General features: G+C 72.1%; 41 protein-coding genes (1 of these 41 running past the window's edge). 12 read left to right on the top strand and 29 right to left on the bottom strand.

Going from position 1 to position 57,671, the window contains the following annotated elements:
- On the bottom strand, positions 1-97 hold a 97-nt coding region (locus AC156L_RS32990; protein ID WP_484407589.1), incomplete at its 3' end, for a Clp protease N-terminal domain-containing protein.
- 255 nt (positions 98-352) lie between these two features.
- On the opposite strand from AC156L_RS32990, the gene AC156L_RS32995 reads away from it, so the two are divergent.
- Positions 353-1,003, top strand: coding sequence for a polyprenyl synthetase family protein (locus AC156L_RS32995; RefSeq protein WP_484407590.1), 651 nt, complete (start codon positions 353-355; stop codon positions 1,001-1,003).
- Positions 1,004-1,260: 257 nt separating this feature from the next.
- Here AC156L_RS32995 and AC156L_RS33000 read toward each other — a convergent pair whose 3' ends face one another.
- The 15 genes from AC156L_RS33000 to AC156L_RS33070 all read right to left on the bottom strand — a co-directional run bounded on the left by AC156L_RS33000 (position 1,261) and on the right by AC156L_RS33070 (position 31,318).
- A complete protein-coding gene (locus AC156L_RS33000; RefSeq protein ID WP_484407583.1) occupies positions 1,261-3,222 on the bottom strand; it encodes a SecDF P1 head subdomain-containing protein in 1,962 nt (653 codons plus the stop codon).
- Complete coding sequence (locus AC156L_RS33005; RefSeq protein ID WP_330878613.1) at positions 3,219-3,683, bottom strand: hypothetical protein; 465 nt, start codon at positions 3,681-3,683, stop codon at positions 3,219-3,221. Before AC156L_RS33005 ends, AC156L_RS33000 begins: the two co-directional genes overlap by 4 nt.
- Before the next feature lie 532 nt (positions 3,684-4,215).
- A complete protein-coding gene (locus AC156L_RS33010) occupies positions 4,216-4,683 on the bottom strand; it encodes a pyridoxamine 5'-phosphate oxidase family protein (protein WP_330878614.1) in 468 nt (155 codons plus the stop codon).
- A 90-nt stretch (positions 4,684-4,773) separates the two neighbouring features.
- Positions 4,774-4,983, bottom strand: coding sequence for an MbtH family protein (locus AC156L_RS33015; protein ID WP_330878615.1), 210 nt, complete (start codon positions 4,981-4,983; stop codon positions 4,774-4,776).
- A complete protein-coding gene (locus AC156L_RS33020) occupies positions 4,980-19,868 on the bottom strand; it encodes an amino acid adenylation domain-containing protein (RefSeq protein ID WP_330878616.1) in 14,889 nt (4,962 codons plus the stop codon). Before AC156L_RS33020 ends, AC156L_RS33015 begins: the two co-directional genes overlap by 4 nt.
- A 22-nt stretch (positions 19,869-19,890) precedes the next feature.
- Positions 19,891-20,919 carry an iron-siderophore ABC transporter substrate-binding protein gene (locus AC156L_RS33025; RefSeq protein ID WP_330878617.1) on the bottom strand — a complete coding sequence of 343 codons (1,029 nt, stop codon included), beginning with the start codon at positions 20,917-20,919 and terminating at the stop codon, positions 19,891-19,893.
- A 71-nt stretch (positions 20,920-20,990) separates the two neighbouring features.
- Positions 20,991-22,343 (bottom strand): lysine N(6)-hydroxylase/L-ornithine N(5)-oxygenase family protein, encoded by a 1,353-nt coding sequence (locus AC156L_RS33030; RefSeq protein WP_330878618.1) that lies wholly within the window; start codon positions 22,341-22,343, stop codon positions 20,991-20,993.
- Between the two features lie 171 nt (positions 22,344-22,514).
- The gene (locus tag AC156L_RS33035; protein WP_330878619.1) at positions 22,515-22,799 is read right to left on the bottom strand and encodes a hypothetical protein; all 285 of its coding nucleotides are present in this window, start codon (positions 22,797-22,799) and stop codon (positions 22,515-22,517) included.
- A 447-nt stretch (positions 22,800-23,246) separates the two neighbouring features.
- A complete protein-coding gene (locus AC156L_RS33040; RefSeq protein WP_330878620.1) occupies positions 23,247-24,614 on the bottom strand; it encodes a GH1 family beta-glucosidase in 1,368 nt (455 codons plus the stop codon).
- A complete protein-coding gene (locus AC156L_RS33045; protein WP_330878621.1) occupies positions 24,611-25,639 on the bottom strand; it encodes an ABC transporter ATP-binding protein in 1,029 nt (342 codons plus the stop codon). The genes AC156L_RS33040 and AC156L_RS33045 overlap by 4 nt, the downstream gene beginning before the upstream one ends.
- The gene (locus AC156L_RS33050) at positions 25,636-26,529 is read right to left on the bottom strand and encodes an ABC transporter permease (RefSeq protein ID WP_330878622.1); all 894 of its coding nucleotides are present in this window, start codon (positions 26,527-26,529) and stop codon (positions 25,636-25,638) included. The genes AC156L_RS33045 and AC156L_RS33050 overlap by 4 nt, the downstream gene beginning before the upstream one ends.
- A 2-nt stretch (positions 26,530-26,531) precedes the next feature.
- A complete protein-coding gene (locus AC156L_RS33055; protein WP_330878623.1) occupies positions 26,532-27,512 on the bottom strand; it encodes an ABC transporter permease in 981 nt (326 codons plus the stop codon).
- On the bottom strand, positions 27,509-28,555 hold the full coding sequence (locus AC156L_RS33060) for an ABC transporter ATP-binding protein (RefSeq protein WP_330878624.1): 1,047 nt from the start codon (positions 28,553-28,555) through the stop codon (positions 27,509-27,511). Before AC156L_RS33060 ends, AC156L_RS33055 begins: the two co-directional genes overlap by 4 nt.
- Positions 28,552-30,219: an ABC transporter substrate-binding protein gene (locus AC156L_RS33065; RefSeq protein WP_330878625.1), complete on the bottom strand. Its 1,668-nt coding sequence runs from the start codon at positions 30,217-30,219 to the stop codon at positions 28,552-28,554. Before AC156L_RS33065 ends, AC156L_RS33060 begins: the two co-directional genes overlap by 4 nt.
- A gap of 97 nt (positions 30,220-30,316) precedes the next feature.
- On the bottom strand, positions 30,317-31,318 hold the full coding sequence (locus tag AC156L_RS33070) for a LacI family DNA-binding transcriptional regulator (RefSeq protein WP_330878626.1): 1,002 nt from the start codon (positions 31,316-31,318) through the stop codon (positions 30,317-30,319).
- A 203-nt stretch (positions 31,319-31,521) separates the two neighbouring features.
- On the opposite strand from AC156L_RS33070, the gene AC156L_RS33075 reads away from it, so the two are divergent.
- Entirely contained in the window at positions 31,522-32,064 is a 543-nt protein-coding gene (locus AC156L_RS33075; RefSeq protein WP_330878627.1) for an MOSC domain-containing protein, read from the top strand.
- Between the two features lie 144 nt (positions 32,065-32,208).
- Here AC156L_RS33075 and AC156L_RS33080 read toward each other — a convergent pair whose 3' ends face one another.
- The 9 genes from AC156L_RS33080 to AC156L_RS33120 form a co-directional block, all read right to left on the bottom strand.
- Positions 32,209-32,979: an IclR family transcriptional regulator domain-containing protein gene (locus AC156L_RS33080; RefSeq protein WP_330878628.1), complete on the bottom strand. Its 771-nt coding sequence runs from the start codon at positions 32,977-32,979 to the stop codon at positions 32,209-32,211.
- Positions 32,976-33,344, bottom strand: coding sequence for a 4-carboxymuconolactone decarboxylase (gene pcaC / locus AC156L_RS33085; protein WP_330878629.1), 369 nt, complete (start codon positions 33,342-33,344; stop codon positions 32,976-32,978). The genes AC156L_RS33080 and pcaC overlap by 4 nt, the downstream gene beginning before the upstream one ends.
- Positions 33,344-34,114 carry a 3-oxoadipate enol-lactonase gene (gene pcaD, locus AC156L_RS33090; RefSeq protein WP_330878630.1) on the bottom strand — a complete coding sequence of 257 codons (771 nt, stop codon included), beginning with the start codon at positions 34,112-34,114 and terminating at the stop codon, positions 33,344-33,346. The genes pcaC and pcaD overlap by 1 nt, the downstream gene beginning before the upstream one ends.
- A complete protein-coding gene (pcaB, locus tag AC156L_RS33095) occupies positions 34,111-35,463 on the bottom strand; it encodes a 3-carboxy-cis,cis-muconate cycloisomerase (RefSeq protein ID WP_330878631.1) in 1,353 nt (450 codons plus the stop codon). The genes pcaD and pcaB overlap by 4 nt, the downstream gene beginning before the upstream one ends.
- Positions 35,438-35,998, bottom strand: a complete 561-nt coding sequence (gene pcaG, locus AC156L_RS33100; protein ID WP_330878632.1) for a protocatechuate 3,4-dioxygenase subunit alpha — start codon at positions 35,996-35,998, stop codon at positions 35,438-35,440. Before pcaG ends, pcaB begins: the two co-directional genes overlap by 26 nt.
- Positions 35,991-36,722 carry a protocatechuate 3,4-dioxygenase subunit beta gene (pcaH, locus tag AC156L_RS33105; RefSeq protein ID WP_330878633.1) on the bottom strand — a complete coding sequence of 244 codons (732 nt, stop codon included), beginning with the start codon at positions 36,720-36,722 and terminating at the stop codon, positions 35,991-35,993. Before pcaH ends, pcaG begins: the two co-directional genes overlap by 8 nt.
- 10 nt (positions 36,723-36,732) lie before the next feature.
- Entirely contained in the window at positions 36,733-37,455 is a 723-nt protein-coding gene (locus AC156L_RS33110; RefSeq protein WP_330878670.1) for a CoA-transferase subunit beta, read from the bottom strand.
- A 77-nt stretch (positions 37,456-37,532) separates the two neighbouring features.
- Positions 37,533-38,330, bottom strand: a complete 798-nt coding sequence (locus AC156L_RS33115) for a CoA transferase subunit A (RefSeq protein ID WP_330878634.1) — start codon at positions 38,328-38,330, stop codon at positions 37,533-37,535.
- A gap of 566 nt (positions 38,331-38,896) precedes the next feature.
- Complete coding sequence (locus tag AC156L_RS33120) at positions 38,897-40,366, bottom strand: SpoIIE family protein phosphatase (protein WP_330878635.1); 1,470 nt, start codon at positions 40,364-40,366, stop codon at positions 38,897-38,899.
- Positions 40,367-40,537: 171 nt separating this feature from the next.
- On the opposite strand from AC156L_RS33120, the gene AC156L_RS33125 reads away from it, so the two are divergent.
- A complete protein-coding gene (locus tag AC156L_RS33125; RefSeq protein ID WP_330878671.1) occupies positions 40,538-44,716 on the top strand; it encodes a HAMP domain-containing protein in 4,179 nt (1,392 codons plus the stop codon).
- 90 nt (positions 44,717-44,806) lie between these two features.
- Here AC156L_RS33125 and AC156L_RS33130 read toward each other — a convergent pair whose 3' ends face one another.
- Positions 44,807-45,277, bottom strand: coding sequence for a MarR family winged helix-turn-helix transcriptional regulator (locus AC156L_RS33130; RefSeq protein WP_330878636.1), 471 nt, complete (start codon positions 45,275-45,277; stop codon positions 44,807-44,809).
- A 23-nt stretch (positions 45,278-45,300) separates the two neighbouring features.
- Between AC156L_RS33130 and AC156L_RS33135 the strand changes: the two genes are divergently transcribed.
- Both AC156L_RS33135 and AC156L_RS33140 read left to right on the top strand, forming a co-directional pair.
- Complete coding sequence (locus AC156L_RS33135) at positions 45,301-46,251, top strand: alpha/beta fold hydrolase (RefSeq protein WP_330878637.1); 951 nt, start codon at positions 45,301-45,303, stop codon at positions 46,249-46,251.
- On the top strand, positions 46,248-47,135 hold the full coding sequence (locus tag AC156L_RS33140; RefSeq protein WP_330878638.1) for an NAD-dependent epimerase/dehydratase family protein: 888 nt from the start codon (positions 46,248-46,250) through the stop codon (positions 47,133-47,135). Before AC156L_RS33135 ends, AC156L_RS33140 begins: the two co-directional genes overlap by 4 nt.
- Here AC156L_RS33140 and AC156L_RS33145 read toward each other — a convergent pair.
- A complete protein-coding gene (locus AC156L_RS33145) occupies positions 47,132-47,473 on the bottom strand; it encodes an STAS domain-containing protein (RefSeq protein ID WP_330878639.1) in 342 nt (113 codons plus the stop codon). The two genes, AC156L_RS33140 and AC156L_RS33145, sit on opposite strands and share 4 nt — an antisense overlap.
- 154 nt (positions 47,474-47,627) lie before the next feature.
- Here AC156L_RS33145 and AC156L_RS33150 point away from each other — a divergent pair, with 154 nt between their 5' ends.
- The 6 genes from AC156L_RS33150 (at position 47,628) to AC156L_RS33175 (ending at position 52,689) form a co-directional block, all read left to right on the top strand.
- Positions 47,628-48,020 carry an ATP-binding protein gene (locus AC156L_RS33150; RefSeq protein WP_330878640.1) on the top strand — a complete coding sequence of 131 codons (393 nt, stop codon included), beginning with the start codon at positions 47,628-47,630 and terminating at the stop codon, positions 48,018-48,020.
- Between the two features lie 370 nt (positions 48,021-48,390).
- Positions 48,391-49,347, top strand: a complete 957-nt coding sequence (locus AC156L_RS33155) for a Ppx/GppA phosphatase family protein (RefSeq protein WP_330878641.1) — start codon at positions 48,391-48,393, stop codon at positions 49,345-49,347.
- A 1-nt stretch (position 49,348) separates the two neighbouring features.
- Complete coding sequence (locus tag AC156L_RS33160; protein WP_330878642.1) at positions 49,349-49,723, top strand: STAS domain-containing protein; 375 nt, start codon at positions 49,349-49,351, stop codon at positions 49,721-49,723.
- A 40-nt stretch (positions 49,724-49,763) separates the two neighbouring features.
- Positions 49,764-50,258 (top strand): GNAT family N-acetyltransferase, encoded by a 495-nt coding sequence (locus tag AC156L_RS33165; RefSeq protein WP_330878643.1) that lies wholly within the window; start codon positions 49,764-49,766, stop codon positions 50,256-50,258.
- A 79-nt stretch (positions 50,259-50,337) separates the two neighbouring features.
- A complete protein-coding gene (locus AC156L_RS33170; protein WP_330878644.1) occupies positions 50,338-51,249 on the top strand; it encodes a sensor histidine kinase in 912 nt (303 codons plus the stop codon).
- Positions 51,250-51,366: 117 nt separating this feature from the next.
- Entirely contained in the window at positions 51,367-52,689 is a 1,323-nt protein-coding gene (locus tag AC156L_RS33175; RefSeq protein ID WP_330878645.1) for a wax ester/triacylglycerol synthase family O-acyltransferase, read from the top strand.
- A 207-nt stretch (positions 52,690-52,896) separates the two neighbouring features.
- On the opposite strand, the gene AC156L_RS33180 is transcribed toward AC156L_RS33175, so the two are convergent.
- Together AC156L_RS33180 and AC156L_RS33185 are read right to left on the bottom strand one after the other, a co-directional pair.
- Entirely contained in the window at positions 52,897-54,006 is a 1,110-nt protein-coding gene (locus tag AC156L_RS33180) for a glycosyltransferase family 4 protein (RefSeq protein ID WP_330878646.1), read from the bottom strand.
- Complete coding sequence (locus tag AC156L_RS33185) at positions 53,924-55,150, bottom strand: lipopolysaccharide biosynthesis protein (protein WP_330878647.1); 1,227 nt, start codon at positions 55,148-55,150, stop codon at positions 53,924-53,926. Before AC156L_RS33185 ends, AC156L_RS33180 begins: the two co-directional genes overlap by 83 nt.
- Positions 55,151-55,420: 270 nt before the next feature.
- On the opposite strand from AC156L_RS33185, the gene AC156L_RS33190 reads away from it, so the two are divergent.
- On the top strand, positions 55,421-57,671 hold the 5' portion of the coding sequence (locus tag AC156L_RS33190) for an arabinosyltransferase domain-containing protein (protein WP_330878648.1). The gene runs 800 nt beyond the window's last position; the window shows 2,251 of its 3,051 coding nt (coding positions 1-2,251); the start codon lies at positions 55,421-55,423; the stop codon falls past the right edge of the window.

Genomic DNA, 57,671 nt, shown 5'->3' on the forward strand with positions numbered 1-57,671 from the left:
TGTGCTCGGTACCGATGTAGCTGTGGTTCAGCAGGCGTGCTTCCTCCTGCGCCAGCACCACGACCCGTCGAGCCCGATCAGTGAACCGTTCGAACAATGTGAGCCTCCCGCCCTGTTCGGGGGATCCGTGGGTCGAGTGTACCCATGGGCCGGCACAACCCATCTCGCGTCCAGAGGTTCGTCATCGGCAGGTCCGGTCCCTGGCGTGAGCGGTTTCCGGGGCGCGGGACCGCTGTCGTAGCGTGCAGCGATGCCCTCGTCGAACCCTCTCCTCCTGCTGCCGGGCATGGACGGCTTCCGGGATCGGGTCGAAGCCACCCTCCTCGGGGCGGTGGCGGCCGAGGACGAGCTCATGGCGCAGATGGGCGGCCACCTCATCACGGCCGGCGGGAAGCGGGCCCGGCCGCTGTTCGCGGTGTGCTCCGCAGCGGTGCTCGTCCCGGACGCGGACGGCGTGAGCGCCGCCGTGACCGACGACGTGATCCGCGGCGGCGTGGCCGTCGAGCTCGTCCAGGTGGGGTCGCTCTGCCACGACGACGTGATCGACGAGGCCGACACCCGGCGAGGGGCCGAGAGCGTGAACGCCCGCTGGGGCAACCTCAAGGCGATCCTGGCCGGCGACTTCCTGCTGGCGCGGGCGTCAGAGATCGCCGCCGGCCTGGCCACCGTCGTCGGCGAGGGCGGCCACCGCCTCACCGTCGCCCAGGCCCAGCAGCTCGCGCTGGCCCGCCTCGTGCTGGCCGACCCGCCGATCGCCGTGCTGGACGAGGCCACGGCGGACGCGGGCAGCGCGGGTGCGCGCGTCCTGGAGACCGCCGCCACGGCCGCCCTGGAGGGCCGCAGCGGCCTCCTCGTGGCCCACCGCCTGACGCAGGCGGCCGGCGCGGACCGGATCGTGGTCCTGGACCACGGCCGCGTGGTGGAGAGCGGAACGCACGCCGACCTCGTGGCGGCGGGGGGCCGGTACGCGGAGCTGTGGGCGGCCTGGTCGGACCAGCGCTAACCGGCCCTCGGGTCCGCGAGCTGCCGCGGCCACGCGTGGGACACGTGCGCGGCGAGCACCGGCACCTCCCGCCGTGCACGGCCCGAGCGGCTCGGGTCTCACCACCAGCGCCACGCCGTGCCCGCCCGCGACGGGCGCTCGCCGCCCCGAGGCGGACCTCGACCCGCTCGACCAGGGCGGTGACGTTCAGCCCGACCACCCTGGCCGGCAGGCGCAGCAGCAGCACGACGTCGGAGGGAACCTCCGGGTGTCGTCCACTAGCCGCCCGCGATCCTGGTCGCCAGCTCCGTGGCGGACGTTCGGTCCATCGTGCCCGAGGAGATCTCGAACGTGGTGCCGCGCAACGGCTCCCGCACCACCGGTGCGGACACGACGGCGCCGTCCACGAGGATCGCGACGCGCTGGTCGACCGCGGACCCGGTGAGCGCGGCCCAGCGGTTCGCGCCCTCCCCGGTCAGCACCACCTCGACGACGAAGGCCGAGCCCGTCCCGCCGAAACCCACCTCGGCGGTCTCGACGTCGACCCCGGTCAGGGCGGCCGGTCCGAGGACGAACCTCTCGCCCCCGCCGACGTCGCAGGCGGTGCGGTGCTCGGTCGGCCCGGCCGGGGCGGTGGTCGCGCAGTCGAAGTCCAGCGCGGGGTCCGCGGTGCTGTCCCGGACGACCGCGCGGATCTCCAGCGTCGACACGCCCGCGCCCGCCCAGTGCCACAGGCCGAAGAGCCCGACCGCCGCGACCACCACGGCCGCGGCGGCGGGCACGGCCGCTCTCGGCTCGACCACCCGAGGGCCCAGCGCGGTCACCGCGACCACCACGAGCACGAGGACCGGCGTGACGCCGAACGCGAAGTCCTCGCCGACCGACCGGGCGACCGCCGTCGGCGAGCACGGGTCGTCCGCGCAGGACGTCAGGCGCACCACCCACGCCCACAGCACGGCGAACAGCCAGCCGCCGACCAGGGCCGCGGCGGGCACGGCGTAGGCGAGGAAGCCGGGCACCCGCCGGGCGCGCGGGTCGACGCGGTACCGGGCCCGGCCCACCGCCGCGAGCCACAGGCAGAGCAGCACCGCCCCGAGGACGAGCGCGACGAGCGGTGACGGCCGCAACGGGACCGCGCCCGCGCCGAAGGTGAACACGGCCGGGAACAGGGCCAGGTAGCTGCCGAGCACCAGCCCGACGGCCAGCGCGGCGGCCGACAGGAAGGGGCGGGCTCCGCCGAGCCAGGTCGACCGCCAGATCCCGAACGCCGTGAACAGCGTCACCAGGAGACCCACGACGGCACCGGTGACGACGGGCGTCGAGTCGGCCGGTCCCAGGATGCCCCGCAGGGTGACCAGCGCCGACCCCGCGGCGGCGGCACCGAGCAGCAGCCGGGTCGGGGCCGCCACCAGCAGGCGTCCCGGATCGGCCAGCACCGCGGCGCGCGCGGCCCCGCCGGGGTGGCGGCGCAGCCACGGCCGCACGCCGGGGGCGTCCCCGACGGCGGTGAGCAGTCCTTCGACGCCGTACCGCGCGGCCAGCAGGTCGGCCTCGTGCTCGCGCGCCCGCAGGAACGCCCGCGCCACCAGCTCCACGACCAGCACCTGGCCCAGCACGACGAGCGCGGCCAACGCGGACGAGCCGGTGGAACGGTTGCCGTGCACCAGGTCCAGCACGACGGCGAACAGCACGAAGAACCCGATCGGCAGGTTGCTCGTCCGCAGGAGCCTGCCCAGCTGGGCCCAGCCGACGTCACCCGCGCGCAGGTGCGCGAGCTCGTGCCGGACCACCGCCGTGAACACGGTCCGGCCCTCGTCGCTCACGGTGCACAGGCCGAGCAGTTCGGGGCCCAGCAACAACAACGGCCTGCCGCGACCGCTCGCGACGAACGCGCGACTGCCGAGCCCAGGACCGAGCCGGACGTCCGGCGGATCGTCCAGCCGAGCCTCGCGCACCAACCGGTCGAGCAGGCGCGCGGCGTCGGTGAACGGTGTCCCGCCCACCGGCACCGACCGCCGCAGCCGCCACCAGATGCCGAGCGACCAGCCCGCGAGTCCGGGCACGAGCACGATCTCCAGCTTCCAGACGACGCCGAGGACCGTCACGCCGCCCGCGTCGAACCCGGCGAGCCAGAACGCGGTGAAGACCGCGTTCAACGACACCACCGCCGTCAGCAGGAGCAGCAGGAGCGTCGTGTCCGAGGGGAACGCCCGGACGTCGACGCGGCGCGGGGCACTCACCGCGGGTCGTCGCGTTCGAGCAGCAGCGCCACGACGATCGCGTCCGCCAAGGCCTCCGCCCGTCGCTCCTCGACACCCAGCGCCTTGGCCCGCACCAACGCCGTCGCCCGAACCCTGGCCAACTCGTCGGCGGACCACTCCTGCACGGGCGCCTCGACGGCGCGGCGCTTGACGAGCTTGCGGAACACCTTGCCCGCGCCGTTCTTCACCGCCTCACCGACGCCGTCGGACAGCGCGGTGATCACGCTGCCCGAGACGAGCGCGACCACGGGCGTGATCATCTCGACCGCGTCGCCCAACCCGAAGCCGAGGGGGTCGTCGTGCGAACGGCGGAACGCGCGCTCGGCCCTGGCGGGGTGGTCGAGGTACGGCGCGGCGACCAGGGCGAAGGAGGGGAGTTCGGCGGGGGCGACGGCTTCGACCACTCGTTTGGCCAGGTCGTGGACGGTCACGGTGGTCATCGGCGGCTCCCCTGTGCGGATCAGCGCTGTCGTAGGGGAGACGGTAGCGGGCCGACGGGTCCGGGCCGGGTGCTTCGCGAAGTTCGGGACGGGTCTGGTCCCACCGGCCGTCCGGTGTTGGGAAGCTCTCGCTCGCCGTCGTGCTGTGGCCGGTTTGGCACGGGGCCCGACAAATGTCAGGGGGCGAACCCCCCGAGTAGAATCGGCCACGTTCTCGAACCTCGCCCACGCGGGCAGAAGGTCGGGTGCGGAACTCGGTTCCCCGGGCGCCTGCTTTTGTCGACGCGATCGCCGAACGCACTCAGGTGTTCCCCCGGACCCAGCTCCACCCCGTCCGCCAGCAGAGTCCGCACGACGGGGAGCCTGAACGGACGACGACCGGTGTCGCCGAGCGCGTCCACCCGCACGTGGCGGTCTAAGTGACCGGGACCTCGCCGACGGCGCACCGGCAGACCTCCTCGGGACGCGGCGGGACCCGCCCGGTGCTACGTGCGACGCCCGAGCGGCGCCCCGACGTCCCGCTCACGCCGCCTCAGGCGGGGTGCTGCCGCGCGCCCGGCACGTCGACCAGTTCACGACCGGGCAGCCAGCCGTTCGGGATGTCCGTGGCCCGCCACGCCGACACCCTCAGCCGCACGGCCTCGATCGGCGCGTCGAGGAACGGCTCCGCCTGCGGCACCTTCGCGAGCAGCACCCGGCGCACCTCGTCGGCCTCCTCGCCCGTCACGACGCGCGCGGTCGCCTGCGCCTGGAGGAACGGCTGCGCGGGCGAGCCGGTCGAGATGATCACCGACACCAGCGGCTCCCGCCGGATCGCGGCGAGCGTCCGGCCGCGCTGCTCCAGCACCAGCGACAGGGTGAACAGGCCGGTCTCGGCGAAGTAGGCGCCGTTGACCCACGGGCCCCGGTCGCCGCTGGTCGCCAGGAAGAAGGACTGGTGCGCGGCCAGGGTGTCGCGGACCAGGTCCTCCACCTCGGACGTCGTCTCTAGGGTCGTCATGCCGCGAAAGGTATTCACCGGCTTTCGCGAGATCCCCCCGGTGAGCCGGTTCTTGCCCGTTCGAGGGACACGATCCCGCTCGAACGGGTGTCAGGCGTTCATCGCGTCCCGCAGGCTCTTGGGCCTCAGGTCGGTCCAGGTGGACTCGACGTAGGCCAGGCACGCCTCGCGGGTGTCCTCGCCGAACACCCGGCGCCAGCCCGCGGGCACGTCGACGAACGACGGCCACAGCGAGTGCTGCTCCTCGTCGTTGACCAGCACGAAGAAGCGGCCCTCGGTGTCCTCGAACGGGTTGCTCATGACTCGATCCTCCTGACGTGAACGGACGGGTCGGCGCAGGCGGCGGCCAGCACCTCGACGAGTTCGGCCGCCAGCCCCTCGACCGTCGCGCGGTCGAACAGGTCGGTGGCGTAGATCAGTTCGCAGGGCACGGGTCCGTCGCCCCGCGGCTCGTACAGGCTGAGCACCAGGTCGACGTCCGTGGTCGTGATCGGGACGGCGTCGAACGTGCCGATCCCGCCGTCGAGCACGTCGGCGCGGGCGCGCTCGTGGTGGATCAGCATCACGCTCGGCCGGGGTGCTCCGGCGGCCAGGACGTCCGCGAACGGCACGTCCTGGCGGTCGAACGCGCCGAGGTCGGTCTCGCGGACCCTGGCCAGCAGCTCCGTGAAGCTCGGGTCGCCCGCGGTGTCGGTGCGCAGCAGGACGGTGTTGAAGAAGCAGCCGACCAGGTCGGCCAGCGCCTCGTCGCCCCGCCCCGCGACCAGCGTGCCGATCGGCAGGTCCTCCCCGGCGCCGTGCCGGGTGAGCAGCACGGCCAGCGCGGCCTGCACGACCATGAACAGGCTCGTCCCGGTCTCGCGGGCCAGCCGGTCGATCCCGTCGTGCAGCACCGGGTCCAGCTCGAACTCGACGATGCCCGCGCCACCGGTCGGCGACGCCGGACGAGGCCGGTCGAACGGCAGCGCCAGCGTCTCCGGCGCGCCGCGCAGGACCGTGCGCCAGTGGTCGAGCTGCTGCGCCGCGGCGGTGTCGAGCCAGGCCCCCGCCCACGTCGTGTAGTCGGCGTAGGTGACGGGCAGCGGCGCCCATCCCGGCGCGCGCCCGGCGAGCCGGGCGGTGTAGGCCGTGGTCAGGTCGCGGAGCAGCGGCACGACCGACCACTCGTCCAGCACGAGGTAGTGCGCGGTGAGCAGGAACGCCTGCGCGCCCCCCTCGTCCGTGACCAGGGTGGCCCGGAGCGGGAACGCGCCGTCGCGCGCCAGTTCCGCGAGCCGGGTGTCCAGGTCGCCGGTCACCCGCTCCAGCGCGGGCACGGCGCCGGGGCGCTGCTCGGTGGCCGAGTAGGCGGTGCGCAGCGGCTCGTGCCGCTCCACGACGTCCGCCCACGCCCGCGCCAGCACCTCGGCGTCGAAGCCGTCGGGCGAGCGCAGCGAGAGCGCGTGGTCGTTGGCGCGCCCGCGTTCCCACTGCCAGCGCTGCGGCGGAGCCAGCGGCAGCACCTCGGGTCGGGCCGAGGGCACCAGCGGCGGGCGGGCGTCCGACGCGCCGTCGAGCCGCGCGGCCAGCCCCGCCACCGTCGGCGAGTCGAAGACGTCCCGGATGGACAGTTCGACGCCGAGCGCGGCGCGCACCTGGCCGACGAGCCGCATGGACGACATGGAATGCCCGCCCAGGGCGAAGAAGTCGTCGTGCACGCCGACCGACGGCAGTTCCAGGACGTCCGCGAACAGCTCCGCGACCACCCGCTCGTTCGGCGTCGCCGGGCGGTCGTCGCCGGTGAGCGCCGACCAGTCGGGCCTGGGCAGCGCCTTGCGGTTCAGCTTGCCGTTCGGGGTGAGCGGCAGCGGGCCGTCCAGGGTGAGCACGGTCGCCGGGACCATGTACTCGGGCAGCCGTTCCGCCACGAAGGCCCGCAGTTCCACCGGGTCCGCCTCGCCGACGACGTAGCCGACGAGCCGGGTGATGTCGCCCTCGCGGTCGGCCAGCACCGCGGCCTGGGTGATCGCCGGGTGCCGGGTGAGAGCGGCCTCGATCTCGCCCAGCTCGATCCGGAACCCGCGGATCTTGACCTGGTCGTCCACCCGGCCGAGGAAGTCCAGCGAACCGTCGGCGCGCCACCGCGCCCGGTCGCCCGTGCGGTACATGCGTTCGCCCGGCTCGCCGAACGGCGAGGCCACGAACCGCTCCGCCGTCAGGGCGGCGCGGTTCAGGTAGCCGCGGGCGAGGCCGCGACCGCTGACGTACAGCTCCCCCACCACACCGGGCGGAACGGGCCGCAGCGCGTCGTCCAGCACGTAGACCGTGGTGTTCGGGTCGGGGACGCCGATCGGCACCGCTCCGGACCAGCCGGACCTGGCGCGCCACAGCGTGGAGTTCACCGTCGCCTCGGTCAGGCCGTAGGCGGCGAGCAGGTTGAGCCTGCCCGCCCAGCGGCCGATCACGTCCGGCGGCACGGTCTCGGTGCCGACCAGGATCGTGGACCCGGCGGGCAGTTCGCAGTCCTCCGGCAGCGCGGCGACCAGCGACGGCGGCAGGATCATGTGGGTGATCCGCCGTTCCCGCAGGAAGTCCGTGAGCGCCGGGCCCGCGACCCTCACCTCGTCGGGCGCGAGCACGAGCCTGCCGCCGACGGTGAGCGCCATGGTCAGCTCGAACACCGCCACGTCGAACCCGACGGAGGCGAACTGGAGCACCCGGCTGTCGGTCCTGAGGTCCATCCGGTCGATCGCCGTCGCCGCGAGGCTCGCGATGCCCTCGTGCGGCACGACGACGCCCTTGGGCTTGCCGGTCGACCCGGACGTGTAGATCACGTACATCGCGGAGTCCAGCGCCACCGGCCCGGTGTCCACGGTGGACTCGTCCAGCCCCGCCAGTTCCGCCGCGGTCCCAGGGTCGTCCAGCAGCACCCTCGGCAGGCCGTCGACGGACGGCACCCGCGCGGCCTCGTCCGCCGTGCCGACCAGCAGCGCGGCGGCGGAGTCGGTGAGCATGAACGCGATCCGGTCGGCCGGGTGGGACAGGTCGAGCGGCAGGTAGGCCGCGCCGAGCTTGAGCACGCCGAGGATCGTGGCGACCATCTCGATCGACTTCGGCACCGCGATGCCGACCACGCTCTCCGCACCGACCCCGCGAGCCGCGAGCAGCCGGGCGATCCGGTTGGACAGCGCGTCGATCCGCGCGTAGCTGATCGACCGCGACCGGTCGACCACGGCGACGGAATCCGCGAACTCGGCCACCCGTCGGGCGAACAGGGCGGGGAACGTCTCCTCGGGCACGTCCCGGACGGTGGCGTTGAAGCCGTCCACGACCAGCGCGCGCTCGTCGGCCGACAGCACCTCGATCGCGCTGACCGGGGCGTCCGGCGCGGTGGTGACGGCCTCGACCACCGCGGTCAGCCGTTCGCCGAAGCGGGCGGCGGTCGCCGGGTCGAACAGGTCCGTCGCGTACTCCAGCGCCAGCACCACCGCGCCGGTGTCGACGTGCTCGGTGAAGCTGAACACCAGGTCGAACTTGGCCGAGCGGGTGGTGACCGGCTCCCAGTCGACGTCGAGGCCGGGCAGCTCCAGCCAGTCGCCGGACCGGTTGTGGTAGCCGACCATCACCTGGAACAGCGGGTTCCGGGCGGTCGACCTGGTGGGGTTGACCCGCTCCACGACGGCCTCGAACGGCACGTCCTGGTGCGAGAACGCGGCCAGGTCGGTCTCGCGCACCCGTGCCACCAGCTCGGTGAAGCTCGGGTCGCCGGACAGGTCCGTGCGCAGCACCAGGGTGTTGACGAAGAACCCGACCAGGTCGTCCAGCGCCTCGTCGGTGCGGCCCGCGATGGGCGCGCCGAGCGGGATGTCCACGCCCGCGCCGAGCCGGTGCAGCATCGTGGCCACGGCGGCGTGCAGGACCATGAACATCGACGCGCCGGTCCGCTGGGCGAGTCCGCGCAGGTCGTCGGCGAGCGGGCCGAGGTCGACCTCCAGCTCCGCGCCGCGGAACGACGGCCGCGCCGGGCGGGGTCGGTCGGTCGGCAGCTCCAGCTCCTCGGGCACGCCGTCCAGCGCGGTGGCCCAGTGGTCGAGCTGCTCGGTGGCCAGGTCGCCCTCGCCGAGCAGCTTCCGCTGCCACAGCGCGTAGTCGCCGTACTGCACGGCCAGCGGCGGCAGTTCCGGGTCGCGCCCCTGCGACCTGGCCGCGTAGGCGGCGGCGAGGTCGGCCAGGAACGGCCGGTCGGACCACTCGTCGGTGGTGATGTGGTGCAGCAGCAGGACGACGACGTTCTCCCGAGCCGACAGCCTGCCGACGGTGGTGCGCACCGGCAGTTCGGTCGACAGGTCGAACGGGCGGTCCACGGTGGACGCCACGAACTCCTCGACGTCGAGGACGTCCACCACCTCGACCACCGGCTCGGCGACCGGCACGACGCGCTGGAACGGCACGCCGTCCCGCTCGCCGAACACGGTCCGCAGCGCTTCGTGGCGGGCCATCACATCACCCAGCGCGGCTCGCAGCGCGGCGATGTCCAGCGCGCCCCTGAGCCGCAGCACCAGCGGGAAGTTGTACGCGGAGGATGAACCCTCCAGCTGCTGCACCAGCCACAGCCGCCGCTGCGCGAACGACAGCGGCAGCTCGTCCGGCCGGTCGAGCGGCACGACGGCGGGTCGGGCCGCGGCTCGTGACCCGCCCGCCCGCACCGCGAGTTCCGCGACGGTCGGGGCCTCGAACAGGTCGCGGATCGCGAGTTCGGTCTCCAGCGCCGTCCTGGCCCGGCTGATCAGCCGGGTCGCGAGCAGAGAATGCCCGCCCAGCTCGAAGAAGTTGTCGTCCACCCCGACCCCCGGCACGCCGAGGACGTCCGCGAACAGCGCGCACAGCACGCGTTCCTGGTGCGTCTCCGGGTCACGACCGCTCGCGGCGGAGGTGATCTCCGGCGCGGGCAGCGCCCGCACGTCCAGCTTGCCGTTGACGGTCAGCGGGAACGACTCCACGGCCACGATCGCGGTCGGCACCATGTACTCCGGCAGCCTCGCCTTGAGGGCGGCCCGCAGCGCGGCCGGGTCGGCGGTGCCGACGACGTACCCGATGAGCCGCTTCTTCCCGTCCACCACGACGGCCGCCTGCGCCACGTCCTCGTGCTCGCCCAGCGCCGACGAGATCTCGCCCAGCTCCACGCGGTAGCCGCGGATCTTGACCTGGTCGTCGGTGCGGCCGAGGAAGTCGATGATGCCGTCGGGACGCGACCGGACCAGGTCGCCCGTGCGGTACATCCGGGTGCCGGGCTCGCCGAACGGGTCGGCGACGAACCGCTCGGCGGTCAGGCCGAACCGCTCGTGGTAACCCCGCGCCAGCCCGATGCCCGCGATGTACAGCTCACCGGGGGTGCCCGGCGCGGCCGGTCGCAGGTTCGCGTCCAGCACGTAGGCGCGGGTGTTCCAGATGGCCCGGCCGACCGTGGGCGTCGCGCTGTCCTCCGTGGACGCTCCCAGGGTGTTGATCGTGTACTCGGTCGGCCCGTACAGGTTGTAGCCGTAGGTGCCGGGGGTGTCGCGCAGCCGGTTCCACACGGCGTCGGACACGGCCTCGCCGCCGAGCAGCACCAGCGCGGGCACGTGCCCGTCGAGCAGGCCCTCCTCGATCAGCAGGTGCGCGTAGGTCGGCGTCACGTTGACGACGTCGATCCGGTGCTCGTCGCAGTAGGCGACCAGCGCTTCGGCGTCCCGCCGCAGCTCCTCGTCGCACACGTGCACCTCGTGGCCCTCCACCAGCCACAGCAGTTCCTCCCACGACATGTCGAACGCGAACGACACGGTGTGCGCGATCCGCAGCCGCCGCCCGCCCGCCGCCTCGATGGCCGGGGCGAAGATCGCGCCCTGGTGGTTGAGGTGCATGTTCGTCAGGCCGCGGTACGGCGTGACGACGCCCTTCGGCTTGCCCGTCGAGCCGGACGTGTAGATCACGTACGCCGGGTGCTCCAGGCTGAACGAGACCCCCGGCCGCGTCGTCGGGTACTCCTCCGTCACGGCGGGGTCGTCCAGCCGCACGGTCGGCGCGGTCAGCGCCGCCCCCGTGGACAGCAGGACCACCGGGTCGGTGTCGTCGATCATCAGCTGGAGCCGGTCCAGCGGGTGGTCCAGGTCGAGCGGCAGGTAGGCGGCGCCGGTGCGCAGCACCGCGAACAGCGCCACGACCATCTCGGTCGACCGCGGCAGCGCCAGCGCCACCACGCGCTCCGGGCCCGCGCCGCGCGCGAGCAGCAGGTGGGCGAGCTGGTTGATCCGCCCGTCCAGCTCGGCGTAGGTCAGCCGCTGCTCGCCGAACACCAGCGCGACCGCGTCCGGGGTGCGGGCGACCTGGGCCGCCAGCAGGTCCGCGATCGTCTCGTCCGGCACCGGGTTCGCGCTCGCGCCCCACTCGGCGGCCAGCAGCGCGTTCTCGTCGTCGGTCAGCAGGTCCAGCGTGCCGACCGGGGCCGACACGTCGGCCAGCAGCCGTTCCAGGGCCGTGGTGAAGCGGGTCAGCGCGGTCGACGCGCGGTCGGCGTCGATCAGGTCGGGTCGGTGGTCGAGCGCGATCCGCACCCGGCGCCCCGGCGTGACGACCAGCGTCATCGGGTAGTGCGTCGAGTCGACGCTGCCCACGGCCGTGATGCCGTGGCGTGCCTTGAGCTGTCCGAACCCGTCCTCGTCGGCGAAGTTCTGGAGCACGTACAGCGTGTCGAACAGGGTGGTGTGCCCGCTCTCGCGCTGCACGTCGCCGAGCCCGAGGTACTCGTGGCTCATGAGCGCCGCGCGCTCGGACTGGATGCGCCGCAGCAGCTCCAGCACGGACTCGCGCGGGTCGAGCGCGACCCGCACCGGCACGGTGTTGAGGAACATGCCGATGGCGTTCTCGACGTTGCGGACCTCGGCGGGCCGTCCGGCGGCCGTGGTGCCGAACACGACGTCCTGCCTGCCGACCTCCGCCGACAGCGCCAGCGCCCACGCCGCGTTGAGCACGGTGTTCAGCGTGACGCCGTGCCTTCGTGCCTCGGCCCGCAGCCGATCGCCGACCTCGTCGGACAGCTCGACGTGGCACCGGTCGGGGATCGCGGGCCCGGCGCCGCGGTTCGCCGGGCCGACCAGCGTCGGCTCGGCCAGCCCGGACAGCGCCCGGCGCCACGCGGCCCTGGCCTCGGTGACGTCCTGCTCCCCCAGCCAGGACAGGTAGTCGCGGTAGGTGCCGGGCTCGGCCAGGCTCGTGGCGTCGCCGCCGGTCTCGTAGAGGCCGAGCAGCTCCTCCAGGAACAGGCCCTGCGACCAGCCGTCCCACAGCACGAGGTGGTGGCTGAGCATGAGCCGGTCGCGGTCCGGCCCGAGCCGGATGACCTTGAGCCTGCACAGCGGCGGGTGCGCGAGGTCGAACCGCCGCCTGCGGTCCTCGGCCTTGAGCTCCTCCATCCGCCTGTCCACATCGGACAGTCCGGTGAAGTCGAGCACCTCGATCGGCACCACGGGCGCGCGGCCGACGAACTGCACCGGGCCGGGCAGGCCGTCGCTGGTCAGACCGGCCCGCAGGCTCGGGTGCCTGGCCAGCAGCGCGGCGCACGCCGTCCGCAGCCGGTCGACGTCGAGCCGGTGGTCGAGGTCGAACGTGTCCTGCGCGGTGTAGACGTCCAGCTCGCTCGTGTCGTAGCTGGCGTGGAAGTAGATGCCCTCCTGCAACGGGGCCAGGGGCCAGACGTCCTCCACCGGCACCGGGCTGACCTCGGCGATCCGGTCGATCTCGGCCTGGGTCAACGTGATCGTGGTCAGGTCGGACGGCGTGAGCCCGGCGGACGTGCCCGCCAGCTCGCGCAGCGCGACCACCCACCGGTCCACCAGGCCGTCGTCCACAGCGGACGGACAGAGCCAGGTCGCGACCAGTTCGGGACCGCGCGGCGTCTCCTCGCACACGACGTCGAGCTGAACCTGGTACGGCAGGGCCAGGTCGTCGTCGTAGCGCGTGGACACGGTCTCGCCGGACGGCCGCCAGTCGGCGGCCTGACCGGCGCTGAACCGGCCGAAGTAGTTGAACAGCACCTGCGCCTGGGCCGAGGTCGCCAGCAGCGGGGCGACCTGGGCGTTGAGGTAGCGCAGCATGCCGTAGCCGAGACCGTTGTCAGGCGCGGCGCGCAGGCGTTCCTTGATGGTCCGCAGGTCGCCGTCCGCGGGCAGCCGGACGGGTTGGACGCTGGTGAACCAGCCGACCGTGCGGGTCAGGTCCACGTCGGGCGCGATCTCCTCGCGGCCGTGGCGCTCCACGTCGACCAGCAGGTCACCGCCCGCCGCGCGGGCCAGTGCCGCCAGCAGGGTCTCGGTGATCTCCGCGCCCAGCAGCGGGGTCGTGTCGGCGGTCGACAGCCTGACCTCGCGGCGGTGCGCGGAGCCGACCGTGCCGGTCCGCGGAGCACCGGGCACGAGGTCCGCGCCGGGCTTGAGCGTCTCGACCCAGTGGGTCAGCTCGCCGAGCCGCTCCGGGCTCTGCGCCTGCTCGGTGACGGCCTTGGCGTAGCGGCGCAACGACGTCCGCACGGGTTCCAGGGGCACGCCGTTCCACGCAGCTTCCAGGTCCTCGAACAGGATCCGCCACGAGACGCCGTCGACGGCGAGGTGGTGCGCGGCCAGGAACAGCCTGCCCGGCTCCAGGGGGCCGCCGTCGAACCACACGGCCTGGAGCACCACGCCCGCGTCCGGGTCCAGCCTGCCGACGGCCGCGTCGGACTCGGTCTCGTAGTCCTGGGTCTCCACCCGCCGCAGCAGGTCCGCGGCGCGCACCGAGCCCACGGGCTGGGTCTCCAGCGACCACAGCACCCCGGCGATGCGGGTCAGCTTGAGCCGCAGGGCGTCGTGGTGGTCGACCACGGTCTGCAACGCGGCGGTGAGGCGGTCCACGTCCGCGTCGACCGGCGTCCGCACGATCATGGACAGGTTGAAGCGGCCGATGGACCCGCCGTCGGTGCGCAACTGGTGCACGATCGGCAGCTGCGGCACGTCGCCGACACCGTCGGACACCACGGCGGGCGCGGCTTCGGCGGGCACGAGCGCCGCCAGCGCGGCGGGCGTGCGGTGCTCGAACACCTCGCGCGGGCTGATCCTCAGCCCGTCCTTGCGGGCCCGGCTCGACACCGAGATGGACAGGATGCTGTCGCCGCCCAGCGCGAAGAAGTCCTCGTCCGCGCCGACCTCCGACAGGCCCAGCACGGCCGCGAAGACGTCGGTGAGCTTCCGCTCGCGGTCGTCGCGCGGGCCGGTCAGCGCGGCGCGCTCGACCACGGGCTCCGGCAGCGCCGTCACGTCGACCTTGCCGCCCACCGTGAGCGGCAACGCGTCGAGCACGACGATCGCGCTCGGCACCACCGGCTCCGGCAGCGCCGCGATCAACGCGGTCCGGAGCTGTTCGCCCCCGACGGTTCCGACCACGTACGCGACGAGCCGCTTGCCGCCGCGCTCGTCCTCGCGGGCGACGACGAAGACGTCCACGACACCGCTCTGGCGACGAACGGCGGCCTCGACCTCGCCGAGTTCGACGCGGTTGCCGCGGATCTTCACCTGGTGGTCCGTGCGACCGAGGTAGGTCACCACACCCGGTTCGGCCCACCTCACCAGGTCGCCGGTGCGGTACATGCGCGAGCCGGGCTCACCGAAGGGGTCGGCGACGAACCGGTCCGCGGTCAGGTCGGGACGGCCGTGGTAGCCGCGGGCGAGCTGGGAACCCGCCAGGTACAGCTCACCGGGCACCCCGGCCGGAACGGGCCGCAGCGTCGGGTCCAGGACGTAGAGGCGGGTGTTCCACACCGGCCGCCCGATCGGCACGGCGGTGTCGGTCGACCCGTCGTACTCCCACGACGTCACCTGCACCACGGCCTCGGTGGGCCCGTAGACGTTGACGATCGGCACGCCGGTCGCCGCGAGCCAGCGGCCCGCGAGGTCACCGGTCAGCGCCTCGCCACCGCTGAACGCCCGGCGCAGGCTCGCCGCCCACCCGGACGGCGGTTCGGAGCGCAGCAGGGCCGCGTACATCGACGGCACGAGGTCGACCGTCGTCACGCGTTCGCGGCGGACCAGCTCGGCCAGGTAGCCGGGGTCGCGCTGACCGCCGGGCTTCGCGACCACCACGGTGCCACCGCTGAGCAGCGGCCCGAAGACCTCCTGCACCGACGGGTCGAAGCTCGCGGAGTACTGGTGCAACACGCGTTCGCCGACGTCGAGGGAGAACCGGTCGCGCAGCCAGGCCAGCTGCCCGACGACCGCGCGGTGCGTGATGAGCACGCCCTTCGGCCACCCGGTCGAGCCGGAGGTGTACATCAGGTACGCGGGGTGGTCCGGCCCCGCCGGACGAGGCTCGCGGTCCGCGGGCTCGGCGCCCAGGTGAACCCGCCGCGCGCCGCCGACCGCGGGCAGCACCGCGTCGGCCGTGGTGAGCACGGTCCGCGCGCCGGAGTCCTCCAGCAGGAACGAGATCCGGTCGGCCGGGTGGTCGAGGTCGATCGGCAGGTAGGCGGCACCGGCCTTCAGGACGCCGAGCAGCGCCACGACCAGGTCGGCCGACCGGGGGACGGCCACGGCCACGACGTCCTCGGGCCCGACGTCGAGCGTCCGGGCCACGGCGTCGGCCCGCCGGTCGACCTCCCGGTAGGTCAGGGAAACGCCGTCGTCCACGACGGCGACCGCGTCCGGTGTGCGGGCGGCCAGGGCCTCGAACGCGGCGGACAGCGTCGTCGCCGGGACGTCACGGGTCTCACCGGCCAACGACTCCAGCGCCCGTCGGGCCCGCGCGCCGCCGATGTCGCCGACGCGCTGCGCGGGATCGGTGGCCAGGGCTTCCAGGACGCCGACCAGGTGCTCCCCGAGCTGGTGCACCAGCTCCGTGCCGAGCCGGGTGGCGTCGTGCTCGAAGACCAGCCCGATCGTGCGGCCGGGCGTGATCGTCAGCTCGACCGGGTAGTGGCCGGTCTCCGACGTCCCGGTGCCCACCACGGACAGCGTGCCGCCGGGCGCGGTGGGCGTGCGGTCGAGCTGGTAGTTCTCCACCACGACCAGGGTGTCGAACAGGTCGCCGGCGCCCGCCGCGCGCTGCACGTCGGACAGCCCGAGGTGCTGGTGGTCCAGGAGTCCGGCCTGCTCGTCCTGGAGCCGGGCGAACACGGCGGCCACGGACTCGTCGGCCCGCCAGCGCACGCGCACCGGCAGCGTGTTGATGAACAGGCCGACCATGGACTCGATGCCCGCGACGGCGGCCTCGCGACCGGACACCGTGCTGCCGAACACCACGTCGTCGCGGCCGGTGAACCGGCCCAGCACCAGGCCCCACGCGCCCTGCACGATCGTGCCGAGCGTCAGCCCGTGCTCGCGTCCCCGTGCCACGACACCGCTCGTGACGTCGGCGGGCACCTCGACGCGGACGAACTCCTGCCGTGCGGCGGACACGGCCTCCGGCGCCAACCGGGTCGGCTCGTCGATCCCGCGCAGCACCGCGCCCCACGCCTCGCGGGCCGCGTCGCGGTCCCGTTCGGCCAGCCAGCCGAGGTAGTCGCGGTACGGCGCGACCTCGGGCAGCCGCGGCAGGTCCTCGCCCGGCGCGTACAGCGCGAGGAGTTCCTGGAACAGGATCGGCTGCGACCAGCCGTCGGCGACGATGTGGTGGACCGTGAGCAGCAGCCAGTGCCGCTCGGGGCCACCGCGCACCAGCGTGGCGCGCAGCATCGGCGGGCGCGCGAGGTCGAAGCGCTGGGCGCGTTCCCCCGCGACCAGCTCGGCCACGCGGGCGACCTGCTCGTCGGCGCCCAGCGTCGAGACGTCCAGCTCGCGCCACGGCAGCTCGACGTCGGCGACCACCTGCACGACCCGGCCGTCGGGGAACTGGCGGAACCCGGCCCGCAGCGGCGCGTGGCGGTCCAGCAGCCCCTGCGCGGCCCGGCGGAGGGCGGCGGGGTCGACCGGTCCCGCGAGTTCGAGGTGCTGGCCGACGACGTAACCGTCCACGGCGGACTCGTCGAACACCGAGTGGAAGAAGAACCCCTCCTGCAACGGCGACAGCGGCAGCACGTCGACCAGGCCGGGAGCGGACAGCTCGTCCACCTCGGCCTGGTTCAGCGACACCAGCGGGAAGTCCGACGGCGTGTGCCCGCCGACGCCCTCGTGCCGGGCCAGCGCGTCGAGCGCTTCCAGCCAGCACACGGCGAACCGGGACACCTCGTCCTCGGCCAGCACGCCGCCGGGCCAGGTGAAGGTGGCGCTGAGCCGGGGCCCGGCCTCGTCGTCGCGCACGACGGCGTCGATCTCCAGCGCGTGCCCGAACGGCATCCGCGGGTCGCGGTCCTCGCCCAGCGGCGGCGCCTCCGGCGCGGTGCCCCAGTCGGTGCCGCCGGTCGCGGTGAACCGGCCCAGGTAGTTGAACAGCAACTGCGGAACGGGCGCGTCGGCCAGCCCGGAGCCGGGGTCGAGGTAGCGCAGCAGGCCGAAGCCGATGCCGTTGTCCGGGATCTCGCGGAGCTGCTCCTTGACCCGCTTCAGGGCCTCGTCCAGGTCACCCGTGCCGGGGTCGAGCCGGACGGGGAAGATGCTGGTGAACCAGCCGAGGGTCCGGGCCAGGTCCACGCCGGGCACGATCTCCTCGCGGCCGTGGCCCTCCAGGTCCAGCACGAGTTCGCCGCCACCGCGCCACTTCGCGGCGGCCAGGGCCAGCGCGGTGAGCAGCACGTCGTTGACGGACCCGTGCACGGCGGCCGGGACGGTGGTCAGCAGCGGCGCGGTCTGCCCGGCGGGCAGCGTCACGGTCAGCCGCCGCGCGGTGGACACCAGGTCCACGGCGGGGTCGAGCGGACGGCGGGTGAACGGCGTGTCGACGCCGGACAGCATCCGCCGCCACACCGGGAGCTCCGCGCGCCGCGAGACCCCGGGCAGCGCGGCGGCCCAGCGCTGGAACGACGTGCCCACGGGCGCGAGGTCGCCGCCGGACCAGGCGCGGGCGAGGTCGGTGGACAGGACGCGCCACGAGACGCCGTCCACGATCACGTGGTGCAGCACCAGGAGCAGCCGCCGCTCGGGCGCGAACCACACGGCCCGCAGCATCCCGCCGTCGTGCGGCGCGAGCTGTCCGGCGGCGCGGGCGGTCCAGGCGTCCACGTCGAGCCCGGTGTCCACGCGCTCGACCACGTCGGCCGCGCGCACGCTGCCGGGCGCCGAGACGTCGAGCGTCCAGTCGGGGGTGATCCTCGACCGGAGCAGGTCGTGGTGGTCGATCACCTTCCGCAGCACGGTGTCCAGGCCGGGGCCGTCCAGGTCGGCCGGGACCTGGAACAGCATCGACTGGTAGAACGCGTCGACCTCGCCGCCGAGTTCGGCCAGCCAGCGGATGATCGGGGTCGCGGCCACCTCGCCGGTGCCGGCGTCGTGCGTCCGCGCGGCCTCCCGCCGGGCCACGGCGGCGAGCGCGGCGGGCGTGCGCAGGCGGAACACCTCGCGCGGTGTGATGGCCAGCCCGGCGGCGCGGGCGCGGCTGACCAGGCCGATGGCGACGATGCTGTCGCCGCCCAGCTCGAAGAAGTTGTCGTGGACGCCGACGGTCGGCAGGCCCAGCACGTCGGCGACCAGCTCGACGAGCGTGCGCTCGGTCGGGGTGCGCGGCTGGGCGTGGCCGGCCAGCGCGGTCCAGTCGGGCTCGGGCAGCTTCGCCCGGTCGAGCTTCCCGTTGGGCGTCAACGGGAGCGGCCCGTCGTGCACGATCACCACGGACGGCACCATGTACTCGGGCAGCGTGTCGGCGACGTGCGCGCGGGCGGTGGCGGGGTCCCCGCCGACCACGTACCCCACGAGCCTCTTGACCCGGCGGTGGTCCTCGCGCACCACGACGGCGGCCTGCGAGACGTCCGGGTGGGACATCAGGACGCTCTCGACCTCGCCGGGCTCGATCCGGTACCCGCGGATCTTGACCTGGCCGTCCGCGCGGCCCAGGAAATCGAGGACGAGTTCCCGCGTCCGATTGTCGGCTCCGCCGACGGAAGCCCGCCACCTCGCCCGGTCGCCCGTGCGGTACATGCGCGATCCGGGTTCGCCGAAGGGATCGGCGACGAAGCGCTCCGCGCTCAGGCCGGGGCGGCCGAGGTAGCCGCGGGCCAGGCCGCGACCGCCCACGTACAGCTCGCCCTCGACGCCGACGTCCACCGGCCGCAGGTCGGGGTCCAGGACGTAGCAGCGGGTGTTCGGGTCGGGGACGCCGATCGGCACGGGGCCGACCCAGTCGGCCTCGGCGCGCCACAGCGTGGAGTTCACCGTCGCCTCGGTCAGGCCGTAGGCCGCGACCACGGTCAGCCTCTTGGCCCAGCGGGCGATCAGCTCGCTCGGCACGGTCTCGGTGCCCACGACCAGCACCGCGCCCTCGGGCAGTTCGCAGTCCGGCGGCAGTGCCGCGACCAGCGACGGCGGCAGGATCATGTGCGTGCCGCCGTGGTGCGCGATGTACTCGGTCAGCGCCTCGCCCGCGACCCGGCGCTCGGTCGGCACCACGATCACCCGGCCGCCGACGCCCAGCGCCATCGTCAGGTCCCACACCGCCACGTCGAAGCCGACCGACGCGAACTGCACGACCCGGCTCTCCGCCGTGACGCCGATCCGGTCGGTGGCCGTGGCGATCAGGCTGCCGATGCCCTCGTGCGACACGACGACGCCCTTGGGCCTGCCCGTCGAGCCGGAGGTGTAGATGACGTACGCGGCCTGGTGCAGGCCGATCGGCACGTCGAGGTTCTCGGGAGACCCGTCGGAGGACTCCCGGTCCAGCAGCACGACGTCGTGCCCGGAGGGCAACTCGCCAGCCGTGTCCGACACCGACAGCACGACCCGCGCCCCGGCGTCGGCCAGCATGAACGCCACCCGCTCGCGCGGGTGGTCGAGGTCCAGCGGGAGGTAGGCCGCGCCCGCCTTGAGCACCGCGAGCAGCGCCACGACGAGGTCGACCGACCGCGGCAGGGCGACGCCCACCACGTCCTCCGCGCCCACGCCGCGAACCGCCAGGGCACGTGCCAGGCGGTTCGCGGCGGCGTTCAGCTCGCCGTAGGTCAGCGAATCGGACTCGCAGACCACGGCGACGGCGTCGGGCGTCCGACCGGCCTGCCTCTCGAAGACGGCGGGCCACGACAGCTCGTCGACCTCGCGCACGGGCCAGGTACCGGTCGGGATCATCACGAACGCCTTTCGGGGTGTTCTACTTCGCGGACAGCAGGGGGAGCATCTGGTCGAGCGCGTACGGAATGCTCAGGACCGTGTTGAACGACATGGCGGCACCGACCGGCGGCTCGTCGTAGGGCACGAACAGGTCGCGCTTCTCCTGCACCACCTTGAGGTTCTTGTAGAGCGCCTCGTTCTTGATCTGGTCGGTCGAGGCGGGGTCGGCGATGAGCCAGACCAGGCGGTCGACGTCGATCACGTCGAAGCGCTCGTAGGACAGGTCGACGACGTTCTCCGTGCCGACGGCCTCCTTCAGCTTCTCCGGCACCGTGAACCCGAGCTGCGTCAGGAACAGCATCTTCGGGTCGTTGGGCGAGAACACCGAGTAGGTGCCGGGCTGGTAGGCGTCGGCCACGACCGCGGTCTTGCCCGCGAACTCGGGGTGCGCGGTCTTGGCCGCGGCGAACTTGGCGTCGACGTCCGAGATCAGCTCGTCGACCTGCTCGGCCTTGCCGAGGGCCTTGCCCGCCAGGCGGGCGCTGTCCTGCCACGGCGCCTGGTAGTCCTCGAAGCCCTTGGGCTGCGCGACGACGGGCGCGATCTTCGACAGGGTGTCGTACTGCTCCTGCTTCATGCCCGAGTACTGGGCGAGGATCAGGTCGGGCTTGAGGCCCGCGATCTTCTCCATGTTGTACTCGTCGCGCTCGCCCACGACCTCGGGCGGCGTGTCGCCCCACAGGGACTTGGTCCACGGCCACTTGCCGTACGGGGTCTCCTTGAACCAGTCGATGGCTCCGACGGGCTTGGTGCCCAGCGCGAGCACGACGTCCTGGTCGGACAGCCCCAGCGTGACGACGCGCTCGGGCTCGGCCTTGACCTCGGTGGTGCCGTACTTGTGCTCGACCCGCACCGGGAAGGCGCCACCGCTGGACGCGGGGGTGCTCGATCCGCCTGCGGTCGTAGCACCGCCGCCGCAGGCCGCGAGCAGCAGCGTGGCGACGAGCGCCACCGCTGCGAGCGGCAGACGGCGCACGGCACCGGCCGTGGGCATGGACATGCTGGACATCGGGGTGTTCCCTTCGGGGGGTTCCTGTTCGGGCGAAACCGGGCGGATGATCGCTGACCCGTTCTGGTGCGTCAGTGCGACGCGGTGGCGCTCACGGCGTACTCCGGCTGCGCGGGGATGCTGGGGCTCCTGCGGCCGACGACCGATTCCAGGATCTCCCCCACCCGCACGGCCAGGTTCGACAGCAGCGACGAGGTGATGCCGTGGGAGTGCTCCGTGCCGCCCTGCAGGTAGATCCCCCCGAGGACCTGCCCGTCGGTGTCCAGCCGGTAGTCGCGGCCGACGCGCAGCCGCTGCCGCTCGTCGCGGCGGCAGTGCTCGGCGACCTCGCCCAGCACCTCGGTCGGATCGGCCTCGCGGTACCCGGTGGCGTAGACGACGGCGTCGGCGTCGAACACCGTGAGCTCGCCGGTCGTCAAGGACTCCACGGTCACCCGCACGCCGTCCTCGGTCTCCACTACCTCGGCGGGGCGGGACACGTTGACCAGGCGCAGCCGCTGCGTGCCGAGGACCTTCTCCTGGTACACGCGGCGGTACAGCTCGGCGATGAGGTCGTGGTCGACCACGGCGTAGTTCGTGTTGCCGTGGTACGCCATCAGCTTGTGCTTCACGGCCTCGGGCGCGTGGTAGAACTCGTCCACGGCGGCCGGGTCGAAGATGCGGTTGGCGAACGAGCTGTCGTCCGCGGGGCTGTAGCCGTAGCGGGCGAAGACCGCGCACACCTCGGCGTTGGGGAAGCGCTCGTGCAGGTGCGCCGCCACCTCCGCGCCGCTCTGCCCGGCCCCGACGACGACGAACCGGCGCGGCGCCTCGGGGTCGAGCCCGCGGACGCGGTGCAGGAAGTCGCTGTTGTGCCAGATGTGCTCGGAGGAGGAGATGCCCTCCGGGAGGTTGGCCCGCAGACCCGTGGCCAGCACGAGGTTGCGCGCGCGGCGGACCTCGACGGTGCCGTGCGCGTCGCGCGCGCTCACGTCGAAGTAGGTGATCACGCCGTCGTGCAGGACCGGCTGGACCGAGACGACCTCGTGGTCGTAGGACACGACGTCGTCGACCTTCGCCGCCGCCCACTCGAAGTAGTCGTGGAACTCCACGCGCAGCGGGTACATGTTCTTGTGGTTGATGAAGTCCACCAACCGGTCCCGGTCCTTGAGGTAGGACAGGAAGCTGAAGCCGCTGTTGGGGTTGCGCATGGTGACGAGGTCCTTGAGGAACGACACCTGCATGGTGGCGTCGTCCAGGAGCATGCCCCGGTGCCAACCGAAGGTCTTCTGCTTCTCGAAGAAGTGGGCCGTCACCACGTCGTCGGCACCGGCGATGGCGTTGTGCTCGGCTACCGCGATCGCCAAAGCCAGGTTGGCGGGTCCGAAACCCACTCCGACGAGGTCGTAGACCGGAACGTCACCATCGGTTCGTGCCTGTGGCATAGCAGTCCCATCACGCGGCAGGAGGAAGGTCGACTAAAGTTAGCCTAACTTAACTTAGGCGATACTCAACCGGCTACTGGCGTGACGTGATCTGCGCCGCTCTGAACCTAGCCTGCCCTAACCTGTGGTGGGAAGCCCTTTCGCCTCAGACCGGCCGCTCGTCGATCACCCTCAGCGACTTCCCGGTGCGCGGGTTGGCGGCCGGTTCCGCCCGGTCGACCGCGACCGCAGGCGCACCCCCTGCCGGACCTGATCGGCGAACCGGGGGCCGATCCCGTCCACCCCGGTGGCGATGACCTGCTCGATCGCCGCGCGGCCGGTGGCATCGCACGCCAGCCGCAGCACCAGTTCGCCCAGCGCGCCCCGGCGCCGCAGCACCACCCGGAACCCCGCGAAGCGGTGTCCCCGCGTCGCGGCGTCGACCACGGTCCGCAACGGGTCGAGGTGCAGGGTCACGCACCCCCTCCCCGGCCCGTCCCAGCAAGCGGAACGCGCCCGCGTCGAATTCCACCCATTCGGCCAAGTCCCCAACGGGGTACCGCGGCACCGGGAGCAGTCCGCGGGTCAGGTCGGCGACCAGCAGCCCGCCCGGTTCGTCCGGTTCCCCGATCGGCCCGCCGGGCCGGAAGGCCCGCACCAGGACGTCGTGGCCGAGCCCGTGTCCCGCCTCCACGCGCAGCACGAGCCGACCGAGGTCGCCGACCGTAGCGGTCCGAGCGGACGCACGCGACCACTCCGACACGGACCCCCTCCGCCACCCCGATCCGAAGCGCCCTCCTCTTCGAGACAATCGCGCGAGCGGGGTGTCGGAGCACCCACACCCACCCCGCACCCACGACCCCCCGAACGCACACCGCCCGGCGGACCGAAGTCCACCGGGCGGCGATCACCGAACGAGCGTCCCTACTTCTCCCTGGTGCTCGCGATCGTGTCGCGGTACCACTCAGCGGACCGCTTCAACGTCCGCACCTGCGTGTCGTAGTCGACCCGCACGATCCCGAACCGCTTGTCGTACCCGTACGCCCACTCGAAGTTGTCCATGAGCGACCACGCGAAGTACCCGCGCACGTCAGCGCCCTGCGCCACGGCCCTGCCCACGGCGGCGATGTGGTCGCTGATGTAGGACAGGCGGTCCTCGTCGTCCACCACGCCGTCGGTGTCGACGGAGTCGTCGAACGCCGCACCGTTCTCCGTGATCACCATCGGCAGGCCGGGGTAGTCCTTCGAGATCCGCACGAGCAGCTGCGTGAACCCCTCCGGCACGATCTCCCAGTCCATCGCCGTCACGGGCCGGTTCTGCGACACCGCCACGGGCGCGTGCGGCTCCTCACCGCCCTCGAACACGTGCGACGAGTAGTAGTTCACGCCCAGCACGTCGATCGGCGTGGAGATGATCTCCAGGTCACCCGGCTCGACGGGCAGCAGCGCCCCGCGGGCCTCGATGTCCGCCACGACGTCCTCGGGGTAGTGCCCCTTCACCAGCGGGTCGAGGTAGATCCGCGTGCCGAGGCCGTCCGCGCGGCGAGCGGCGTCGACGTCCTCGGGCTTGTCCGAGGCGGGCGAGGCCGTCCCCATGTTCAGCGTGATGCCCAGCTCGATCGGCTCCGCGGCGGCGGCGCGCAGCGCCTGCCCCGCCAACCCGTGGCCCAGCAGCAGGTGGTGCACGGCCCGCATCGACGCGCCGAAGTTCTGGATGCCCGGCGCGTGCTTGCCCTGGTCGTACCCGAGCATCGCCGAGCACCACGGCTCGTTCAGCGTCGTCCACGTCTTGACGCGGTCACCGAGACCCGCGTGCACGAGCGACGCGTACTCCGCGAACCGGTAGGCCGTGTCGCGCTCCGGCCAGCCGCCCGCGTCCTCCAGCTCCTGCGGCAGGTCCCAGTGGTACAGCGTGACCCACGGCTTGACGCCCTTCTCCAGCAGCTCGTCCACGAGCCGGGAGTAGAAGTCGAGGCCCTTGACGTTCACCGGGCCGCGACCGCCGGGCTGGACGCGCGGCCAGGAGATGGAGAACCGGTAGGAGTCGACACCCAGACCGGCGATCAGCTCCACGTCCTGCGGCATCCGGTGGTAGTGGTCGCACGCGACGTCGCCGTTCTCCTGCCGGATCACGGCTCCCGGCACGCGGCAGAAGGTGTCCCAGATGGACGGTGTGCGCCCGTCCTCGGCGACGGCTCCCTCGATCTGGTAGGCAGAAGTGGCCACTCCCCAGAGGAAGTTCGCCGGCAGCTCGGCGGTCGCTTCGGTGGCACGTTGCCCGACAATCGTCATGTCGCTCCAACTCCTGGATGTCCCGATAGGGAAGGGGTGTTCAGCCAGCAGGCGACGCTGCGGCTGCTGTCGCCGTTGGCGCCCGAGAGCTTTTCGAGGACCGGGATCTCCCGCTCGCACACGTCGAAAGCACTGGGGCACCGCGGGTGGAAGGGACAACCGGACGGCACTGTCCGCATGTCCGGCGGTGAGCCGGGGATACCGGTCAGCGGACGGCGAGGGCCGTGCAGCGCGGGGAACGACCCGAGCAGGCCCTTGCTGTACGGGTGGCTGGAGGCGCGGTACATGTCCTCCGAGGCCGCCTGTTCGACGATCCGGCCCGCGTACATGATCGCGATCCGGTCGGAGAACTCCACGAGCAGCGAGATGTCGTGGGTGATGAAGAGGACGGAGAAGCCCAGCTCCTCGCGGAGCCGCATCATCTGCTCCAGGATCTGCCGCTGCATCACCACGTCCAGCGCGGTGGTCGGCTCGTCCATGATGATGATCTCGGGGTCCAGGGCCAGCGCCATCGCGATCATCACGCGCTGGCGCATGCCGCCGGAGAGCTGGTGGGGGTAGCTGCCCAGCCGGTCGGCGGAGATGCCGACCAGCCGGAGCAGCTCCGCGCTGCGCTTGGTCCGCTGGGCGCGGGACATCTCCGGGCGGTGGGCCCGGTAGATGTCCTCCAGCTGCGCGGCCACCGTCGAGACGGGGTTGAGCGAGTTCATGGCGCCCTGGAACACGATGGCGATGTCGTTCCAGCGGAACGAGCGGAGCTGCTTCGGCGTCAGGCCGAGCACGTCCACCGGCTCCGGCTTGTCGCGGCCGTGGTGCAGCACCTCGCCGCCGGTGATGAGCCCCGGCGGCGGGAGCAGCCTGGTCATCGCGTAGGCGAGCGTGGACTTGCCGCTGCCGCTCTCCCCCGCGAGGCCGAGGACCTCGCCGCGGTTCAGCACGAGGTTCACCGAGCTGACCGCGTGCACCGCGCCCTCGCCCTGCCCGTAGTCGACCGAGAGGTCGCGGATCTCCAACACGGGGGTCACGACCGCCCGCCTTCCTGCCTCAGCACGGGCGTGAAACCGACGCGCATCTTGACCTTGCTGCCGCCGGCGGACGTCCGCAGCCGGGGGTTCACGTACTCGTCGATCCCGAAGTTGATCAGTGCGAGGGCGGTGCCCAGGAGGGCGATGCACAGACCGGCCGGGATGAACCACCACCACGCGCCCTGGGCGAGCGCCTGCGCGTTCTGGGCCCAGAACAGGATGGTGCCCCAGTTCCAGTTCGACACGCTCGCGACGCCGATGAACGACAGCGTGATCACCGACAGCACCGCGAAGATGACCGTGCCGACGAAGCTGGACGCGATGATCGCGGTCAGGTTCGGCATGACCTCGAACACGATGAGCCGCCACGTGCGCTCACCCGTCGCCCGCGCCGCCTCGACGTAGTCGCGCTGGCGCAGCGACAGCGTCTGGGCCCGCAGGATCCGGGCGCCCCACGCCCAGCCGGTCGCGCTGATCACGAAGGCGATCAGGAAGTCGCCCGCGTCCGGCAGGAACGAGGTCACGATGATGATCAGCGGCAGAGCGGGCACCACCAGGAAGATGTTGCTCAGCGCGGAGAGGAACTCGTCGGCCACACCGCCGAGGAACCCCGCGGTGACGCCGATGAGCACCGAGAGCAGCGTGGCGATGGCACCCGCCACGAGCCCGACGATCAGCACGCCCCTGGCCCCGACGAGCACCTGGGAGAAGATGTCCTGACCGGTCTGCGTCGTGCCGAACCAGTGCGCGCCGGACGGCGGCGACATGATGTCGCCGCTCATCGCGGACGGGTCGTACGGCGCGATCCACGAGCCCACGATCGCGATCAGGACGAAGAAACCCATGATCGACAGACCGGCGATCGTCTTGCCGTTCAAGGCAGACTTCATGATCAGGCCGCCTTTCGGGTGCGCGGGTCGAGGACCAGGTAGACGACGTCGGCGATCAGGTTCGCCACCAGCACCGCCATCGTGATGATGAGGAAGATGCCCTGCATCAGCGGGTAGTCCTTGGCGTTGACACCGGTGAAGAGCACGTAGCCGATGCCGGGGTAGGAGAACACCATCTCCACCAGCAGCGTGCCGCCGACGATGAAGCCCAGCGACAGCGCGAAACCGGAGATGCTGGGCAGCACCGCGTTGCGGGCGGCGTAGCCGAGCATGACGCGCTTCTCGGGCAGGCCCTTGGCGTGCGCGACGGTCACGTAGTCCTCGGAGGACACCGTCACCATCATGTTGCGCATGCCCAGGATCCAGCCCGCGATCGAGCTGATGAGCACGGTCAGCGCCGGCAGCACCGAGTAGTACAGCGCGCTGGAGATGAACTCCCAGCTGAAGCTCGGGATGAGGCCGGGCTCGTAGCCGCCCGCCGCCGGGAAGGCACCCCAGCTGACGGCGAACACGGAGATGGCGATCAGGCCGAGCCAGAAGTACGGGATGGCCGAGAAGAACGTGGTGATCGGCAGCAGCGAGTCGATCCACGAGCCGCGCTTCCAGCCCGCGTAGACACCGATCATGGTGCCCAGCACGAAGCTGATGATCGTGGTGACGCCCATGAGCGCGAGCGTCCACGGGATGCTCTGCGCGATCACCTCCGACACGGGGGTCGGGAAGTAGGTGAACGACAGACCCAGGTCGCCCTGGAACAGGTTCCCCCAGTACGTGACGTACTGCGAGAACATGCTCGACTCGGTGTCCAGCCCGAAGAGGACGTACAGCGAGGCGATGGCGTCCGTGCTCAGCCGACCCTGGAACCGGGCGATCATGGCCTGGACCGGGTCGCCGGGCAGCATGCGCGGGAGCATGAAGTTGATCGTGATCGCGGCCCAGGCCGTGACCAGGTAGAACAACGCCCGCCGGAGCAGGAACCTCATGCCCCGACCTCCACGGTGTCGCGACGCGGGTGCTCGTCCGAGGTCTCCGCGTCGTAGAGCCAGCAGGCCGCGTAGTGCGACTCGGTGAGGTCGAACCTCGGCGGGGTCGCGGTGCGGCACTTCTCCGCGGCGTACGGGCACCGCGGGGCGAAGCGGCAGCCCGGTGGCGGGCTGATCAGGCTGGGCGGCTCACCGGGGGCCGTGGTCACCGCGGGCACCCCGTTGTGCGACCGCTCCGGGTCCGGGGCGGACCTGATGAGCAGCTGCGTGTAGGGGTGGGCGGGCTCCTGGGTGACGGTCTCGCTGTCACCGCCCTCGATGACCTGGCCCGCGTACATCACCATCGTCGTGTCGGCGAAGTAGCGCGCCGACGCGATGTCGTGGGTGATGTACAGGATGGCCAGGTGGAGCCGTTCCTTCAGGTCCCGCAGCAGGTTCAGCACGCCGAGCCGGATCGACACGTCGAGCATCGACACCGGTTCGTCGGCCAGCAGGACCGTCGGGTCGGCGCCCAGCGCCCGCGCGATGGCCACGCGCTGGCGCTGGCCGCCCGACAACTCGTGCGGGTACTTGTCCAGGAAGCGCTCCGGAGGGGTGAGGTTGACCCGCTCCAGGAGCGAGGCCAACCCCTTCTCCAGCTCTTCTCCCTTGACCCGCCCGTGGTGCACCCGAAGTGCCCTCGTGAGGTGGTAGCGGATGGTGTGCACCGGGTTCAGCGACGCGAACGGGTCCTGGAAGATCATCTGGACCTGCTTGCAGTAAGCCCGGAACGACCTCCCCCGCTTCACCTTCGTGGGCACGTCGTTCAGAACGATATCGCCCGAGGTCAGCGGGTACAGCTGCGCGAGCAGCCTGGCCACGGTGGATTTTCCCGAGCCCGACTCGCCGACCAGCGCGGTCACGTGTCCCCTGCGCAGGTCGAACGAGACGTCGTCCACCGCGTGTACCGCGCGCGGCTGGCGGGTGAGCACTTGACGGCCCTTGCGAGCGACCGGGAAGTGCTTGGTGACACCACGTGCCGCCAGCACGACCTCGCCGGTCACGCGGTGGCCGGCTTCAAGCGGAGGACCACCTGCAGCGCGTTGGTCTGCGTCGGCTGCGGCGGCGCGTACGGGTCGGCCTCGGTGGGCCAGCCCACCCAGCTCTTCGTGCTGTACTCGGCACCCACCGGCGAGGAGACCAGCGGGATCGCCGGGACCTGCTCGACGAAGATCTTCTGGAGCAGGTCCAGGTTCGTCTTGCGGGCGGCGTCGTCCGGCGCGGAGGCGTAGGCGGCCAGCGCGGCGGTCGCGGCGGGGTCGTTGAAACGGCCCTGCGCGTTGGCGGCGGGCTCTCCGAGCGGCTTGCTGGCCGCGGCGTCCATGATGTTCTGGTAGCCCTCGAACGGCGTCGCGCCGCTGTTGGTCCAGTGCATCGTGGCGTCGAACGCGCCCGCGTTGAAGTCCGTCGTCCACTGGTCGACGGTCTGGGTCTTGACCTCGGCGGTGATGCCCAGCGCCTTGACGGCGTTCTTGATGATGTCGAGGTCGGTCAGGTAGTCGGACCAGCCCGCGGGGTCGGTCAGCGCGAAGGTAACCGGAGCACCGGACGGGTCCTTCAGCACGTCGCCGTCGAGCTTGTAGCCCGCCTCGGCCAGCAGCTTCTTGGCGCCCTCGACGTCGACCTTGGCGGTCTTGCCCTTGTACTCGGCGGCGATGAACGGGTCACCGGCCGGGCTGGGGATGCCCGTGACGTTGTCGACCTTCGGGAACAGCTTCGAGTGGCCCTGCTGGAAGATGACCTCGCGGTCGATCACCATGTTCAGCGCCTTGCGCAGCGCGACGTTGTTGAACGGCGCCTTCGCGGTGTTCAGCCACAGGGCGTGGATGCCGAGACCGGCGGGCATCCAGATCTTGTGGTTCTGCGGGTCCTTGTTCACGTACAGGGTCTCGAAGTTCGGCATGAACACGTAGGACCACTGCGCCGCACCGCTCGCGAGGGCGGTCGTCTGCGCGCTGTTGTCGTTGTACGACGTGTACTGGATCTCCGGAACCTTGGGGAGTTCCTGCCAGTAGCTGGTGCGCACCGACAGCGTGACCGTCTGCGGGGTGAAGGTCTTCAGCGTGTACGGGCCGGTGCCGACGGGCTTCTCGTTGGTGAAGGTCGTCGGGTCCGGCACGTCCTTCCAGATGTGCTCCGGCACGATGAACGAGTTGAGGATCTTGTTCTCGTTCACGAACTGGGGCTTGCTGAAGGTGATCTCGGCGGAGGTGTCGCTGACCTTGCTCGCGCCCGCGATCGGCAGCCCGTTGGTGTTGAGGGCCGACTTGTCCTTGAGCAGGTTGAACGTGTAGGCGACGTCACCCGCGGTGAAGGGCTTGTCGTCGTTCCACTTGACGTCGGCCCGCGTGGTGAGGGTGAGCTTCTGGTAGTTGTCGGCCCACTCCCACTTCTCGGCCAACCACGGCGTGCCCTTCTCGGACGGCGCGATGGGGTTGGTCTGGACGAGGGGCTCGTAGATCATGAAGCGGTAACCCAGCGACGCGCCCGCCGAGGTGGCGAGGAACGGGTTGCTGTTGTTCGTCTGCGGCCCGTTCGGCATGCCCACCGTCAGGACGCCGCTCGCGGCGGTCTTGGTGGCACCACCCGATGAACACGCAGCGGCCACGAGCGCGACGGCCATGGTGCCGATCAGCGCGAGTGTGGTCCTGCGGCGTATGCCTTGCATGGAATTCTCCCGGCGGGTTATGAGAGAGCGCTCTCAGGAAGGTAGAACGGGTGGCCCACCCTAAACAGCGGGCACGGTGGAAAACAGGGGTGTTGGCCTAGATCTGTGGAGCTGACTGTCGGACCACGAGCGAGGTCGGCAGCACGAGTGGTTTCTCCGGCAGCGCTTCGCCGCCGAAGTGGGAGAGCAGCATCCGCGCGGCCGCCACGCCCATCTCCTGCAACGGCTGCCGAACGGTGGTGAGCGAGGGCTCGGCGTGCGAGGCGATCGGCACGTCGTCGAACCCGACGACGGACACGTCGCCCGGCACGTCGCGGCCCGCTTTGCGCAGTGCGCGCAGCACACCCATCGCGGAGAGGTCGTTGTGCGCGAAGACGCCGTCGAACGGGATGCCCGCCGCCAGCAGCTTCTCGGTGGCCACCGTACCCCCGTCGGTGGTGAAGTCGCCGTCGACGACGAGACGGGGGTCGACGGACAGCCCGGCGGAGGCGAGGGCGTCGCGGAAGCCGTCGAGCCGTTCCCTGGTGCAGCCGAACTGCATCGGGCCCGTGACGACGGCGAACTTGGTCCGCCCCGCGGCGAGCAGGTGGCGCGCGGCGCCCTGCGCCCCCTCGCGGTTGGTGGTGGCAACCGAGGGGAACTGCGGGTGCGAGCCGCGGTCGTCGATCATGACGACCGGCAGGCCCTGCGCGTAGAGCGTGGCGATGTAGTTGAGGGTGTCCGGCGGCTCGATCACCAGCAGCCCGTCGAAGGCGTTGGCCGAGACGTGGCTGGCGAACTGGCTGAGCGAGTCGGGACCGCGGTTCACGGTGTAGAGCAGCAGGCCGTAGCCCTCGGCCTCCAGCGAGTCGACGACCCCCTGGAGCACCTCGCCCATCCACGGCCAGGTCAGCGACGGGGCCAGCATCCCGACGGTGCGCGCCCGGCCGCGAGCGAGTCCGACGGCCCGAGCGCTGGGCACGTAGCCGATCTCGTCGATCACCTGCCGGACCCGCTCCGCCGTGGTCACGTCCACATCGGGCTTGCCGTTCAGCACGCGGGACACAGTCGCCTTGCTCACCTGGGCGCGGAGGGCGACCTCGGCGATCGTGACCCGCATCTGGCACTCCCTCGTCATGCGGTCCGCTGTCGTCTGCTCCCCTCGCGGAACCGGTACCGAAACCGGTTCCGGGAGAGGTGTGGTGCAGTTAACATGGCCGAAACCCCAGGGGTCAATACCTCGTTCGGTAACGAAAAGGCGACGCACGGTCGACTACGTCAAACGGCCGCTGGCCTGCGGCGGACATGGGTAGGGTCGCCTCCATGGGGATTGTCGAAGCGGTCAGCCGCAGCTCGGAGTACACGTTCACGAAGCCCACCCGAACCGAAATCCGCTTGCTCGCGGGCCTCGGCGTCGAGGGTGACGTCCACCAGGGCACGACGGTCAAGCACCGGTCGCGGATGCGGCGCGACCCGTCCGCGCCGAACCTCCGCCAGGTCCACCTGATCCACGGCGAGCTCCAGGACGAGCTGCGCGCCGCCGGGTTCGAGGAGGTGCGGCCCGGATCGGTGGGCGAGAACGTCACCACGCGGGGTGTCGACCTGCTCGGCCTGCCGACCGGCACCCGGCTCCACCTGGGCGGGGAGGCCGTCGTCGAGGTGACCGGACTGCGGAACCCGTGCGCGCAGCTCGACGGGTTCCACAAGGGACTCATGAAGGCCGTGCTGGACCGGGACGCCGAGGGCAACCTGGTCCGCAGGGCGGGGGTGATGGCGGTCGTGCTGGTCGGCGGCCCGGTCCGACCCGGCGACGCCATCCGGGTGGAACTGCCCGCCGAGCCGCACAGCGCGCTGGAACCGGTGTAGTGCTCCTACCGATGGGAGCGCTCTCACGGTAACCACGTCCATGGGCACCTCTTCGTGAACTCGGGTGCTGGAAAGGTGCCACGGGTCACAGGCCTCGGTCAATGGGAGCGCTCTCACGGTTAGGTCACGGTCGTGACGACGGCGTTACCGGCAGAAGTCGACCTCGATGGCCCGAGCCGTCGAAGTCAAGTGCGGCAACAGGTCCTCGCGGATGGTCGCGGCGTCGCCCCGACCGACGTGCGCGGAGAGGTTGACCGCGGCGACGACGCGGCCGTCGGCCCGGCGGATGGGCACGGCGATGGACCGCAGCCCCTCCTCCAGCTCCTCGTCCACGAGGGACCACCCCTGCTCCCGGACCACCCGCAGCTCCTCGCGCAGCGCCTCCGGGTCGACGATCGTGTTGCGGGTCAACGGTCGCAGCCGCGCCGACGCGAGGTAGGAGTCCAGCCACTCCCCCGGACGGCCCGCGAGCAGCACCCGGCCCATCGCCGTGGCGTAGGCCGGGAACCGGGTGCCGACGCTGATCGACACCGCCATGATCCGCTTGGTCGGCACGCGCGCCACGTACACCACGTCCCCGTCGTCCAGGACCGACACCGACGACGACTCGTGGACGGTGGCGACGAGGTTCTCCAGGTGGGGCAGGGCGATCTCGGGCAGGCCGAGCCCGGACAGGTAGGCGTAGCCGAGCTCCAACACCTTGGGGCGCAACGTGAACAGCCGCCCGTCGGTGCGGACGTAGTCCAGCTCGACCAGGGTGCGCAGGAACCGCCGGGCGGCGGCGCGGGTCAGCCCGGTCCTGCGCGCCACCTCGCTCAGCGTCAGCTCGGGGTGCCCGGCGTCGAACGCCCTGATGACCGCGAGGCCCCGCTCCAGCGACCGCACGAAGTCGGCGGAGCGCCCCGTCCCGGTCACGGCTCCAACGTGGCGAACGTCCGCTGCGCCACGGCGAACGCGCGGTTGGCGGCGGGCACCCCCGCGTAGACGGCGACCTGGAGCAGCACCTCGCCGATCTCCTCGCGGGTGAGCCCGTTGCGCAGCGCGGCCTTCACGTGCATCGCCAGTTCGTCGTCGTGGTGCAGGGTCGCGAGCACGGCCAACGTGATGCACGACCGGGTCCTGCGGTCCAGCCCCGGCCGGGTCCACACCTCTCCCCACGCGTAGCGGGTGATCAGCTCCTGGAAGTCGGCGGTGAACTCGTCGGTGCGCTCCACCGCGCGGTCGACGTGCTCGTCGCCGAGGACCTCCCGGCGGACCGCCATGCCCTCCTCGAAGGACATCAGCGGGCCCCCGCGGTGGTCAGGTGCCCGTGCAGGATCACCGAGACGGCGTCGGCCGCCTCGACGTTGGCCAGGTGGGCCGCGTCGCCGACGATGTACAGCTCCGCGTCCGGGATCGCCTCGGCGATCACCCGCAGGAACTCCGGCGGCGTCGCCTCGTCCTGCGCCCCGGCGATCACCGCGGTCGGCGCCTGGATCGCGGGCAGCAGCGGCGTGAGGTCCATCGTCGCGAGGGCGTCGCAGATCCCGGCGTAGCTCTCCCGGTCGACAGCCGAGAGCCCGTCGCGGTAGTCCGCCACGAGTTCGGGATCGCGTTCGGCCATGCCGTGGGTGAACCACCGGCCGACGACCGCCTCGGCGATGGCCGCCGTCCCGTACGCCCGCACGGTCGCCGCGCGGTCGAGCCACGGCCGCGGCGACGGGAACGACGCGGTCGTGCAGCACAGCGCCAGCCGGTCGACCCGCTCCGGCGCGCGGGCGGCGAGCCACATGCCGATCATGCCTCCGAGCGACAGCCCGCAGTAGGAGAACCGTTCCACGCCAAGGGAGTCCGCCAGGTCCAGGACGTCGTCGCCCAGCTCGTCGATGGTGAACGGTCCGGTGGCGGTGGGGCTGCCGCCGTGCCCGCGGTGGTCGTAGCGGAGCACCCGGAAGAACTCGTGCAGCACGGGGAGCTGCGGCTCCCAGAGCGAGGAGGTCGTGCCGAGTGAACTACCCAGCACGAGAACGGGGGCGTTCTCCGGTCCGCTCAGTTCGTAGTGCAGTCTCACCGCTCCGCCTTTCGTTGGTGTGCGGTCAGCGCGCGGTCCACGAACGCGGCCGCGCTGCCGACGTACCCCGACGGGTCAAGTGCCTCATCAATCTGCGCGGTTGACAAGTGCTCCAAGACCCTGTTGTCGGCGGCGAGAGCGTCCCCCAGTTCGACCCCGCCCGCCACCGCGGCGCGGCAGACCTCGGCGACGAGGTCCTGCGCCGCGGCGCGCCCGAGCGCGGGTGCGAGCCTCGTCGACACGTTCTCCGCGAGCGGGAGGCCCCCGGTGAGGTCCAGGTTGCGGCGCATCACGTCGGGGTGGACCTCCAGGCGCTCCAGCAGCTCGCGCGTCCCGTGCACGGCTCCGCCGACGAGCCGGAGCAGGTCGGTGGACGTCTCCCACTCGGCGTGCCAGGCCCCGGCGGCGCGCTCGTGCTCGTGCGCCATCGACGCCAGCACCGTCGCGACCAGTCCGGGCACCCGGCGGGTCGCCGCCGTCACCAGCACCGCCCGGACGGGGTTCCGCTTGTGCGGCATGGCCGACGACGTGCCGCCGTCGGCCTCGGTCACCTCGGCCACCTCGGTCTGCGCCATCAGCAGGACGTCCTGCGCGATCTTCGCCAGGACGCCGGCCGCGGACCCGAGTGCGCCCGCCAGTTCGGCGAAGCGGGTGCGGTCGGTGTGCCACGGGAGCACGGGCGCCACCAGGCCCAGCTCGTCGGCGAGCCGCTCCACCAGCGGCGCGCCCGCGTCACCGAGCGGGGCCAGCGTGCCCGCCGCTCCCCCGAACTGCACCGCCAGGCGTTCGGCGCGCACCGCGTCGAGCCGGTCGCGCACCTCGTCCACGGCGACCAGCCAGCCCGCGCACTTGAGCCCGAACGTGGTCGGCACGGCCTGCTGCGTCAGCGTCCGCCCGGCGATCAGCGTGTCGCGGTGCCGGACCGCCAGCCGCTCGCACTCGTCCGCGACGCCGGCGAGCCCGTCCAGGATCGGCCGCAGCGCCCGGAACGCGACCAGCGACGCCGCGGTGTCCAGCACGTCCTGGCTCGTCGCGCCGTGGTGCACGTACGCCCGCGCCGACGGGGGCACCACGTCGACGAGGTCGCGCACCAGCGGCACGACCGGGTTGCCGGACGCCGTGGCGCGGGCGCCCAGCGACACCGGGTCGAGCACGGCGGAGTCGATCGCCGCCACGACGGCGCGGGCGGCGTCGAGCGGCACGAGCCCCGCTCGCGACTGCACGACGACGAGCGCGCGCTCGAAGTCGAGCATGGCGCGCAGCCACGCCCGGTCGCCCAGCTCCGCGTCGACGATCGGGTCGCCGAACAGCGGGCGGAACAGCTCAGAGGTCGAAGAAGACGGTTTCATCGTCGCCCTGGAGGTGGATGTCGAAGCGGTAGCCGAACGGGGTGGGCTCCGCGACGAGGGTCCGGCGCCGCTCCGGGTCGCGGATCGAGGCGAGCACCGGGTCGTCGGCGTTGGCAGGCTCGTCGGCGAAGTAGATCCGGGTCACCAGCCGCACCAGCAGACCCCGGCAGAACACCGACACGTTGAGGTGCGGCGCCTGCTCGCCGTCCTCCCACGGCAGGGGGCCGGGCTTGGCGGTGCGGAAGCGGAACCGGCCGCCCTCGTCGGTCGGGCACCGGCCGAAGCCGCGGAAACCGGGGCGCGCCACCGCTCCGCGCGGGTCGTCCGGGTGGTCGAACCGGCCGTCCGGGTCGGCCTGCCAGACCTCGATCAACGCGTCCGGCACCGGGTCGCCCGCACCGTCGAACACCTCGCCGACGAGGTCGAACGCGCCGGGCGTGCCCTCGTCGACGACGAGGTGGCCGTCCTCCCACGGCAGGCCGATCGCGAAGAACGGCCCCACCGTCTGGGACGGCGTGGTGCGCTGGTCACTCATCGTCGTGGTCCTCCTCGTCCTCGAACGGCGTCGGGTCGGTGCCGCGCAGGACGATGTCCCAGCGGTAGCCCAGCGCCCACTCGGGGACCGTGCTGTCGAGGTCGAAGTCGGCGACCATCGCCCTGCGCGCCGCGGGCCTGGCCGAGTTGAAGATCGGGTCCTGGTCGAACAGCGGGTCGCCGGGGAAGTACATCTGGGTGATCAGCCGCTGGGTGAACGCGGTGCCGAACACCGAGAAGTGGATGTGCGCCGGGCGCCAGGCGTTGTGGTGGTTCCTCCACGGGTACGCGCCGGGCGCGATGGTGATGAACCGGTAGTTGCCGTCGCCGTCGGTCAGTGCGCGGCCGACGCCGGAGAAGTTGGGGTCCAGCGGGGCCGGGTGGCGGTCCAGGTCGTGCCGGTACCGGCCGCCCGCGTTGGCCTGCCAGATCTCCACGAGGGTGTTCGGGATCGGCCGCCCGTCGCCGTCCTTGACCTTGCCGGTCACGATGATCCGCTGCCCCAGCGGCTCCTCGGGGTGCTGGACGGTGAGGTCGTGGTCGGTGCGGCCCACGCGGCCCTCGCCCAGCAGCGGGCCGGTGATCTCGCCGAGGCGCTGGGGCAGCAGGACGAGCGGCTGCTTCGGGGCGCGGGCGACGTTCGACCGGTAGTCCGGGTAGGACACCGGCGGGTGCGATTCGGGGTCCGGCCGGTAGTGCGCCAGGCGCTTGGTGTCGGCGGGCACTGCTACTCCTTCAGGCGGTGAGTGCGCGGAGGGCGGCGAGTTCCTGGTCCGTGGGTCGCTCGGTGGTCGTCAGGTCCGGCGAGACCTTCAGGTCCCAGCCGGTCTTCGCCTTCGCGGTGGCCAGGTCGACGCCGGGGTGGAGCTGGGTCAGCGTGAGCTCGCAGGTGTCCGGGTCGGGGCGGAGCACGCCGAGATCGGTGATCACCAACCGCGGCCCCCTCCCCTTGAGGCCGAGCTTCTCCCTGTCGCCCCTGCCTCCGCCGAAGCCCATCGAGGTCACGAAGTCCACGCGCTCGACGAAGGCCCGCGGGTTCTGCCGGACGATCATGTAGACCTCACCGCAGGACGCGGCGATCTCGGGGGCGCCGCCCGCGCCGGGGAGGCGGACCTTCGGGTCGCGGTAGTCGTCGCCGATGACCGTGGTGTTGATGTTGCCGAACCGGTCGAGCTGGGCGGCGCCGAGGAAGCCGACGTCGACGCGGCCCGGCTGGAGCCAGTAGTTGAAGATCTCCGGGACGCTGACGAGGCTGTCGGCCGAGTCGGCGAGCACACCGTCCCCGATGGACAGCGGCAGCGTGGCGGGCTTCGAGCCGATGGTGCCGGACTCGTAGACGAGGACCAGGTCCGGGGCGTGGGTGCGCCGCGCGAGGTTCGCGGCGGTGCTGGGGAGGCCGATGCCCACGAAGCAGACGGTGCCGTCGGAGAGGGCTCGCGCGGCGGCGATCGTCATCATCTCGTCGGCCGTGTAGTCGGCGGGAGGGTGGTCGGCGGGAGGGTGGTCGGCGGGGGTGCGGTCGGCGGGGGTGTCGGTCATGCCACGGTCTCCAGCCAGGTCCGGAAGGACTCGCGGTCCTTGCTGATGGTGTCCCAGCGCTGGTAGTAGTCGTTGTCGCGGGTCGAGTAGTCGTGGGCGTAGGACGGGTGGGCGCCGCCGGGCACCTCGGCCACGTAGTCCACGACCCAGGACGGGAGGACGACCGCGCCCGGTCGGGGTTCCAGCTCGTCGACCACCTCCTCCACGGTGACCAGCGATCTCCTCGCCGCCAGGACCGCTTCCTTCTGCACGCCGGTGATGCCCCAGAGCTGGACGTTGCCCCTGCGGTCCGCCCGCTGCGCGTGGATCACGGCGGAGTCGAGGTCCAGCGCCGGGACGGCGGTGAGGACCTCCCCGGTGAACGGGCAGGTGATGGGGGCGATGGTGTCGGTCTGCTTCGGCAGGTCGGTGCCCACGTAGCCGCGCAGGACGGCGAACGGGAGGCCCGACGCGGCGGCCACGTACCTGTTGGCCATGCCCGCGTGGCTGTGCTCCTCGATCTCCAGCGCGTTCGGCCAGCCGTTCTGGACGGCGTCGCGGAAGCGGTGCAGGGAGCCGACGCCGGGGTTGCCTCCCCAGGAGAAGACGAGCTTGCGGGCGCAGCCCGCGCCGATGAGCTGGTCGTAGATGACGTCCGGGGTCATGCGCACGAGGGTGAGGTCGCGCTTGCGCTGGCGGATCACCTCGTGGCCCGCCGCGAAGGGGATCAGGTGGGTGAAGCCCTCGAAGGCGACCGTGTCCCCGTCGTGGACCACCTGGGAGACGGCCTGCGCCAGGGGCGCGATGGTTGCCATGGGGTGCTCCTCCGTGGCGGGTGCCTTGTGTTCGCTGAGCGAACTTGTATCCGTAGGGCGAACGCTACCTGGGGTCGGGTGGGGTGGCCAGTGGTGTATCCGCTGAGTGGAAGGGTGGTTGGGGCATTTGTTGGTCGACGGGGTTGCTGGGGCGTTCCGCTTCCGGCGGTCCCGGCGGTTCCGGCGGTCCCGGCAAAGGCTGCTGCCGGTTCCAGCGCATACCTCTCCAGCGAGTTCCAGCGCACAGCGATGCTGTTCGTCCCAGCGCAGCGATACTGCGAGTCCCAGCGCACACCGCTGTCTCAAGTCCCAGCGTGCTGTGGCCGATTTGACTTGGGGACCCCTCTTTTGAGCCTTTGATCGGGCTAAAAGGGCAGTCCGAAGGCCTACCCGATCACTAATTTTAAGGCTCAAAACCCCAAGTCAAATCGGCCACGTTCCGTGTCCGGTCGGCTCGGGTTGGGTCGGGGTTGGGGCTGGGTCAGGTTTGGCTGGGCTGGGCTGGGCTGGGTCAGGTTTGGTTGGTTGGGCTGGGTCGGTTTGGTTGGTTGGGTTGGGCTTGCTGGTTAGCCCGTTGGTGCTGCTTGTAGTGCCAGGAGGGTGATGTCGTCGTGTTCTGACGGGCCCAGCCAGTCGAAGACCGCTCTGCGTATCGTGTCGATCGTGGCGTCTGCTCGTTGGCCTGCGCATTCGGCCAGTACCGCTTGCAGGCGTTCTTCGCCGAAGAGTTCTTCTCGGTTCGATTCCGCTCGCGCTTCCGTTATTCCGTCGCTGTAGAGCAGCAGGGTTTCGCCTGGTTTCACCGTTGTTGTTGTTTCTTGGAAGCGGACGTCCGACAGCACGCCTACGATGCCGCCGCGTGCCACTACTTCCTCGACCGTGCCTGCCGCGTGCAGGAGCATGGGTGGGGGGTGGCCGCCTGAGGCGATCGTGAGGTTGAGGCCGCCGTCCGCCAATTGGGTCAGGGTGCCCACCACCAGGGTGGTGAAGAGCTTGCTGCCCGCCGCCACCAGTGCGGCGTTGAGCAGGTAGAGGAGTTGGGCCGGGCGTTGTTCCACCAGCAGGAGGGTGTGCAGCGACCTGCGGACTCGACCCGAGTGGACCGCTGCTTCCAGGCCGTTTCCGCAGACGTCGCCCAGCACGAAGGTGGCGGTGCCGTCTTCTCGCAGGTGGACGTCGTAGAAGTCGCCGCCCACCTCCGTTCGCCTCGCGGCCGGGTGGTAGGCCGTTGCCAGCAGGGTGCCCGGCACGTCCGGTAGCGGTTTGGGGAGCAGGTCGGCTCGGAGCACGTCCACGACCCTGGACTGCTCGCCGTGGCGGATGGCCGTTTCCAGGGCGCGGGCGGCGTGGTCGCCGTAGCGGCGGATCGAGTCCAGTTCCACCGCGGTGAAGGGTTCGCGCGGTACTCGGCGCACGATCACCAGCGCGCCCAGTGAGGTGCCGCCCTTGATCAGCGGTACGGCGTGGGCCGAGCCCGGTTCGCCGAAGTCCACCGGGAGGTCCGGGGTGCTCTCGCCGCCGAACTCCGCGTGGGTGGTGGTGCCGTCCAGGACGTCCAGCAGGCCGGTGACCACGCCTGCCGACTGGCGGGTCGTGCGGGAGCGGACGACCTCCGTCGAGCCCTTGGCCCCGTGCCACCACTCGACCCTGCCGCGCGGGGCCGGGACGATCACGGCGCACTGGTCGCCCAGGTGGGCCAGGGCGAGTTCCACGATGGCGCGCAGGGTGTCCGCGCGGTCCGTCACCGCGGACAGGCGGTTCAGCGCCTCGTCCAGGAACGCCGCGCCCCAGGCCGAGGGCGGGTCGAGGTAGCAGGCGGTCCAGCCGTCGCCCAGCGCCTGGCGGCGGGCCGGTGCGGTCAGCGCGGTGCCGGGGAGCAGGGCCGGGTAGAGGGACCGCGCCGCGGGGTTGACCAGGACGACCGTGTCCGCTTCGTCCACGATGGCCACCGCCTCCTGGAGGCCGTCGACCAGGCGGCGCCACGCGGGCAGCGCGATTCCCGGTGCCTCCGTGTCCACACGGTGCCCCTGGGCCATCGGTTGCGCTCCTGGAGTTGGGGGACGGTGGTGGCGCGGCCTTCAACTTATCGGACCGGCTCGTGGGAGGCTTGGGGTAGATCGCCGATTCTCGCGGAGGCTGTAGTGACGACGGGGCTGGACGATACCGACGTGACGGGCGACGCGGCGCTGGAGCGCGTGCTCGCCGCGATGCGGGACATGCGCGACGGCAACTTCCGCCGCAGGCTGGTGCCCGCGGGCGGTGGTGTGGCGGCGGAGCTGGCCGAGGTGTTCAACGAGATAGCCGGGCGCAACCAGTGGCTGGTGGGCGAGCTGGTGCGGGTGCGGCAGGCCGTCGGGCAGGAGGGGCGGCTGGACGAGCGGATCGCGCCCGACGACGGGCAGGCCGGGTGGGCGATGGCCGTCGAGTCGGTGAACGGGCTGCTCGAAGACCTGATGCGCCCGACGACGGAGCTGAGCCGGGTGCTCGCCGCGGTCGCGGACGGCGACCTGACGCAGCAGATCCAGGTGACCGCGCGCGGTGACCTGGCGGCGCTGGCCGAGACGTTCAACTCGATGACGGCCACCCTGCGGACGTTCGCGGGCGAGGTGACGCGCGTGGCGCGCGAGATCGGCACGGACGGGCGGCTGGGCGGGCAGGCCGAGCTGCCGGGCGTGGCGGGCATCTGGAAGGACCTGACGGACTCGGTCAACTTCATGTCCGGCAACCTCACGGCGCAGGTGCGCGACATCGCGCAGGTCGCGACGGCCGTGGCGCAGGGCGACCTGACGCAGAAGATCACCGTGACGGTCGCGGGCGAGATGCTGGAGCTGAAGGACACCCTCAACACGATGGTGGACCAGCTCTCCTCGTTCGCGGGCGAGGTGACGCGCGTGGCGGTCGAGGTCGGCACGGAGGGGCGGCTCGGCGGCCAGGCCCAGGTGCCCGGCGTCGGCGGCACGTGGCGCGACCTGACGGACTCGGTGAACTTCATGGCGGGCAACCTGACCAGCCAGGTCCGCAACATCGCCCAGGTCGCCACGGCGGTGGCGCGGGGCGACCTGTCGCAGAAGATCGACGTCGACGCCCGCGGCGAGATCCTCGAACTCAAGACGACGCTCAACACGATGGTCGACCAGCTCTCCTCCTTCGCGGGCGAGGTCACGCGCGTCGCCCGCGAGGTCGGCAGCGACGGACGGCTCGGCGGTCAGGCGACGGTGCCCGGTGTCGCCGGGACGTGGCGCGACCTCACCGACTCGGTGAACTCGATGGCGGGCAACCTGACCAGCCAGGTCCGCAACATCGCCCAGGTCGCCACGGCGGTGGCGCAGGGCGACCTGTCGCAGAAGATCACGGTGAACGCCAAGGGCGAGATCCTGGAGCTGAAGACGACCCTGAACACGATGGTCGACCAGCTCTCCTCGTTCGCCGACGAGGTGAACCGGGTCGCGCGCGAGGTCGGCACCGAGGGGCGGCTGGGTGGGCAGGCGCAGGTGCCCGGTGTCGCGGGCACGTGGAAGGCCTTGACGGACAACGTGAACTCGATGGCCGACAACCTCACGGCCCAGGTGCGCAGCATCGCCCAGGTGACGACGGCGGTCGCGGGCGGCGACCTGTCGCAGAAGATCACCGTGGACGCGCGCGGCGAGATCCTCGAACTCAAGAGCACGATCAACACGATGGTCGACCAGCTCTCCTCGTTCGCCGACGAGGTGACGCGCGTGGCGCGCGAGGTCGGGACGGACGGGCGGCTCGGCGGGCAGGCGAAGGTGCCGGGCGTCGCGGGCACCTGGAAGAACCTCACCGACAACGTGAACTCCATGGCGGACAACCTGTCCGGGCAGGTCCGCAACATCGCGACGGTCGCCACGGCGGTCGCGAACGGCGACCTGTCGAAGAAGATCACCGTCGAGGCCAAGGGCGAGATCGCCGCCTTGGCCGAGACGATCAACGGGATGGTCGACACGCTGCGGTCGTTCGGCGACGAGGTGACGCGCGTGGCGCGCGAGGTCGGCACCGAGGGCATCCTCGGCGGCCAGGCCCGCGTGCCGAACGTGGCGGGCACCTGGAAGGACCTGACCGACAACGTCAACTTCATGGCGGGCAACCTGACCAACCAGGTCCGCAACATCGCCCAGGTCACCACGGCGGTGGCGCTCGGCGACCTGTCGAAGAAGATCGACGTCGACGCGCGCGGCGAGATCCTGGAGCTGAAGACGACCATCAACACGATGGTCGACCAGCTCTCCTCGTTCGCGGGTGAGGTCACGCGCGTCGCCCGCGAGGTCGGCACGGAGGGCCGCCTCGGCGGTCAGGCCGAAGTGGACGGTGTGTCCGGCACGTGGCAGAAGCTGACCGAGAGCGTGAACCAGTTGGCCAGCAACCTGACCACGCAGGTGCGCGCCATCGCGGCGGTGGCGACGGCGGTGACGGCGGGCGACCTGACCCGCCAGATCACCGTGGAGGCGTCCGGTGAGCTGGCGGAGCTCAAGGACAACGTCAACCAGATGATCGGCAACCTCAAGGAGACGACCCGCACCAACCAGGAGCAGGACTGGCTGAAGACGAACCTGGCCAGGCTCTCGGGGTTGATGCAGGGCCACCGCGACCTGGACGCGGTCGCGTCGCTGATCATGAGCGAGCTGACGCCGCTCGTGTCGGCGCAGCAGGGCGCGTTCTTCCTGTTCCAGCAGGAGGGTTTCGAGCTGACCGCGAGCTACGGCTACGGCAGGCCGGACGGCCGCGTGGTGCGGTTCGCGCCGGGCGAGTCGCTGGTCGGCCAGGCGGCGCTGGAGAAGAAGACCATCCTGGTGACGGGGGTGCCGCCGGGCTACCTGACCGTCTCGTCGGGACTCGGCTCGTCGACGCCCGCGAACCTGATCATCCTGCCGGTGCTGTTCCAGGGCGAGACGCTCGGCGTGATCGAGCTGGCCACGGTCAACGAGTTCACCGACGTGCACCTGGACCTGTTGGAGCAGTTGAAGGAGAACATCGGCGTCAACGTGAACACCATGCTGGCCAACGCCCGCACGGACGCGCTGCTCGCCGAGTCGCAGCGCCTGGCGCAGGAGCTGCGGGCCGGGTCGGCGGAGCTGGAGGACCGGGCGAAGCAGCTGTCGTCGGCGTCGAAGTACAAGTCCGAGTTCATGGCGAACATGTCGCACGAGCTGCGGACCCCGTTGAACAGCCTGCTGATCCTGGCGAAACTGCTGGCGGACAACCTCGACGGCAACCTCAACCCGAAGCAGGTCGAGTTCGCGCGCACGATCCACTCCTCGGGCAGCGACCTGCTCCAGCTGATCGACGACATCCTGGACCTGACGAAGGTCGAGGCCGGGCACATGCAGGTGCAGGCCGAGCCGGTGCGGGTGGCCGAGCTGGTCCGCTACGTCGAGGCGCTGTGCCTGCCGCTCACGGCGGAGAAGGGCCTGGAGTTCCACATCAGCGTGGAGCCGGACGTGCCCGTCACGCTGCACACCGACGAGCACCGGCTCCAGCAGATCCTGCGCAACCTGCTGTCCAACGCGGTCAAGTTCACCCACGAGGGCGGGATCGACCTGCACATCCGGCACGCGCAGCCGCAGGAGGCGCCGGACATGGCGTGGCCGCGCACGACGTCGATGCTCGCGTTCGACGTCCGCGACACCGGCATCGGCATCCCGGCCGAGAAGCTGTCGGTGATCTTCGAGGCGTTCCAGCAGGCCGACGGCACCACGAGCCGCAAGTACGGCGGCACGGGCCTCGGCCTGTCGATCAGCCGGGAGCTCTCGCAGCTGCTCAACGGCAGGCTCAACGTGCGCAGCGAACCCGGCGTCGGCAGCACGTTCACGCTGTACCTGCCGCTGACGAAGACCGGGCAGCCCGCCGAGATCCCGGCACCGCTGCCGGACCTGACCTCGCCGTCGGTGTCGGTGACCCGCGGCAGGCCCGCGCAGGCCGCCGTGGCCACCGCGCCCGCGACGCTGGTCGCGCCGGACCCGCTGCCCGCGGCGCCGACCCGGTTCCACGGCGAGAAGGTGCTGGTCGTGGACGACGACCTGCGCAACGTGTTCGCGCTGACGAGCGTGCTGGAGCTGCACGGGCTCCAGGTGATCTACGCGGACAACGGCATCGCGGGCGTGCGGGCGCTGGAGCAGTACGACGACGTGACGCTCGTGCTGATGGACATCATGATGCCGGAGCTGGACGGCAACGCGACGATGGCCGCGATCCGCGCGATGGAGCACTACGAGGACCTGCCGGTCATCGCGGTGACCGCCAAGGCCATGAAGGGCGACCGGGAGAAGAGCCTGGCGTCGGGCGCGACGGACTACGTGACCAAGCCGGTCGACACCGACCACCTGCTGCGGCTGATCGCCTACTACCTCGGCATGGGCGAGGGGGCCTAGTGCGGTGACCGCAATCCTCACCGGGTCTCGCGCGGCTCAGGTGGATCCCCCGCCCTGAGCGGCACGAACCCCGGCAGGGGTTCGCGGCCACTAGACCGCTTTGAGCGGGCCGGTGGTGGCGTCGGTGATGACCACCAGGAGCTTCGCCACGACCGGCACGAGGTCCGGCGGGACGTGGTCCAGGACGCGGCGGCGGGCGATGGCCAGGTGAGCGGGCGCGGCTGAGGCGAGCCGGGCGCGGCCCGCCTCGGTGAGCACGGCGACGTTGCCGCGCGCGTCCGCCCCGTGCCGCTCCTTGTCGACCAGGCCGTGGGCGCGCAGGGCGTCCACGACCCTGGTGACGCGCGACGGCGTGAGCCCGATGGCCGTGGCCAGCTCCGACATGCGCAGCCGCCGGTCGGGGGCCCGGTCGAGGGTCAGCAGGGTGGCGAAGTCGGTCATGGACAGGCCGGTGGCGCGCCCCATGTCGTCCTCCAGCACCCTCGGCAGCGCGTGGACGAGCCGTCCCAGCGTCGCCCACAGCAGCATCTCGTCCGCGGCCAGCGGCTCCTCGTCGGTCACCCGGCCATTCTGCCCTTCTTTGCTTGACCAGGCAAAGTTTTTCGACTACTACTTGCCTGGGCAAGCAAAGTTCACTGCTGGAGGAGGACGTCATCACCACACCACCACCGGGCGGCCCCGTCGCGGGTCTCCCCGGTTTCACCCACCGCTACGCCGAGGTCAACGGGGTGCGGCTGCACCACGTGGTCGGCGGCAGCGGCCCGGCCGTGCTGCTCGTGCACGGCTGGCCGTTCACCTGGACCGGGTGGCGGCCGACCATGCCGCCGCTCGCCGCCGCGGGCTTCACCGTGATCGCGCCGGACCTGCGCGGCTCCGGCGACTCGGGCAAGCCCGCGGGCCGCTACACCAAGCGCGACGAGGCCGAGGACCTGCACCACCTGGTCGCGCACCTGGGGTTCACCGAGGTCGACCTGGTGGGCACCGACATCGGCTCGATGGTCGCCCACGCCTACGCCGCGGCCCACCCGACCGAGGTCCGCCGCCTGGTGCTCAGCGAGGCGGCCCTGCCGGGGTTCGGCCTCGAACGGCTCATGGACGTCGCCGCGGGCGGCTCGTGGCACTTCGGCTTCCACGCCCAGGTCGACCTCGCCGAGATGCTCACGGCGGGCCGGGAGGACGCCTACCTCGACGGCTTCTGGTCGATGATGACCGCCGGGCGGATGACCCCCGCGCACCGCGAGGAACTGCTGCGCGCCTACCGCGCGCCCGGCGGGATGCGGGGCGGGTTCGAGCACTACGCCACGCTGGTCGAGGACGGTCGGGCGGCCCGCGCCGCCGCACGGCTGGAGATGCCGGTCCTCGTCCTCAACGGCGAGCACGGCCTGCCGCAGCGGATCCTGCTCGACGGCGCCCGCGAGGCCGCGACCGACGTGCGCGCGGACGTCGTACCGGGCAGCGCCCACACCATCGGCACCGACAACCCCGGCTGGCTCGCCGAGCGGCTCGCCGACTTCTTCCACGGGAGCGGAGCATGAAGGTCCTCGTCACCGGCGCCACCGGCTACGCCGGTTCCCGGATCGCCGCCGCCCTCAGCCGCGACGGGCACACCGTCCTGGGCCTGACCCGCTCGTCGGCGGGCGAACGCGCCCTGGAGGCGGTCGAAGTCACGCCGGTGCTCGGCGACCTCGCACAGCCGGACTCCTGGCGCTCGCACCTGCGCGACTCGGACGCGGTCGTGCACACCGTGCTCGACCTCGGCGACCCCGTCGGCAGCGACCGGCGGCTGTTCGCCGAACTGCTCGCCGCGCGGCAGGACGACGGCCGAGGGCGCCACCTCGTCTACACCACCGGCATCTCCGCCTACGGCCGCACCGGTCTGCCGCTGATGGACGAGACCACACCCGGCAACCCCGCCAGCCCGCTGCACTTCCGGTTCCAGCTCGAACGGGAACTCGCCGACTCGGGCCTGCCCCACACGGTCGTCCGGCCCGGTTTCCTCTACGGCGGGGCGGCGGGCACCTCGATGCTCGGCCAGTGGTTCGCGGGGCTGACCGCCTTCTACGGCGACACGGCCAAGCGGTGGAGCTGGGTGCACGTCGAGGACCTGGCGGACGCCTACACCGCCGTGCTGCGCGACCCGGCCCGCTACGACGGCGAGACCTTCGTCCTCGCCGACGACCAGCGGCTGCGCGCGATCGACGTGCAGCGGGAGGCGCTGCGCGCGGCCGGGCACACCGCGGAGGTCAGCCTGGAACCCGCCGAGGCTGGCGGGGTGCTCCAGGTGGCCGCCGACCAGGACGAGCTGGTCACCAGCGCGAAGGCCCACCGCCTGCTGGGGTGGCGACCGCGCCACCTCTCCCCCACCGACGCGATCGAGGTGCACTTCCGCGCGTGGCGGGCGGCCCGGCCGGTGGGCTAGTGCGGTTCGGCGGTCGCGTCGCCGACGGTCTCGTGGATGCTCATCACGCCCGTGAGGTCGGTCAGGCGGAACAGCTTGTGCACGGCGGGGCGCATCGAGGCCAGGCGGAGCCCGCCGCCGAGCCTGCGGTGCCAGTCGACCATGAGCGCCAGTCCCGTGGAATCCATGAACTGGAGGTCGGCCAGGTCGAGGACGACCCGGTCGGTCCGGCGGACGGGGCCCGCGACCGCGCGTTCGAGGTGTTCGGACAGGGTGGGCACGGTCTCGGCGTCGAGTTCGCCGGACACCACCACGACCTCCCACTCGCCGCGGGCCTCACTGCGCACCTGCAAGTCCATCGTCCCGAGTCCTTCCGCACGACCGATGCCGTGACCCAGAGATCGTGCAGCAAGGACCGGCCCGGCGCGAGCACCGGGTGGCCGAAGCGGCGGACCGTCCGGTGGATGTGCGACGATGCGGTCCGGCCGATCAAGGGCGAGCGGGGAGCGGGATGTGCTGAACGAACCAGCGACACCCGTCGCCGTTGAGCTCCCGGCGGAGTCCGGTTCGTGCTCGCGGGCTCGACGTCTGGTCGACGAAGCGGTCACGAACTGGGGCCTGCCGGAGGAGTTCGCGGACGACGCCGCGCTGGTGGTCACCGAACTGGTGTCCAACGGCGCGGACCACGCGGAGGGGCCGCTGCGGCTCACGGTGAGCCGCACGGACGACGGTGTGCGCATCGAGGTGCACGACCGTTCCTCCGCCCTGCCCGTGGTGAGACCGGTCAGCCCGGAGTCCCCCAGGGGTCGGGGGATGATCATCGTGAACGCGCTCAGCGAGAGCTGGGGCGTCGAGCCGGACGGGAACGGCAAGACCGTCTGGGCCGAGCTGGCCGTCGCGCGCTGACGGGGCGCCCCGCACCGGGGCCCTCGGCCGGGGTGCGTCCGCTGGTCGGCGTCGCGCGCGGATCTCCTCCTGCTCGGCGTCCCCGCTGCTCCCGTCCCGCGCGCGGGAGGACGTGGCCGGTTCGCCGTCGCGCTCCGCGTAGGCCGCCGGACGGGCCCCGGTCCGTTCCGCGCGGGTCGTGGGTCGGACCGCGGCACCCGTCGGACGGGTGCCGGACCGCGTCACGGACGGTCCAGTTCGCCCTCCTCCCAATGGCCCAGTGCGCTACCGCCGCCACGGTGACATTTGCCCTACCTGGGACACTGTGGGTTTGATCGAGTGCCCCAGCGGGCATGAACCCGGTCCCCGCACGACTTCAGGAGGCGCAGGAATGCCCGGTAGACCCGAGCGGGTCGGAGTTCTCGACGTCGGCTGTTTCAGCGCTCAGCTCGTCGTGGTGGACCGGGCACAGGGGTCGCTCCTGCACCCCGAGGTGTCGCACAAGGTGCGGCTGCGGATGGACCGGACGCTCGACGACCGGGGGCGCATCTCGAAGGCGGGCGTGGACCAGTTGGTGTCCGCGGTGCGCGAGGCCCGGCGGCTGGCCGACCGGGCCGAGGTGTCGACGCTGGTGCCGTTCGCGACCTCCGTCATCCGCGACGCCGCCAACGGCGCCGACGTGATGGAGCAGGTCGCCGTCCGCGCGGGCGTCGGGCTCGGCGTGCTGTCCGGGCCGGAGGAGGCGCGGCTGTCGTACCTGGCCGCCCGCCGCTGGTTCGGCTGGTCGGCCGGGCCGCTGGTGGTGCTGGACGTCGGCGGCGGCACGGTGGAGATCGCCGCGGGCGTGGCGGAGACGCCGGAGTTCGCCCGGTCGCTGCCGCTGGGCGCGCGCACCCTGACCAGGGAGTGGCTGGACGACGCCGCGACGACGCCGCGCAGGCTGCGCGAGCTGCGCGACCACCTGGTCGAGCGGATCGAGACGGTGCTGCCCGTGACGGCCGAGGGCCGCGCGGTCGGCTGCTCCAAGGTGTTCGAGCAGCTCGCCAGGCTCGCGGGCGCCCGTCCCCAGCGCGAGGGCCCCGCGGTGGCGCGGCAGTTGACGCTGGCCGACCTGCGCTCGTGGATCCCGCGGCTGGCCTCGCGGTCGGCGCGGCAGCGCGCGCGGCTGCCGGGGATCTCCGCGCACCGCGCCCGCCAGTCGCTCGCGGGCGCCGTCGTCGCGGAGGCGCTGATGTCGACCGCGGGGCGCGACGTGGTCGAGATCTGCCCGTGGTCCACCAGGGAGGGCCTGTTGCTGAGCCTGATCGAGCACCGCGGCCGTTCCGACGGCCGGGTCAGGGTCGCCTGACGTGCCTCGCGAAACGATGACGCTCGCGGTCGAGACCGACCGCGCGGGGCGCGTGGTGGTGGCCGTGCGGGGCGAGGTCGACCAGGCCGCCGCGGTGAAGCTGATGCACAAGCTGGACCGGTTGGTCACCGAGGGCCGGGCCAGGATCGTGCTGGACATGTCCGGGGTCAGGTTCTGCGGCGCGCAGGCGTTGAGCGCGCTGGTGCGCACCCGTGCCCGCGCCGACCGGGCAGGCGGCTGGCTGCGACTGGCGGGCACCCCGCCGCACGTGCGGAAGGTGATCGCCGTGACGGACCTCGACCGGCTGCTGCCGAACCACGAGGACGTGGCGTCCGCGCTGCTGGGCAGACGGGCCCCGGCGGACACCAAGAAGTAGTCGCGGGCGTGCGGGGGCGGGGGCGGCGTACGTTGCCCCCGTGGAGATCCGCCTCGCACGCCCGGACGAACTCGTCGCGCTCCAGGGCATCGAGATCGCCTCCGGCGAGCCGTTCCGCGCGATCGGGATGCCGGAGATCGCCGACGACGACCCGCTCCCCCTCGCCGTGCTCACCCACCTGCGGGCGCTCGGGCAGGTGTGGGTCGCGGCCGACCCCGAGCCGGTGGCGTGGATCGCCGTGGAGGAGGTCGACGGCTTCGCGCACGTCGAGCAGGTGAGCGTCCACCCCGACCGCGCGCGGCGGGGCGTCGGGCGCGCGCTGCTCGACCACGTGGACCGGTGGGCGGCCGAGCGGGGTCTGGGCGGCCTGACGCTGACCACGTTCCGGGACGTGCCGTGGAACGGGCCGTACTACGAGCGGCTGGGGTTCCGGCCGGTCGAGGACCTGACGCCGGGGCTGGCGGAGGTCGTGGCGCGGGAGGCGGCCCACGGGCTCGACCCGAGGACGAGGATCTGCCTGCGCCGCAAACCATGACGAGCGTCTCAGATCATTGTGGTTTCACGGCCACCGCGAGCGGGAACCACACCGGTGACCCGCCACGGGAGGTTGCTCGATGGTCGACTTCGTACACGAAGCGCTGTTCTACCAGGACCGGGACCAGTACCTGGCCGCGACGGTGCCGTTCGTCCTGGACGGACTCGCGGGCGGCGAGCCGGTGCTCGTGGCGGTGCCGTCGTACAACGTCGACCTGATCCGCGACGAACTGGGCGCCAAGTCCGAGCACGTGCGCTTCCTGGACATGACGCAGGGCGGTCGCAACCCCGGCCGGATCATCCCCGGCGTGCTGACCCCGTTCTCGAACGAGCACCCGTCGCGCGTGCGCATCATCGGCGAGCCGATCTGGGCCGGCCGGTCGGTGACCGAGTACCCGGCCTGCGTGCAGCACGAGGCGCTGATCAACACCGCGTTCAACGGCGTCGACGCGACGATCCTGTGCCCGTACGACACCTCGGGGCTCGCACCGGACGTGCTGGTCGACGCCGAGCGCACCCACCCGGTGCTGCTCGCCGACGGCGACCGCCGCCCCAGCCCCCGCTACGACGACCCCCGGCGGATCGTCACCGACTTCAACGTGCCGCTGCCCACGCCCCCTCGTTCGGCGGTGGCGTACTGGTTCGACATGCACAGCCTGCCCGCGACCCGCAGGCTCGTCACCGACTACGCGACCACCGCGGGCCTGACCGAGGACCGGGTGGACGACCTGGTCCTCGCGGTGAACGAGCTGACCACGAACAGCATCGAGCACGCGAACGGCGGCGGTGAGCTGCTCGTGTGGCAGGAGGGCGACGCCGTCGTGTGCGAGGTGCGCGACCAGGGCACGCTGCGCGACCCGATGGTCGGCAGGCTCAGGCCGTCGGCGAGCGCGCAGGGCGGGTACGGCGTCGTGATGGTCAACCTGCTCTGCGACCTGGTGCGCGTGCACTCGGGCGACTCGGGGACGGCCATCCGCGTGCACGTCGGCTGACGCATCACCCGATCGGTCCTGCGCGACGGTCTCCTGTCACGTGGTGGCCTCACCGCCGTCATCCTCGCCTGGTTGTCTGGACGCGTTCCGGACGCCGTCGGCGGAGGACCTCCACACATGACCGCACACCAGTTGAGCCCCCTGGACGTCGCCTTCCTCTGCCTGGAGGACGGCAGGAACCCGATGCACCTCGGCGCGGTGGCGACGTTCTCGCCGCACCAGCCGGTGCACCCGGCGCGGATCGTCGCGCTGCTGTGCGAACGGGCGCAGGAGATCTCCCAGCTGCGCAAGAGGACCAGGGCGTCGTGGCTGCCGCCGGGCGGCGCCTCCTGGGTGGACGACCCGCGCTTCGCGGTCGAGGACCACGTGACGGGGCACCACCTGCGCCCCCACGGCGGTGAGGACCGGTTCGCCGAACTGGTGTCCGCGCTCATGGCCCAACCACTGGACCTCGGCCGTCCGCCGTGGGAGCTGCACGTCGTCACCGGCCTCGCGGGCGGGCGGTTCGCGGTCGTGGTGAAGCTGCACCACGCGCTGTGCGACGGCACGAAGGCGGTCGGCCTCGGCCTGCGGCTGCTGGACGACCTGGGCCGCGACGTGCCCGTCGCGCGGGAATCGGAGCCGGGCCCCGTCGGCTTGGCCACCACCGTGGTCGACTCGCTGAGGGAACTGGCGAGCACGGCCACCATCGCCTCCGCGGTGCTGCGCAGCGCACGCACGCCGGGCACCCGGTCGCCGGTGCTGACCCGGTCGGCCCGGCCGCGCCAGGTCGTGATGGCCCGGCTCGGCCTGGACGAGGTGCAGCGGGTGCGCAAGCGGCACGGCGGCACGGTGAACGACGTGCTGCTGGCGCTCGTGACGGGCGCGTTGCGGCAGTGGCTGGTGGCGCACGACAGCGCGGGCGAGGGGGCGACGGTGCGCGCGCTGATCCCGGTGAGCAGGCGGGGCCGCGACCCGAGGGGCGGTGGGGGCAACCAGATCTCCGGTTTCCTGTGCGACCTGCCGGTCGGCGAGCCGGACGCGCGGCGCCGTCTGCGGGCGGTGCGCGCGGACATGGACCGCAACAAGGCCGTCGGCCCTGACCGGGGCGCGGGCGCGCTGCCGCTGCTGGCGGACCGCATCCCGGCCGCGGTGCACCGCCTGGCGACACCGCTGGCGGGCCGCTGCGCACCCCTGCTGTTCGACGCGCTCGTGACGAGCGTCCACCTGCCCGCGCTGCCGCTGCGGATGGACGGCGCGGACCTCAGGGAGGTGTACCCGGTCGCGCCGGTGGCGGCGGGCCACGCGGTGGGCGTCGCCCTGTCGGTGTACCGCGGCGGCGTGCACGTCTGCCTGCACACCAACCAGCCGTGGATGTCGGGGTCGCGCTGGCTGCTCGGCGCGCTGCGGCGGGAGCTGGCGGCCCTCGACCACGCCGAAGCCCGTGTAGACGGCGCATAGAAATCGTCCGTACCGTCCGGAAGACCTCCAGAGCCCACGGGAGTCACGATGGAGCTGACGTCGACGCAGGAACCCGAGACGCGAGAATTCCAGGTCCCCCCGCGCGAGTGGTGGGACGAGGAACCGACCATCGTGCGCGGTGAGGACTAGCGGCGCGGTGGGAGTCGCCGGGGCCCACCGGGACGAGCGGCGGACCCCGGCGACGGCTCAGAGGCGTGCCTTCGCGAACAGCTCCTCGTAGGCGTCGAGCACGGCGGGCACGCTGTAGCGCTCGGCCGCCGCGGCCACGCCCGCGGCGCGGTCCGGCGGGCTGTCGCGCAGGTCGCGCAGCCGGTCGGTGATGTCGCTCGCGACGCCGGGCCGCACGAGCGCGCCGAACCCGGTCTCCCGCACCGGGATGCGGACGCCCGGCAGGTCGCTGGCGAGCGCGGGCACGCCCGCGAGCATCCCGACGACCTGGACGATGCCGAAGGCCTCGAACGCGTTGACCGACGGCAGCGCGAACACGTCGAGCGAGGCGTAGAAGTCGCCCAGCGACTCGTCCGGGACGAACCCGAGCAGCCTGATGCGCGGGTCGCCGTCGATCCGTTTCCGCACGCGGTCGATGACGCTGCCGCCCGCGACGTTGCCGAACTCGCCGCCGATCAGCAGGCGGGCGTCCGGGTCGTCGAGCGCGCGGAAGCCGTCGACCAGGAACTCGACGCCCTTCTCCTCCACGATCCGGCCGAGGAACCCGACGTGCGGGCCGTCGCCGTCGCGGAACGACGGCTCCCCGGCGGGCACCGGTCGGCAGGGCGGCGGCACGGCGGCCATCGCCGGTCGGATCGACGGCCACAGCCTGCTGTGCTCGGCGTAGTCCTCGCTGGTCACCGCGACGATCCGCGCGTGCTTCATGGCGAGCCTGCTGGACGCGTCGACGACCTTGCCCTGCACGGTGTTCAGCACGCCGGGCGGCAGGCTGACGTCGCAGTGGTAGGTGAGCACGACCGGGCAGCGCGCGCCCTTCGCGACCAGGCCCGCCTCCAGCATCGGCAGGTGCACGTTGAGCACGCGGGCCGTCCTGGACGCCCGCACGACGGCGCGGGTGAACTCGGGGCTGATGGTGCCCTTGCCCAGCTTCGCCAGCACGGGGGCGCGGGTCACGCGCACACCGTTGACGACCTCCTCCGCGGGCAGCGACGGGTCGTGCCGGGTGGTGACCACCCTGACCCCGCGCCCGCGTTCGGCCAGGCCCTCAGCGACGTCCCTGGCGAAGTTGGTCAGCCCGGACACGTAGGGCGCGTAGTAGGTCAACGCGATGACGAGGTCGTCGTGCACGACTGTCCTCTCCGGAGGTGATGAGCAGGAGCACGCCGGTGATCCAGCCGAGGCCGGACCCGACGAGGAACGAGAGCTCGGCGCGCAGCAGCAGGTCCGGCACGAGCGCGAACACCGCGGCGGCCGAGGCGATGCCGACCAGCCAGGCCCGTGCGACCTCGGCGTGCAGCGCGGACGCGACCAGCGCCTGGGTGGTGGTGATGAGACCGAGGTGCGCGACGACGCCGACCGCCATCAGCGCCAGGTCGCCGCCGGCGAGCACGTAGGACGCGCCGAACACCAGGCGCACCAGCCACGGGCCGAGCAGGGCCGCGAACACCGCGCCCAGCACACCGAGCGCGGCCAGGGCGGCGGTCAGCTTCACCAGCGTCCGCACCAGGGTCCGGCCGCCCTCCCGCGCCAACCGCGTCAGCGACGGGAGCAGCGCGGTCTGGAGCGGCACCGCCACGAACAGCGGCACGCGCACCAGCAGGAACGCCGCGAGGAACCGGCCCGCGGTGTCGGAGTCGGTCGCGGTGGCCGCGACGACGACCGGCAGGCCGTTCAGCAGCAGCTGGGCGCAGACCGAGCCGAACAGCAGCGGCAGCAACGACCTCAGGAAGTCCGAAGTGGACACCTCGCCCGCGCCGCGGGGCAGCGTGAGCAGGAGCGGAAGGTGCGCGAGCGCGATGGCGGCGACGAGGGTCCACGCGAACCCGGCGCTGTCCGTCACCACGGCGTAGCCGAGACCGAGCGCGAACAGCACCCGCAGCGCGGTGTCGACCACCAGCAGGCCGCCGTGCCACGCGAGCCGCCCGCTGCCGATGAGCGCGCCCCGGACGAGGAACTGGCCCGCGGACACCAGGCACAGCGCTGCGACCGCCACCACCGCCCACGGCTCGCCCCCGAGCGGGTCGAGCAGCAGCGGTGACGCCGCCGCGACGAGCAGGAGTTCGACGGCGGCGAGACCGAGCGCGACGCGGGTCGCGGCCCTCATCGCCGTGTTCGGCGACAGCCTGGCCAATTCCTGTTCCACGGGGAGGAACGCGCCGAATCCGATCAGCAGGGAAAGCGACCAGAAAGCGCCGAAGTACCCGTACTCGGCGGGCGTGAGATTCCTCGCGACCACGGCCAGGTAGGCGTTCACGAGCAGCCCGGACGCCACGACGCAGGCGCCGACGAGACCGATGGACCTCGTTCCGCCGCTGGTGGGAGCGCTCAGGACGGTTCACCTCACACGACGCGGACACGGGGATCGCCGAACCATAACGGCAACCGGCAGGGCGGAACGCCCCTGTTCCCGGCCCGTAACACGCTGCTCACGTGGTTAACGCAAACGTTGCAGCGGAAGGCGCGACCACGTCCTCCACGTAATTGAGCGGCACTACGTTCACGGCTCGTCGATGAATACCCAGCCGACTGAGGACCACCACGAGTGACGACAACGATTACCCCTGCGCCCGAGGTCGAGTCCACTCCGCCGCCCCGTCGGCGCGGACCGGCTCTCCGCACGATCGTCCTGGTCGCGGGTCTGCTCACCGTGGTGTTCGCGGGTCTGCTCCCGCTGGCCCCGGTGACGGTCAACGACCCCACCGTCCAGTGGCCGGAGGACGTCTCGGCGCCCCGGTCCACCAGTCTCGCGCTGGGCGCCTACAAGCCGCTCGGCCTGGACGTCCGGTTCAGCTGCGACACCGCGCGCGCCGCCGGTGGCGCGGGCGTCGTCGTGTCCACCATGGACCCCGGCGTACCGGCCGTGGACGAACGGGGGCTGAGCGTCCGCACGGTGGGCGACCGGCTGCTGATCCGGGCCACCGGCACGACCCTGCTGGACTCCCCGCTGCCCGCGGGCGACTGCGCCTACCGGGTGCGCGGCGACCGGAACGGGCTCGCGGTGCTGCTGGACGGCACCGAGATCAGCCACGGCGGCGTCCTGCCGGACGTGCACTCGCTGGCGACCACGCTCACCGCGCTGGACGGCGCGACCGCCGACGACCTGTCGGTGTCGGTGCGGGTGGACGACCAGTTCACCACCAGCCCGTCGACCGCGAAGGTCGTGCTGATGGTCCTGCTGGCGCTGGCCGCGCTGGTCGCGGTCGCCGGCCTGGTGCGGATGGACACGCGGATCTCGTTGCCGCGCACCGGGTTCCGGCCGCGGCTGGTCGACATCGTGGTGCCCGCGGTCATGGTGCTGTGGGTGTTCCTGGCCCCGATGTCCGACGACGACGGCTACTACAGCGCGATGGCGCGCAACGTCGACGTCACCGGCTACGTCGGCAACTACTACCAGCTGCTCAACCAGGGCTTCACGCCGTTCGCCTGGTTCTACTACTTCCTGTCCGAGTGGCAGGTGCTGTTCGGCACGGCCCCGGTGGTGCTGCGCGTCCCGGCCCTGCTGTTCGGCCTGGTGACGTGGTTCGCGGTCCGCTGGTTCGTCGCGCGGGCCGGGGTGCTCCCCGCCGCCTGGTCGCGGCGCGGCCCGTGGGTCGACCGCGGCGCGCGGGTCGTGCTCGCGTCGGCGTTCCTGGTGTGGTGGCTACCGCTGGACATGGGCGTGCGGCCCGAGGGCGTCGTCACGATGTGCGGTGCGCTCACGCTGCTGGCCGTCGCGAAGGCCGTGGAGTCGCAGCGGCTCACGCCGCTCGCCGCGGGCATCGGCGTCGCGGGCGTCGGGTTCTTCGCCCACCCCACCGGTTTCACCGTGCTGGCACCGCTGGTCGCCGGGCTGCCGCTCCTGATCCCGCTGCTGCGCAAGGACACCGACGGCACGGCGGACTGGAAGACCGTGCTGGCGCGGACGCTCGGCGTGCTCTCACCCGGCGCGGTGGCCGTGGTCTTCGCGTTCTCGGACGGCACGCTGCGGGACTTCGTGCACGCGCAGGACATCTTCCTCCGCATCGCCGGGCAGGACAGCTGGTACACCGAGATCTCCCGGTACACGTTCCTGCTCAACACGAGCGACCCGATGGCGAACTACGCCAAGCGCGCTCCCGTGCTGCTGTGCCTGGTCGCGCTGGTGTGGTTCGTGGTGCTGGTGACCTCGGCGCGGGCGCGGCGCGTGCCCGTCCCGCCCCGGCTGGCGCTCGCGGGCTGGTCGACGCTGTTCGCGTTCCTGCTGCTGTGGTTCACGCCCAGCAAGTGGACGCACCACTTCGGCAGCTTCTCCGGCATCGGGTCGGCGTTCCTGGCGCTGCTGCTGGTCGGGTCGGTACCTCTGGTGCGGGAGCTGACGCGCGACCGGAAGCTGTCGGTGCCGGTCGTGCTGGGCGCGGTGGTCAGCGTGTCGGCGATGATGGCGCTCGCGTTCCACGGGGCCAACAAGTGGCCGTACTCGTGGCTGCTGGGCATCCCGAACCCGAACGTCTCGCCCGGTGTGTCGGTGATCAGGTTCGACAAGCCCTACTGGGGTCTGATCGCCATCGGGGTGGTGGCGTTCCTGGTGGCCCGCACGCTGCCGCACTGGCGGAAGCTCGCGGTCGTCGTGGCCGTCCCGGTCGTGGTGGTGCTGTTCTTCCTGGCCAACATCACCTACCTGGTCGGCGGTTTCTCCTACGCCACCGTGCAGACGCTGGGCACGTGGTCGCCGTGGGCGGCAAACGTCCGCGACCCGCTCGCCACGAACTGCGGGGCGGCGGAGGCGATCGACGTGCTGGACGTGCGCGGCGCGCAGCCGCTCGCGGAGCTGGCGG

This window comes from Umezawaea sp. (genome assembly GCF_057122925.1).

Bases quoted from the DNA above. Each gene is read 5' to 3' on its own strand.
- AC156L_RS32995 (WP_484407590.1), top strand. From the start codon at position 353: ATGGCGCAGATGGGCGGCCACCTCATCACGGCCGGCGGGAAGCGGGCC.
- AC156L_RS33005 (WP_330878613.1), bottom strand. From the start codon at position 3,683: ATGACCACCGTGACCGTCCACGACCTGGCCAAACGAGTGGTCGAAGCC.
- AC156L_RS33010 (WP_330878614.1), bottom strand. From the start codon at position 4,683: ATGACGACCCTAGAGACGACGTCCGAGGTGGAGGACCTGGTCCGCGAC.
- AC156L_RS33015 (WP_330878615.1), bottom strand. From the start codon at position 4,983: ATGAGCAACCCGTTCGAGGACACCGAGGGCCGCTTCTTCGTGCTGGTC.
- AC156L_RS33020 (WP_330878616.1), bottom strand. From the start codon at position 19,868: ATGATCCCGACCGGTACCTGGCCCGTGCGCGAGGTCGACGAGCTGTCG.
- AC156L_RS33025 (WP_330878617.1), bottom strand. From the start codon at position 20,919: ATGTCCAGCATGTCCATGCCCACGGCCGGTGCCGTGCGCCGTCTGCCG.
- AC156L_RS33030 (WP_330878618.1), bottom strand. From the start codon at position 22,343: ATGCCACAGGCACGAACCGATGGTGACGTTCCGGTCTACGACCTCGTC.
- AC156L_RS33040 (WP_330878620.1), bottom strand. From the start codon at position 24,614: ATGACGATTGTCGGGCAACGTGCCACCGAAGCGACCGCCGAGCTGCCG.
- AC156L_RS33050 (WP_330878622.1), bottom strand. From the start codon at position 26,529: ATGAAGTCTGCCTTGAACGGCAAGACGATCGCCGGTCTGTCGATCATG.
- AC156L_RS33055 (WP_330878623.1), bottom strand. From the start codon at position 27,512: ATGAGGTTCCTGCTCCGGCGGGCGTTGTTCTACCTGGTCACGGCCTGG.
- AC156L_RS33065 (WP_330878625.1), bottom strand. From the start codon at position 30,219: ATGCAAGGCATACGCCGCAGGACCACACTCGCGCTGATCGGCACCATG.
- AC156L_RS33070 (WP_330878626.1), bottom strand. From the start codon at position 31,318: ATGCGGGTCACGATCGCCGAGGTCGCCCTCCGCGCCCAGGTGAGCAAG.
- AC156L_RS33075 (WP_330878627.1), top strand. From the start codon at position 31,522: ATGGGGATTGTCGAAGCGGTCAGCCGCAGCTCGGAGTACACGTTCACG.
- pcaC (WP_330878629.1), bottom strand. From the start codon at position 33,344: ATGTCCTTCGAGGAGGGCATGGCGGTCCGCCGGGAGGTCCTCGGCGAC.
- pcaB (WP_330878631.1), bottom strand. From the start codon at position 35,463: ATGAAACCGTCTTCTTCGACCTCTGAGCTGTTCCGCCCGCTGTTCGGC.
- pcaG (WP_330878632.1), bottom strand. From the start codon at position 35,998: ATGAGTGACCAGCGCACCACGCCGTCCCAGACGGTGGGGCCGTTCTTC.
- AC156L_RS33110 (WP_330878670.1), bottom strand. From the start codon at position 37,455: ATGATGACGATCGCCGCCGCGCGAGCCCTCTCCGACGGCACCGTCTGC.
- AC156L_RS33115 (WP_330878634.1), bottom strand. From the start codon at position 38,330: ATGGCAACCATCGCGCCCCTGGCGCAGGCCGTCTCCCAGGTGGTCCAC.
- AC156L_RS33120 (WP_330878635.1), bottom strand. From the start codon at position 40,366: ATGGCCCAGGGGCACCGTGTGGACACGGAGGCACCGGGAATCGCGCTG.
- AC156L_RS33125 (WP_330878671.1), top strand. From the start codon at position 40,538: ATGCGGGACATGCGCGACGGCAACTTCCGCCGCAGGCTGGTGCCCGCG.
- AC156L_RS33140 (WP_330878638.1), top strand. From the start codon at position 46,248: ATGAAGGTCCTCGTCACCGGCGCCACCGGCTACGCCGGTTCCCGGATC.
- AC156L_RS33145 (WP_330878639.1), bottom strand. From the start codon at position 47,473: ATGGACTTGCAGGTGCGCAGTGAGGCCCGCGGCGAGTGGGAGGTCGTG.
- AC156L_RS33155 (WP_330878641.1), top strand. From the start codon at position 48,391: ATGCCCGGTAGACCCGAGCGGGTCGGAGTTCTCGACGTCGGCTGTTTC.
- AC156L_RS33170 (WP_330878644.1), top strand. From the start codon at position 50,338: ATGGTCGACTTCGTACACGAAGCGCTGTTCTACCAGGACCGGGACCAG.
- AC156L_RS33175 (WP_330878645.1), top strand. From the start codon at position 51,367: ATGACCGCACACCAGTTGAGCCCCCTGGACGTCGCCTTCCTCTGCCTG.